The organism is Pseudomonas sp. KB_12 (assembly GCF_052114545.1).
GTDB lineage: Bacteria > Pseudomonadota > Gammaproteobacteria > Pseudomonadales > Pseudomonadaceae > Aquipseudomonas > Aquipseudomonas brassicacearum.
In genome coordinates this window covers 1-55455 of the sequence record NZ_JBFREY010000033.1, presented here as the reverse complement: position 1 = coordinate 55455, position 55455 = coordinate 1, and the positions used below count along the sequence as shown (strand labels likewise).

General features: G+C 61.0%; 51 protein-coding genes, 4 tRNA genes and 1 pseudogene (1 of these 56 only partly in view). 26 read left to right on the top strand and 30 right to left on the bottom strand.

What is annotated here, in order from left to right; genetic code table 11:
* From clpB to AB4Z20_RS22780, 6 genes are all read left to right on the top strand, one after another.
* Positions 1 to 1595 carry the 3' portion of an ATP-dependent chaperone ClpB gene (clpB, locus tag AB4Z20_RS22805; protein WP_214512602.1) on the top strand. The gene continues 970 nt to the left of window position 1, outside the view, so the window shows 1595 of its 2565 coding nt (coding positions 971-2565); its start codon lies off the left edge, out of view; the stop codon is at positions 1593 to 1595.
* 456 nt (positions 1596 to 2051) lie between these two features.
* Positions 2052 to 2127, top strand: a tRNA-Asn gene (locus tag AB4Z20_RS22800).
* 7 nt (positions 2128 to 2134) lie between these two features.
* Positions 2135 to 2211: transfer RNA gene (locus AB4Z20_RS22795), tRNA-Pro, on the top strand.
* A gap of 5 nt (positions 2212 to 2216) precedes the next feature.
* Positions 2217 to 2292, top strand: a tRNA-Lys gene (locus tag AB4Z20_RS22790).
* Between the two features lie 93 nt (positions 2293 to 2385).
* Positions 2386 to 2462 (top strand) — tRNA-Pro (locus tag AB4Z20_RS22785).
* Between the two features lie 147 nt (positions 2463 to 2609).
* Positions 2610 to 4235 carry a methyl-accepting chemotaxis protein gene (locus AB4Z20_RS22780; RefSeq protein ID WP_253469475.1) on the top strand — a complete coding sequence of 542 codons (1626 nt, stop codon included), beginning with the start codon at positions 2610 to 2612 and terminating at the stop codon, positions 4233 to 4235.
* A 139-nt stretch (positions 4236 to 4374) separates the two neighbouring features.
* Here AB4Z20_RS22780 and AB4Z20_RS22775 read toward each other — a convergent pair whose 3' ends face one another.
* The 5 genes from AB4Z20_RS22775 to AB4Z20_RS22755 all read right to left on the bottom strand — a co-directional run bounded on the left by AB4Z20_RS22775 (position 4375) and on the right by AB4Z20_RS22755 (position 8698).
* Entirely contained in the window at positions 4375 to 5673 is a 1299-nt protein-coding gene (locus AB4Z20_RS22775; RefSeq protein ID WP_214512604.1) for an NAD(P)/FAD-dependent oxidoreductase, read from the bottom strand.
* A gap of 60 nt (positions 5674 to 5733) precedes the next feature.
* The gene (locus tag AB4Z20_RS22770; RefSeq protein ID WP_003205686.1) at positions 5734 to 5907 is read right to left on the bottom strand and encodes a DUF3094 domain-containing protein; all 174 of its coding nucleotides are present in this window, start codon (positions 5905 to 5907) and stop codon (positions 5734 to 5736) included.
* 52 nt (positions 5908 to 5959) lie between these two features.
* On the bottom strand, positions 5960 to 6487 hold the full coding sequence (locus AB4Z20_RS22765) for an MOSC domain-containing protein (RefSeq protein ID WP_072346103.1): 528 nt from the start codon (positions 6485 to 6487) through the stop codon (positions 5960 to 5962).
* Positions 6484 to 7110 carry a DUF1780 domain-containing protein gene (locus tag AB4Z20_RS22760; protein ID WP_003205682.1) on the bottom strand — a complete coding sequence of 209 codons (627 nt, stop codon included), beginning with the start codon at positions 7108 to 7110 and terminating at the stop codon, positions 6484 to 6486. Before AB4Z20_RS22760 ends, AB4Z20_RS22765 begins: the two co-directional genes overlap by 4 nt.
* 688 nt (positions 7111 to 7798) lie before the next feature.
* Positions 7799 to 8698, bottom strand: a complete 900-nt coding sequence (locus AB4Z20_RS22755; protein ID WP_442090644.1) for a LysR substrate-binding domain-containing protein — start codon at positions 8696 to 8698, stop codon at positions 7799 to 7801.
* A gap of 151 nt (positions 8699 to 8849) precedes the next feature.
* Here AB4Z20_RS22755 and AB4Z20_RS22750 point away from each other — a divergent pair, with 151 nt between their 5' ends.
* The 3 genes from AB4Z20_RS22750 to AB4Z20_RS22740 all read left to right on the top strand — a co-directional run bounded on the left by AB4Z20_RS22750 (position 8850) and on the right by AB4Z20_RS22740 (position 10266).
* Complete coding sequence (locus tag AB4Z20_RS22750) at positions 8850 to 9263, top strand: tautomerase family protein (RefSeq protein ID WP_442090643.1); 414 nt, start codon at positions 8850 to 8852, stop codon at positions 9261 to 9263.
* A gap of 37 nt (positions 9264 to 9300) precedes the next feature.
* Positions 9301 to 9987, top strand: a complete 687-nt coding sequence (locus tag AB4Z20_RS22745; protein WP_258689401.1) for an energy-coupling factor ABC transporter permease — start codon at positions 9301 to 9303, stop codon at positions 9985 to 9987.
* A gap of 63 nt (positions 9988 to 10050) precedes the next feature.
* Positions 10051 to 10266 carry a hypothetical protein gene (locus tag AB4Z20_RS22740; protein ID WP_013694234.1) on the top strand — a complete coding sequence of 72 codons (216 nt, stop codon included), beginning with the start codon at positions 10051 to 10053 and terminating at the stop codon, positions 10264 to 10266.
* On the opposite strand, the gene yacG is transcribed toward AB4Z20_RS22740, so the two are convergent.
* From yacG to pilB, 5 genes are read right to left on the bottom strand one after another with little or no spacing between them, the layout of a single operon-like run.
* Complete coding sequence (gene yacG / locus AB4Z20_RS22735; protein ID WP_214512608.1) at positions 10263 to 10469, bottom strand: DNA gyrase inhibitor YacG; 207 nt, start codon at positions 10467 to 10469, stop codon at positions 10263 to 10265. The two genes, AB4Z20_RS22740 and yacG, sit on opposite strands and share 4 nt — an antisense overlap.
* Positions 10466 to 11089 carry a dephospho-CoA kinase gene (coaE, locus tag AB4Z20_RS22730; RefSeq protein ID WP_253469461.1) on the bottom strand — a complete coding sequence of 208 codons (624 nt, stop codon included), beginning with the start codon at positions 11087 to 11089 and terminating at the stop codon, positions 10466 to 10468. The genes yacG and coaE overlap by 4 nt, the downstream gene beginning before the upstream one ends.
* The gene (locus tag AB4Z20_RS22725) at positions 11089 to 11958 is read right to left on the bottom strand and encodes a prepilin peptidase (protein ID WP_253469458.1); all 870 of its coding nucleotides are present in this window, start codon (positions 11956 to 11958) and stop codon (positions 11089 to 11091) included. The genes coaE and AB4Z20_RS22725 overlap by 1 nt, the downstream gene beginning before the upstream one ends.
* A gap of 1 nt (position 11959) precedes the next feature.
* Positions 11960 to 13177: a type II secretion system F family protein gene (locus AB4Z20_RS22720; RefSeq protein ID WP_214512611.1), complete on the bottom strand. Its 1218-nt coding sequence runs from the start codon at positions 13175 to 13177 to the stop codon at positions 11960 to 11962.
* 2 nt (positions 13178 to 13179) lie between these two features.
* The gene (gene pilB / locus AB4Z20_RS22715) at positions 13180 to 14880 is read right to left on the bottom strand and encodes a type IV-A pilus assembly ATPase PilB (RefSeq protein ID WP_442090642.1); all 1701 of its coding nucleotides are present in this window, start codon (positions 14878 to 14880) and stop codon (positions 13180 to 13182) included.
* Between the two features lie 224 nt (positions 14881 to 15104).
* On the opposite strand from pilB, the gene AB4Z20_RS22710 reads away from it, so the two are divergent.
* A complete protein-coding gene (locus AB4Z20_RS22710) occupies positions 15105 to 15512 on the top strand; it encodes a pilin (protein WP_214512613.1) in 408 nt (135 codons plus the stop codon).
* Positions 15513 to 15780: 268 nt separating this feature from the next.
* Entirely contained in the window at positions 15781 to 16134 is a 354-nt protein-coding gene (locus AB4Z20_RS22705; protein WP_003205664.1) for a BON domain-containing protein, read from the top strand.
* Positions 16135 to 16480: 346 nt separating this feature from the next.
* Here the strand turns inward: AB4Z20_RS22705 and AB4Z20_RS22700 are convergent, their stop codons facing one another.
* From AB4Z20_RS22700 to dksA, 15 genes are all read right to left on the bottom strand, one after another.
* Positions 16481 to 16777 carry a DUF2845 domain-containing protein gene (locus tag AB4Z20_RS22700; RefSeq protein WP_442090641.1) on the bottom strand — a complete coding sequence of 99 codons (297 nt, stop codon included), beginning with the start codon at positions 16775 to 16777 and terminating at the stop codon, positions 16481 to 16483.
* Position 16778: 1 nt separating this feature from the next.
* Positions 16779 to 19712, bottom strand: a complete 2934-nt coding sequence (locus AB4Z20_RS22695) for a DUF748 domain-containing protein (protein WP_442090640.1) — start codon at positions 19710 to 19712, stop codon at positions 16779 to 16781.
* Positions 19713 to 19833: 121 nt separating this feature from the next.
* Positions 19834 to 20850, bottom strand: a complete 1017-nt coding sequence (locus AB4Z20_RS22690; RefSeq protein WP_442090639.1) for a class I SAM-dependent rRNA methyltransferase — start codon at positions 20848 to 20850, stop codon at positions 19834 to 19836.
* A 140-nt stretch (positions 20851 to 20990) separates the two neighbouring features.
* Positions 20991 to 22928, bottom strand: coding sequence for an acetate--CoA ligase (acs, locus tag AB4Z20_RS22685; protein ID WP_258689392.1), 1938 nt, complete (start codon positions 22926 to 22928; stop codon positions 20991 to 20993).
* 235 nt (positions 22929 to 23163) lie between these two features.
* Positions 23164 to 24828: a glucose-6-phosphate isomerase gene (gene pgi, locus AB4Z20_RS22680; RefSeq protein WP_014340245.1), complete on the bottom strand. Its 1665-nt coding sequence runs from the start codon at positions 24826 to 24828 to the stop codon at positions 23164 to 23166.
* A gap of 322 nt (positions 24829 to 25150) precedes the next feature.
* Positions 25151 to 25531 carry an aspartate 1-decarboxylase gene (gene panD, locus AB4Z20_RS22675; protein ID WP_003205654.1) on the bottom strand — a complete coding sequence of 127 codons (381 nt, stop codon included), beginning with the start codon at positions 25529 to 25531 and terminating at the stop codon, positions 25151 to 25153.
* 217 nt (positions 25532 to 25748) lie between these two features.
* Positions 25749 to 26609, bottom strand: a complete 861-nt coding sequence (gene panC, locus AB4Z20_RS22670; RefSeq protein ID WP_442090638.1) for a pantoate--beta-alanine ligase — start codon at positions 26607 to 26609, stop codon at positions 25749 to 25751.
* Positions 26606 to 27406 (bottom strand): 3-methyl-2-oxobutanoate hydroxymethyltransferase, encoded by an 801-nt coding sequence (panB, locus tag AB4Z20_RS22665; RefSeq protein ID WP_018609283.1) that lies wholly within the window; start codon positions 27404 to 27406, stop codon positions 26606 to 26608. Before panB ends, panC begins: the two co-directional genes overlap by 4 nt.
* A gap of 366 nt (positions 27407 to 27772) precedes the next feature.
* On the bottom strand, positions 27773 to 28258 hold the full coding sequence (folK, locus tag AB4Z20_RS22660; protein WP_442090637.1) for a 2-amino-4-hydroxy-6-hydroxymethyldihydropteridine diphosphokinase: 486 nt from the start codon (positions 28256 to 28258) through the stop codon (positions 27773 to 27775).
* Positions 28259 to 28261: 3 nt separating this feature from the next.
* Positions 28262 to 29659: a polynucleotide adenylyltransferase PcnB gene (locus AB4Z20_RS22655; protein ID WP_253469434.1), complete on the bottom strand. Its 1398-nt coding sequence runs from the start codon at positions 29657 to 29659 to the stop codon at positions 28262 to 28264.
* A gap of 715 nt (positions 29660 to 30374) precedes the next feature.
* Entirely contained in the window at positions 30375 to 31808 is a 1434-nt protein-coding gene (locus tag AB4Z20_RS22650) for a sigma-54-dependent transcriptional regulator (protein WP_253469432.1), read from the bottom strand.
* A 22-nt stretch (positions 31809 to 31830) separates the two neighbouring features.
* Entirely contained in the window at positions 31831 to 34785 is a 2955-nt protein-coding gene (locus AB4Z20_RS22645; protein ID WP_214512622.1) for a sensor histidine kinase, read from the bottom strand.
* A complete protein-coding gene (locus tag AB4Z20_RS22640) occupies positions 34769 to 34945 on the bottom strand; it encodes a hypothetical protein (RefSeq protein WP_003176118.1) in 177 nt (58 codons plus the stop codon). Before AB4Z20_RS22640 ends, AB4Z20_RS22645 begins: the two co-directional genes overlap by 17 nt.
* Before the next feature lie 78 nt (positions 34946 to 35023).
* A complete protein-coding gene (gluQRS, locus tag AB4Z20_RS22635) occupies positions 35024 to 35914 on the bottom strand; it encodes a tRNA glutamyl-Q(34) synthetase GluQRS (protein ID WP_253478305.1) in 891 nt (296 codons plus the stop codon).
* Positions 35915 to 36135: 221 nt separating this feature from the next.
* Positions 36136 to 36579 carry an RNA polymerase-binding protein DksA gene (gene dksA / locus AB4Z20_RS22630; protein WP_047229844.1) on the bottom strand — a complete coding sequence of 148 codons (444 nt, stop codon included), beginning with the start codon at positions 36577 to 36579 and terminating at the stop codon, positions 36136 to 36138.
* Positions 36580 to 36918: 339 nt separating this feature from the next.
* Between dksA and AB4Z20_RS22625 the strand changes: the two genes are divergently transcribed.
* Positions 36919 to 38091 carry a pyridoxal phosphate-dependent aminotransferase gene (locus tag AB4Z20_RS22625; RefSeq protein WP_014340235.1) on the top strand — a complete coding sequence of 391 codons (1173 nt, stop codon included), beginning with the start codon at positions 36919 to 36921 and terminating at the stop codon, positions 38089 to 38091.
* A complete protein-coding gene (gene sfsA, locus AB4Z20_RS22620; protein WP_214512625.1) occupies positions 38091 to 38846 on the top strand; it encodes a DNA/RNA nuclease SfsA in 756 nt (251 codons plus the stop codon). Before AB4Z20_RS22625 ends, sfsA begins: the two co-directional genes overlap by 1 nt.
* On the opposite strand, the gene AB4Z20_RS22615 is transcribed toward sfsA, so the two are convergent.
* Entirely contained in the window at positions 38802 to 39119 is a 318-nt protein-coding gene (locus tag AB4Z20_RS22615; protein WP_258689386.1) for a Rieske (2Fe-2S) protein, read from the bottom strand. The two genes, sfsA and AB4Z20_RS22615, sit on opposite strands and share 45 nt — an antisense overlap.
* A gap of 244 nt (positions 39120 to 39363) precedes the next feature.
* Between AB4Z20_RS22615 and AB4Z20_RS22610 the strand changes: the two are divergent.
* The 4 genes and pseudogenes from AB4Z20_RS22610 to AB4Z20_RS22595 form a co-directional block, all read left to right on the top strand.
* Positions 39364 to 39558, top strand: a pseudogene (locus tag AB4Z20_RS22610) (hemin ABC transporter substrate-binding protein); the annotation flags it as partial.
* 92 nt (positions 39559 to 39650) lie between these two features.
* Positions 39651 to 40634, top strand: coding sequence for a FecCD family ABC transporter permease (locus tag AB4Z20_RS22605; protein ID WP_442090648.1), 984 nt, complete (start codon positions 39651 to 39653; stop codon positions 40632 to 40634).
* Complete coding sequence (locus tag AB4Z20_RS22600) at positions 40634 to 41401, top strand: heme ABC transporter ATP-binding protein (RefSeq protein ID WP_253478296.1); 768 nt, start codon at positions 40634 to 40636, stop codon at positions 41399 to 41401. The genes AB4Z20_RS22605 and AB4Z20_RS22600 overlap by 1 nt, the downstream gene beginning before the upstream one ends.
* A gap of 16 nt (positions 41402 to 41417) precedes the next feature.
* Positions 41418 to 42272 (top strand): ChaN family lipoprotein, encoded by an 855-nt coding sequence (locus AB4Z20_RS22595; protein WP_442090636.1) that lies wholly within the window; start codon positions 41418 to 41420, stop codon positions 42270 to 42272.
* 224 nt (positions 42273 to 42496) lie between these two features.
* Here AB4Z20_RS22595 and AB4Z20_RS22590 read toward each other — a convergent pair whose 3' ends face one another.
* From AB4Z20_RS22590 to AB4Z20_RS22580, 3 genes are all read right to left on the bottom strand, one after another.
* Positions 42497 to 42769, bottom strand: coding sequence for a TfoX/Sxy family protein (locus AB4Z20_RS22590; RefSeq protein WP_214512629.1), 273 nt, complete (start codon positions 42767 to 42769; stop codon positions 42497 to 42499).
* A 232-nt stretch (positions 42770 to 43001) separates the two neighbouring features.
* Entirely contained in the window at positions 43002 to 43343 is a 342-nt protein-coding gene (locus AB4Z20_RS22585; RefSeq protein ID WP_072411725.1) for a pentapeptide repeat-containing protein, read from the bottom strand.
* A gap of 87 nt (positions 43344 to 43430) precedes the next feature.
* Complete coding sequence (locus AB4Z20_RS22580; protein ID WP_253478291.1) at positions 43431 to 44987, bottom strand: bifunctional aminoglycoside phosphotransferase/ATP-binding protein; 1557 nt, start codon at positions 44985 to 44987, stop codon at positions 43431 to 43433.
* Between the two features lie 119 nt (positions 44988 to 45106).
* Between AB4Z20_RS22580 and mrcB the strand changes: the two genes are divergently transcribed.
* Genes mrcB through AB4Z20_RS22565 form a run of 3 tightly spaced genes read left to right on the top strand, consistent with a single transcriptional unit; the run spans position 45107 to position 48490 of the window.
* The gene (mrcB, locus tag AB4Z20_RS22575) at positions 45107 to 47425 is read left to right on the top strand and encodes a penicillin-binding protein 1B (protein WP_214512631.1); all 2319 of its coding nucleotides are present in this window, start codon (positions 45107 to 45109) and stop codon (positions 47423 to 47425) included.
* A gap of 16 nt (positions 47426 to 47441) precedes the next feature.
* A complete protein-coding gene (locus AB4Z20_RS22570; protein ID WP_214512632.1) occupies positions 47442 to 48161 on the top strand; it encodes a tetratricopeptide repeat protein in 720 nt (239 codons plus the stop codon).
* Positions 48161 to 48490 (top strand): YqcC family protein, encoded by a 330-nt coding sequence (locus AB4Z20_RS22565; protein WP_253478288.1) that lies wholly within the window; start codon positions 48161 to 48163, stop codon positions 48488 to 48490. The genes AB4Z20_RS22570 and AB4Z20_RS22565 overlap by 1 nt, the downstream gene beginning before the upstream one ends.
* 6 nt (positions 48491 to 48496) lie before the next feature.
* On the opposite strand, the gene AB4Z20_RS22560 is transcribed toward AB4Z20_RS22565, so the two are convergent.
* Complete coding sequence (locus tag AB4Z20_RS22560) at positions 48497 to 48919, bottom strand: DUF4124 domain-containing protein (protein ID WP_024618735.1); 423 nt, start codon at positions 48917 to 48919, stop codon at positions 48497 to 48499.
* A 402-nt stretch (positions 48920 to 49321) separates the two neighbouring features.
* On the opposite strand from AB4Z20_RS22560, the gene AB4Z20_RS22555 reads away from it, so the two are divergent.
* The 6 genes from AB4Z20_RS22555 to msrQ all read left to right on the top strand — a co-directional run bounded on the left by AB4Z20_RS22555 (position 49322) and on the right by msrQ (position 55302).
* Positions 49322 to 51046 (top strand): acetolactate synthase 3 large subunit, encoded by a 1725-nt coding sequence (locus AB4Z20_RS22555; RefSeq protein ID WP_253478285.1) that lies wholly within the window; start codon positions 49322 to 49324, stop codon positions 51044 to 51046.
* Between the two features lie 2 nt (positions 51047 to 51048).
* Complete coding sequence (gene ilvN / locus AB4Z20_RS22550; protein WP_003205610.1) at positions 51049 to 51540, top strand: acetolactate synthase small subunit; 492 nt, start codon at positions 51049 to 51051, stop codon at positions 51538 to 51540.
* Between the two features lie 45 nt (positions 51541 to 51585).
* Positions 51586 to 52602: a ketol-acid reductoisomerase gene (gene ilvC / locus AB4Z20_RS22545; protein WP_003185459.1), complete on the top strand. Its 1017-nt coding sequence runs from the start codon at positions 51586 to 51588 to the stop codon at positions 52600 to 52602.
* A gap of 145 nt (positions 52603 to 52747) precedes the next feature.
* Positions 52748 to 53593: a CDP-diacylglycerol--serine O-phosphatidyltransferase gene (gene pssA / locus AB4Z20_RS22540; RefSeq protein WP_212798970.1), complete on the top strand. Its 846-nt coding sequence runs from the start codon at positions 52748 to 52750 to the stop codon at positions 53591 to 53593.
* Positions 53594 to 53668: 75 nt separating this feature from the next.
* Complete coding sequence (msrP, locus tag AB4Z20_RS22535; protein WP_442090635.1) at positions 53669 to 54682, top strand: protein-methionine-sulfoxide reductase catalytic subunit MsrP; 1014 nt, start codon at positions 53669 to 53671, stop codon at positions 54680 to 54682.
* On the top strand, positions 54682 to 55302 hold the full coding sequence (gene msrQ / locus AB4Z20_RS22530; RefSeq protein ID WP_253478280.1) for a protein-methionine-sulfoxide reductase heme-binding subunit MsrQ: 621 nt from the start codon (positions 54682 to 54684) through the stop codon (positions 55300 to 55302). The genes msrP and msrQ overlap by 1 nt, the downstream gene beginning before the upstream one ends.
* Positions 55303 to 55455: the final 153 nt, after the last annotated feature.

The window sequence follows — 55455 nt, the reverse complement described above, 5'->3', positions numbered from 1 at the left end:
AGAAGGACGCAGCCCTTGAGCGGCGCTTCCAGAAAGTGCTGGTGGAGGAGCCGAGCGAGGAAGACACCATCGCCATCCTGCGCGGCCTTAAAGAACGCTACGAAGTTCACCACAAGGTGGCGATCACCGATGGCGCGATTATCGCGGCGGCCAAGCTCAGCCACCGCTACATCACTGACCGTCAGTTGCCGGACAAGGCCATCGACCTGATCGACGAGGCCGCCAGCCGCATCCGCATGGAAATCGACTCCAAGCCCGAAGTGCTGGATCGGTTGGAGCGGCGCCTGATTCAACTCAAGGTCGAGTCCCAGGCCCTGAAAAAAGAAAGCGACGAAGCGGCGAAGAAGCGTCTGGAAAGGTTGCAGGAAGAGATCGTTCGTCACGAGCGTGAGTATTCCGACCTCGAGGAAATCTGGAACTCGGAGAAAGCCGAAGTCCAGGGCTCGGCGCAGATCCAGCAGAAGATCGAACAGTCCCGCCAGGAACTGGAAGCGGCCCGTCGTAAGGGCGACCTCAACCGCATGGCCGAGCTGCAGTACGGGGTGATCCCGGACTTGGAGCGCAGCCTGCAAATGGTCGACCAGCATGGCAAGAGCGAAAACCAGTTGCTGCGCAGCAAGGTCACTGAGGAAGAGATTGCCGAAGTGGTCTCCAAGTGGACCGGCATTCCGGTCTCGAAAATGCTCGAAGGCGAGCGTGACAAGCTGCTGAAGATGGAAAGCCTGCTGCACCAGCGCGTGATCGGTCAGGAAGAGGCGGTGGTGGCGGTGTCCAACGCCGTGCGCCGTTCCCGTGCCGGGCTGTCGGACCCGAACCGGCCGAGCGGTTCGTTCATGTTCCTCGGCCCTACGGGTGTCGGTAAAACCGAGCTGTGCAAGGCGCTGGCCGAGTTCCTCTTCGACACTGAAGAGGCCATGGTGCGCATCGACATGTCCGAGTTCATGGAGAAACATTCCGTGGCACGGTTGATCGGTGCGCCACCGGGTTATGTCGGTTATGAAGAGGGCGGTTACCTGACCGAGGCAGTGCGTCGCAAGCCGTACTCGGTGATCCTGCTCGATGAGGTCGAGAAGGCGCACCCGGATGTGTTCAACATCCTGCTGCAAGTGCTGGAGGATGGTCGCTTGACCGACAGCCACGGGCGCACGGTGGACTTCCGCAACACGGTGATCGTGATGACCTCCAACCTGGGCTCGACGCAGATCCAGGAACTGGTGGGCGACCGCGAGGCGCAGCGCGCGGCGGTGATGGACGCGATCTCTACGCACTTCCGGCCGGAGTTCATCAACCGGGTCGACGAAGTGGTGATCTTCGAGCCATTGGCCCGTGATCAGATTGCCGGCATTACCGAGATCCAGTTGGGTCGCCTGCGCAGTCGCCTCACCGAACGTGAGCTGAAACTGCAGTTGAGCGGCGAGGCGTTGGACAAGCTGATTGCGGTGGGTTACGACCCGGTCTATGGCGCACGGCCGCTGAAGCGGGCGATCCAGCGCTGGATCGAAAACCCGCTGGCGCAGTTGATCCTGTCGGGTCGCTTCATGCCGGGCGAAACCGTGACCGGTACGGTGGAGAACGACGAAATCGTCTTCAACTGAGCCGATTGACTGGGCTTTTGTGGCGAGGGAGCTGCTCCCGCTGGAGGGTGCTGTAGGAGCTGTGTAGGAGCTGTCGAGTGCAACGAGGCTGCGATCTTTCCTCTGACGCCAGGGTCTGAAGCGAAAGATCAAAAGATCGCAGCCTTCGGCAGCTCCTACACAGTCCATCGCTTGCCACAGGGCGTGTTTGCTTGGCGAGGCCATTTTTTTCATCAGGCCGTTGAACTCAAAGGAAAAGGCTTGTAAAGTGCGCCCCGCAGTCAGTCACCCCAAGGGTTACTTCTCGCTGAGAAGGAATCCAAAATAAGTTGCAAATCATTGTCTTGAAAGCAATTTAAGGGGTTGACAGAGGTTTTGAAGATTGTAGAATAGCGCGCCTCAGACACACGAACGCAGCGATGCGTAAGGGTAGAAGAGGTTGAAGCTAGCTTCAACGTTTCAACTTGAAATATCAGTTCCGTGATAGCTCAGTCGGTAGAGCAAATGACTGTTAATCATTGGGTCCCAGGTTCGAGTCCTGGTCACGGAGCCATTTCAATCGGGGTATAGCGCAGTCCGGTAGCGCGCCTGCTTTGGGAGCAGGATGTCAGGAGTTCGAATCCCCTTACCCCGACCATCTTTGGGTCGTTAGCTCAGTTGGTAGAGCAGTTGGCTTTTAACCAATTGGTCGTAGGTTCGAATCCCACACGACCCACCATTTTTGAAACCAGCTCGCTGGAATCGAATCTTAAGATCAGAGGCCAAAAGCGCTGATCGAGAAGGCGACTTGCAAAGGTCGCCTTTTTTTTACCGGGGTATAGCGCAGTCCGGTAGCGCGCCTGCTTTGGGAGCAGGATGTCAGGAGTTCGAATCCCCTTACCCCGACCATATTGAAAATCCTCGTATCGAAAGATACGGGGATTTTTTTTGCCTGCGATAAAGTGGATTAGACTTAAGACATCGTACAACTTGCCGATAACCCGCCGACAGGGGCCTTGCCCCACTTCAGGCCAACAATAAAAAAAGGCATTCCCTATGGTTCTTCGTCAGCTGAATATCGCCCCTCGTGCCGCGTTGGGTTTTGCCTTGATCGCCGTGCTGGTGGCGTTGCTCGGGGTGTTCGCGCTGGGACAGATGTCGAGTATTCGTGACAGTGAAGTCGCGGTGGAAACCCAGTGGCTGCCGAGCATTCGCGGCGGTGATGAGATCCGCGAGTGGATGCTGCGGATCCGCACCATTTCCCTGCGCATGGCCCTGGACCAGGACCCGAAGAACGTTGCGGTGTATCGCGGGCAGATGGACACGCGCGACAAGGAACTGAGCGAAAAAATTGCGGCCTACGAAAAGCTCGTCGTGACGCCTGAAGGCAAGGCGCTTTATGACCAGTTCAAGCAAACCTTCGCCGCTTACCGTACGGGTATCGCCCAATCCTTCACCCTGGCCGAACAAGGGCGTCGGGACGAGCTGATCAAGCTGCTGCTGGTGGACATGAAGACCGTGGTGGACGGTTCCGGCAAACAGCTCAACGACCTGGCGGAGCTGTTCTCCAAGCAGGTGTCCATCGAGAGTCAGAAGTCCCAGGAGCACTACGCCAATTCCCGCATGATCGTCAGCCTGTTCGTTGTGCTCGCCGCCCTGGCCACGGTGGCCCTGGCCATGCTGCTTACGCGCAGTATCGTCAAACCCTTGGGTGAGGCGCTCAATGCTGCGCAGAACATCGCCCGGGGTGACCTGACCCGGCCAATCGAGACCCATGGCAACGACGAAGTGAGCCGCTTGCTCAAGGCGTTGGCGGCCATGCAGCAGAATCTGCGTGAGACGTTGCAGGGCATCAGCGGTTCGGCCGCGCAACTGGCCACCGCAGCCGATGAGCTGAACACCGTCACGCTCGACAGCACCCAAAGCTTGCAACAGCAGAACAACGAAATCGAACAGGCCGCCACCGCCGTCACCGAAATGACCACTGCCGTGGAAGAAGTCGCGCGCAATGCGGTTTCCACCTCCGATGCCACGCGTCAGTCCAGTGAGTCGGCGTCCCTTGGGCAGCAGCGGGTCAGCGACACGGTCGACGCCATCGGCGCTCTCGCCAGCGACGTGCAAGTGACTGGCGGCCTGGTGCAATCCCTGGCCAACCAATCGCAGGATATCGGCAAGGTGCTGGACGTGATCCGCGCCATCGCCGAGCAGACCAACCTGCTGGCCCTCAACGCGGCCATCGAAGCGGCCCGGGCGGGTGAGAGCGGGCGTGGGTTTGCGGTGGTGGCCGATGAGGTGCGGGCGCTGGCTTATCGCACGCAGCAATCGACCCAGGAAATCGAGCAAATGGTCCAGGGCATGCGCAGCGGTGCCACCCAGGCACTCGACTCCATGCAGGCCAGCTCCAGTCGTGCCGCCAGTACCCTGGCCATGGCGGAGCGGGCGGGGGACGCGTTGCAGACCATCACGGCGTCGGTCAATGAAATCCACGAACGCAACCTGGTAATCGCCAGCGCCGCCGAAGAGCAGGCGCAAGTGGCCCGCGAGGTGGATCGCAACCTGGTGAACATTCGTGATTTGTCGGTGCGCTCGGCGTCCGGCGCGGACCAGACCAGCGCGTCCAGCCATGAGTTGTCGCAGCTGGCGAATTCGCTGCGCACGATGGTGCAGCGGTTTCAGGTTTGATTATTGAAGGGACATGAAGGGATGATCGCTCCCACGCTCTGCGTGGGAGTGAATCCAGTGACGCTCTGCGTCACAAAGGACGCGGAGCGTCCCGGGCTGCATTCCCACGCAGAGCGTGGGAACGATCGTCAGTAAGGCCTCAGTGCAACTTCAGCCGAGGCTCAGTCCCACGCCCGATCTTGCTGCCCAGCATCAGCATGGCCGTGCGAAACATGCCGTACAGCGCCATCTGGTGCATGCGGTACAGCGACACGTAGAACATCCGCGCCAGCCAGCCTTCGAGCATCACGCTGCCGGTCAGGTTGCCCATCAGGTTGCCCACCGCCGAGAACCGCGACAGCGAGATCAGCGAACCGTAGTCGGTGTACTTGTATTCGGGCAGGGCCTTGCCTTCGATCCGCAGCTTCAAGGATTTGGCCAGCAGCGAGGCCTGCTGGTGCGCGGCCTGGGCGCGGGGCGGGACGTTGCGCTCGCTGCCGGGTTGCGGGCAGGCGGCGCAGTCGCCGAAGGCAAAGATGTTCTCGTCGCGGCTGGTCTGCAATGTAGGCAGCACTTGCAGCTGATTGATCCGGTTGGTCTCCAGCCCGTCGATGTCCTTGAGGAAGTCCGGGGCGCGAATCCCGGCGGCCCAGACTTTCAGGCTCGCGTCGATCACTTTGCCATCCGCGGTAATCAGGCTGTCGGCGGTCACCTGGCTGACGGCGGCGTTGGTCATGACGTTGACCCCGAGTTTCTCCAGGGTCTTGTGCACCGGTCCGCCGATACGCTCCGGCAGGGCCGGCAAGACGCGTGGGCCCGCTTCGATCAGGGTGATGTGCATGTTCTCCGGTTTGATCCGGTCCAGGCCGTAGGCATGCAGTTCGTGGGCGGCATTATGCAGCTCGGCGGCCAGTTCGACCCCGGTCGCACCGGCGCCGACGATGGCGACGCTGATGCGCTCGACGATATCGGTCTGCCCGGCGTGGGCGCGCAGATAGTGATGAAGCAGTTGCTGATGGAAGCGCTCGGCCTGTTTGCGAGTGTCGAGGAACAGGCAGTGCTGCGCCGCGCCTTCGGTGCCGAAGTCATTGGTGGTGCTGCCGACGGCAATCACCAGGGTGTCGTAGCCCAGTTCCCGGGCCGGCAACAGCTCGACGCCGGTCTCGTCATAGGTGGCGGCCAGTTGGATTCTCTTGCGCTCGCGGTCCAGGCCGCTCATGCGCCCCAGCTGGAACTCGAAGTGGTTCCATTTTGCCTGGGCGACATAGTTGAGTTCGTCTTCGGAGGAGTTCAAGGAGCCGGCGGCCACTTCGTGCAGCAGCGGTTTCCAGATGTGGGTCAGGTTCGCGTCGACCAGCATCACACTGGCCGTGCCGCGCTTGCCCAGAGTCTTACCCAGACGGGTAGCCAACTCCAGACCGCCGGCGCCGCCGCCAACGATGACAATACGATGAGTCATGGGGATATCTCGCAAGGCTAAAGGAAATCGGTGCCGTTACCCGAGCGAGCGAAACGCGGCTCATAGCGTCAGGTAACTGATCAGTCGGCTCAACAGGCCCAGGCCGATGGTCACGGCCAGTACCACCACCAGGAGCATCCACGGCCGGAAAGGCCGGCGCTCGACTCGGTGCTGGGACAGTTGCAGGTACTCTTCGACATGCTTCTGGTCTTCTGGGTTCAGGCGGCTGGTCATAAAGGCCTCGTCAGGTAGACGTTGCGGAATGTGAAGACGTTACAGCGTCCGGCTAGCCGGCATTGAAAGCAGCGTAGCCGCTCGCCGGAACGGGTTCGACGATCAGGCTGTCGTCCAGGCGAATGATTCCACTTTTTAACACCCGGGCGGTGATTCCGCCATGGCCGCGTACCGCCTGGAACGTACCTTCGCCGAGGTTTCGCTCCAATCGGGCACACGGCTGGCACCAGCCGGTGGTTTCGAAAATGGCTTGGCCAATGCGAAAGCGCCGGCCCTTGAGGCTGAACAGATTGATGCCGCTGACCACAATATTGCGTCGCAGCTCCTGTGGCAGCACGGGCCGGTCCTCGGGGCGGCCCATCAGCGAGCCGATCACGGCCAGGTGCTCCCATTGGATCAGCGTCACTTGCCGCGCATTGCGCACGCCGGGGCGGGCATGATCGCCGGTCAACCCAGCCTCCAGGCGGGCTTCCACGGCGTCCAGTTCGATCATGGGTGCATGGCCCTGGGGTCGTACGCCAATCCAGCGTACGCGGCCTTGCTGGGGCACAGCGGCAATCAGTTCCTGCAGTGGGCTCACAGGCTGATCCCGACATCGAACACGATGCTGCGACCCAGGTTGCTGCGCAGGAAGTCCGGCGCGTCGGGGTGAGCGAACAGTACCCGGGCAAACGTCGGCCCCACCAGTGACAGCGAGCGCCAGCCCTGGCGCAGGTATTCGGTCGGCGGTGGGAAGTGACTGTTGAGGTCCAGCACTTCGCGCTTGAGGCTGGCGAAGGCGATGATGTCCAGGTCACCCAGGTCCATGCCGCGCTCGGTGTAGTTGTGAGCTTTCTTGCGCAGGGTCGGGGCCAGCCGCATCAGGAACTCATTGGCCGGGATCCGCCGCGGCTTGGCCTCGCGACGCACTAGCTGGCTCAGGGAGAAGGCGCTGCGGCGGCGTTGCAGTTCATCGCGCCATTCGTCATTGAGGCGTCGACCTTCGTCGAGCACAAAAAACACCTCGAAATTGGCATCGCGAAACAACACGTCCGGCGGCTCGCCGGCCGGCGCGAACTCGTCGGCGCGATAAGGCACGTTCAGCCCTTGCAGCAGGCGCTGACAGACCCAACGCTCACGCTCCCATTTGCGGGCATTGGAGAGAAAGGCGTTGGCTTGCTCGGCCGCGATGGTCAGCAGGCGTAAGTAATCGGAGTCATCCATGAGCCCAAGCTTAGCGTTCAAATGTGATCAAAAAAAATAAAGCTGCTGTGATGGGAGCAAATTTCCGCTCAGGCCAGGTAATGCTATTCACTTGGAGCCTAAAGCAAGGGGTCGAGCCTCTATGCCTCTGCACCACCGCTATCGCGAGCAGGCTCGCTCCCACAGGGATTTTCGGATGTTCACAACATTTACATACGATACAAAAAACTGTGGGAGCGAGCTTGCTCGCGATAAGGCCGGCACATCCAACATCACCGTAAACTGCACCACCGCTATCGCGAGCAAGCTCGCTCCCACAGGAAAAACGCGGTCCCACCAAGAACCAGGTCGGCTACCAGGCCGCCTCGCGGTGGACGTTGATCTCGGCGCCCCATTAACCACGCTGGCTGAACGAAGGTATTGCGCAGTGGGCAACCCGGCATGGATGCCGGGTTAGCCGCGCTGGGCCATGGATGGCCCTTCGCGGCGGCCCACGGAGCAATGCCTTCGTTCAGGCATGCCGAGCCTAGGCGAGGCACCGAGTGGTGGGGCAGAAGCGCTTTGGTTACTTTCGCGCTTTTCGAAAGTGACCCGCTGTAAGAGCGGAACCATAAGCAGCCGTTACCGCAGAAACGGATATACACACCTACGCTGAAACAGACCTCAGAATGGAAGGCCCAATCTCCGATAACCGCTCAAGTGAACAGCATTACCCCCAGACAGGACCCAATAGATCATCCTGTTCAGCCTGACACGCCAACCAAGCGCAAAACAAATCCAACTTCTTGCTCTGCTGCGCGCTGCGCTTGGCGACATAGACGTAGCGACTCGGGCGAAACCCAAACGGTGCCACCAGGCGGCCAAGACGAATGTCGTCAGCCACCAGATGCCACGGGGCGACACAAATCCCCAGCCCGGCAATCGCCGCCTCCAACGTAAAGTAATAATGCTCGTATTCCAGCCCGGCCGGCGCAGTGGCCTGGTGTCCAATCGCATCCACCCAGTTTGCCCAGGCATCCGGACGGGTTTTGGTATGCAGGAGGGGATGGCTGAAAATCGAGCCCAAGTCGGTTAATTGAATACGCGCCGATAAGGTGGGCGACAACACGACGCCCAATCGTTCAGGAAACAGCCGGACGGTGTTTTTTGGTTCGCCCACGATGCCCTGTTCAGCCGTGATCATCACGTCATAGCGATCCCGGCCCGGATCGCTCCCATGAACCGGTGAGCTCAGGCGAATCTTGATCTCTGGGTAAGTCGTATTGAAGTCGAAAAGACGCGGTATCAGCCACTTGACCGTAAACGTGCTGAAGCAGGACACGTCCAAGGTGCCTGTCGCCGTGTCTCGGATCCTGCTCACCGCAGCCTCGATCTGATCCAGTGCGGCCGTCAGTTCCGGCAGCAGTTCTCTTGCGGCTGCGGTGAGCTGAGGTTTGTTTTTTGGGCCTTCGAACAGGTCCACACCAAGACTCAACTCCAGCTGGCGTACCTGGCGACTCACGGCGCCAGGCGTGACAGACAGCTCCTCGGCGGCCGCGATCATTTTGCCCAGTCGGGCAGCGGCCTCGAAGGTATGCAGTGCATTCAATGGGGGGAGGCGACGTTTCATAAAGTGACTTTAACTCAATTACATCGCGCGTATAAATCGATATCAGGTATCGCGCGGATTTTGCAGAATTCCCCAGTTCCTGCAGTGTTTGCCGACTGTTCCGGGTCGCCAGGATTGAGGGGCATTCCCTATCAAATTGAGAGCACCTCACATGCCATTCGTTCGTACCGCCGTCATCAAGGGCACCAGCCAGCAACAACGTCAGCGCATCATTGGTGGCATACATCAAGCGCTGGTCGAGAGCATTGGTATGCCCGAGGATGAATTGTTCAACCTGGTCACGGACTACGACCCTGAACAGTTTTTCTACAGCCGCACGTTTAACGGTGTGGCTCGTTCAGACCATTTGATCGTGATTGAGATTACGATGCGCAGGGGCCGCAGTGATGCGATGAAGCGCGAGCTCTACAAAAAAATCGCGGACAATCTCGGGGTTCAAGCCCAGGTTCGTCCGCAAGACGTTTTCATCTTCATGCACGAGAATGACTATTCGGATTGGTCGGTAGGCTTTGGTAAGTTTGCAATGGCCTTGGTACAACAGCCGGGAAGTGTCGCTATCGAGTAGCGCACGGACGGCGTTCAAGTTCTCGCAGGAGTAGCCCATGATCGGTGCCGAACTGCTTTCACCGCAGACCCTGGCGGCCGGTTGGCTGATGTATGTGCCGGTGTTGGTCTGGGCCGTGGTACGGGCACCGTGGGTCGAGCTGTTCACCGACAGCCGTCGCCAGCACCTGTTGTTCGGCACAGTGCTGGCGTTGTTCATGCTGTGGCTGGTGCGCCGGGATTTCGATACGGGTGTCTCGTATCACTTCATCGGCATGACTGCCGTGACGCTGTTGCTGGACTGGCCCTTGGCAATCCTCGGTGGTTTGTGCGCGCAGCTCGTGCTGGTACTGCTGGGCCGTCAGGACATGGCCGCGGTAGGGGTCAACGGTGCGCTGCTGATCCTGTTGCCGGTGCTGGTCACCGAGTGCTGCGCGATCCTGGTGGAGCGCGCCCAGCCGCGCAATCTGTTCGTGTATATCTTCTGTTCGGGTTTTCTCGCGGCCGCGCTTTCGGCGTTGGCGTGCCTGCTGCTGGGGCTTGGCCTGCTGTGGTACGACGGTATATTCGCCATGCCTTACTGGCTGGAAGATTTTGTCGGCTACCTCTGGCTGATCATCTTCCCCGAGGCCTTCATCAACGGCATGGTGATCAGTGCGTTGGTGGTGTTCAGTCCCGAATGGCTGGAGACCTTCAACCGCACGCGCTACCTGTCGGCGCCGTGGAACGATGATGACAAGCCTTGATTCACGTCAAGGCTGCACCACCACACGGCCTTCATGCTTTGGAAAATTTCCAGGAGCACAACCATGAGTGTTTATGAGTGGGCGAGACAAGAGATCAGGCGTAGCCACGATGCCGCAATGGAGATCGGTTTTGACCCGGGCTTGAGCCTGCGCGCCTTGCTCAGTGCGATCGTGCAACAGAGCAAGACAGTGCGCAGCCCTGAAGACCTGGCCGATGAGTTGAGTTTCCTGGCGGAAAACCTCGACGATGAACAGGACTACGGTTTCATGCGGCCTTAATGATGTGAGCGAGGCTCGAAGTCTTCGCTGAACAGCTCGTCCTCGGCGTCGGGGCTGACCGGAATCTTGTGTTCTTCCGACGCCCAGGCGCCGAGGTCGATCAGCTTGCAGCGGTCAGAGCAGAACGGCCGGAATTTGCTCTCCGGGGTCCATTCCACAGGGGCGCCGCAGGTTGGGCAATCAACGGTTGGGGTCTGGCTCATGATTGGCCTCCACGCAAAGTAAGGTAAAAGTGATGCAGGCGCTCGACCTCGCTGTGCAGCCAGGCGAGGTCGCGATCATTGACCACCACGTCGTCGGCATGGCTCAGGCGATCCTGGCGGCTGGACTGGGCCTTGAGAATCGCCTGGACCTGCTGTTCGTTGGTCTGGTCGCGCTGCAACGTACGTTCGATCTGCAATTGTTCCGGCGCATCGATCACCAGGATCCGCTGGGTCGTGGCGTACTGCCCTGACTCGATCAGCAGCGGCGATACCAGGATCGCATAGGGCGATTGTGCCTGGGCCAGATGATGGGCGATTTCCTCGGCGATCAGCGGATGCAGCAGCGCCTCGAGCCAGCGGCGTTCATCGGCATTCTCGAAGATCAGCTTGCGCAACGCCGCCCGGTCCAGGGCGCCGTCGGCCTGCAATACGCCGGGGCCGAAGTGCTCGGCGATTTTCGCCAGGGCCGGGCGCCCGGGCTCGACCACCCAGCGCGCCGCATGATCGGCGTCGATGACGTGCACGCCCAGGTCGATAAAGTGCTGGGCCGCCGCGCTTTTGCCGCTGCCGATGCCACCGGTCAGGCCGAGAATCCAGGGTTTTTTCACTGAGGTATTCATTAAAAACCGACAGACTGCCAATAGAAGTCGGTTATTTGACCACCCCAGAGCAAGGCAATCCAGCCGGCAATGGCCAGATAGGGTCCAAAGGGGATCTGCGTCGACCCCGGGGCATCACGCAAGCGCAGCACAATCACCCCGACAACGGCGCCCACCAGCGACGACAGCAGCAGCGTCAGTGGCAGGATTTGCCAGCCACCCCAGGCGCCGAGCATCGCCAGCAGCTTGAAATCCCCGTAGCCCATGCCTTCCTTGCCGGTGATCAGCTTGAACACCCAGAACACCGACCACAGCGCCAGATAGCCGGCCACCGCGCCCCACATCGCCTGGTTCAAGGACACGAAGAGCCCGAAGCTGTTGATGATCAAACCCAGCCACAACAACGGCAGCACCAGGGTATCGGGCAGCAATTGATGCTCGGCGTCGATCAGGCTCATGCCCAGCAGGCCCCAGGTCAACACCATCACCATCGCGGCGTGCCAGCCAAAGCCGAAATGCCAGGCGACGAACGCCGATAACGCACCGCAGGCCAACTCGGTCAGGGGGTAACGCCTGCCGATGGGCGCGGCGCAGCCCGAACAGCGGCCGCGCAGCATCAGGTAGCTGAGCAGCGGAATGTTTTCCCAGGCGCGGATGCGATGGCCGCAGTGCGGGCACTGGGAGTGTGGCAGCATCAGGTTGTAGACCGGGCCAGGGGTTTCGGCCGGCAGGCCCAGCAGGTCGTGGGCCTGCAGGCGCCATTCGCGGTTGAGCATCTTCGGCAGGCGCCACACCAGCACGTTGAGGAAACTGCCGATGATCAGGCCGAGCAGTGCCGCAACGAGCACGAAAGCCAGGGGATACAGCACGAAGAATTCGCTCAGGGGCATGTCAGATCGCAGAGCCGAGTTGAAAGATGGGCAAGTACATGGCGACCACCAGACCACCGACGACCACCCCCAGGACCACCATGATGAAGGGTTCCATCAGGCTGGTGAGGTTGTCCACCAGATTGTCCACCTCGGCCTCATAAAAGCTCGCCACCTTGTCGAGCATGTCGTCCAGCGCGCCGGATTCCTCGCCGATGGCGGTCATCTGGATCGCCAGGTTCGGAAAGATCCCTGAGGCACGCATCGAGAAATTCAACTGCATGCCGGTCGAGACCTCCTGCTTGATGCGCAGTACGGCACGTTTGAACACCACATTGCCGGTGGCACCAGACACCGAATCCAGGGCCTCCACCAGCGGCACGCCGGCGGCGAAGGTGGTGGAAAGCGTGCGGGCGTAGCGGGCCACGGCGGACTTGTACAGCAAGGTGCCTATCAGCGGCAGCTTGAGCAGCCATTTGTCGCGCCAGTCGCGAAAGGGCTCCGAACGCCTGAGCGCGTACTTCACGCCAAAAAATGCCCCTACCAACCCGCCAAGCATCACCCACCACCATTGCTGCATGATTTCCGACAGGCCTATGACCATTACCGTGAAGGCTGGCAGCTGCGCGCCGAACCCGGAGAATACCGATTCGAATTGCGGCACGACCTTGACCAAGAGGATCCCCGTGACCACTGCGGCAACGAGGACCACGGCCGCAGGGTAGGTCATGGCTTTCTTGATTTTGGCCTTGAGCGCTTCGCTCTTTTCCTTGTAGGTCGCGACCCGGTCCAGCAGCGTGTCCAGGGCACCGGCCTGTTCGCCGGCGTCCACCAGGTTGCAGTACAGCTCGTCGAAATATTGCGGGCACTTGCGCAGCGCCGCGGCGAAGCTGTTGCCGGCGGCGACTTCCTGCTTCACCTCGTCCACCAGCTTGCGCATGTTGGGGTTGTCGAAGCCTTCGCCAATGATGTCGAACGCCTGCAACAGCGGCACACCCGCCTTGAGCATCGTGGCCATCTGGCGGGTGAAGAGGGCGATATCCAGCGGCTTGATGCGCTTGCCCTTGCTGAATATCGAGGTGGATTTCTTGCGCACCTTCTGCGGGTTGATGCCTTGTTTGCGCAGCTGTGCCTTGACCAGCGCCGGGCTCTGGCCCGTCAGCTCGCCACTCATTTTTGTGCCTTTGCGGTCCTTGCCTTCCCAAGTGTAAACATCGGTTTTGACTGCCTTGACCGCCATGTTCAATCCTTGGTGACCCGGTTGATTTCTTCGAGGCTGGTGACGCCCTGCATCACTTTGAGCAGCCCCGACGTGCGCAGGTCATTGAAACCGTCCTTGCGCATTTGCAGATCGATTTCCAGCGAGTTGCCCTCGGCCATGATCAACCGTTGCAGCTCGGGCGTGTTCTTGACCACTTCGTAAACCCCCACGCGCCCTTTGTAGCCGTTGTTGCACTGTTCGCAACCGACCGGCTCATAGATCGTGAATGTGCCAATGCGTTCCCGAGGGAAACCTTCCTTGAGCAAGGTTTCCTCGGGAACCTCGATGGCTATCTTGCAGTGACTGCACAGCTTGCGCGCCAGCCGCTGGGCGATGATCAGGTGCACGGCGGTGGCGATGTTGAACCCTGGAATGCCCATGTTCTGCAGGCGGATCAGGGTTTCGGCGGCGCTGTTGGTGTGCAGGGTGGAGAGCACCAGGTGCCCGGTCTGGGCGGCCTTGATGGCGATCTCGGCGGTTTCCAGGTCGCGGATCTCGCCGACCATGATCACGTCCGGGTCCTGGCGCAGGAACGAGCGCAGGGCCTGGGCGAAATCCAGCCCCTGGCGCGGATTCACGTTGACCTGGTTGATGCCTTCCATGTTGATCTCCACCGGGTCTTCGGCGGTGGAAATGTTGATGTCCACGGTGTTGAGGATATTCAGCCCGGTGTACAGCGACACGGTCTTGCCCGAGCCGGTCGGGCCGGTCACCAGGATCAGCCCTTGCGGTTGCTTGAGGGCGGCCATGTACAGGTCTTTCTGGTCCGGTTCGTAGCCCAGGGCATCGATGCCCATTTGCGCACTGGACGGATCAAGGATCCGGATCACCACCTTTTCGCCCCACAGCGTGGGCAGGGTGTTGACCCGGAAGTCGATGGATTTGGTTTTTGACAGGCGCATTTTCAACCGGCCGTCCTGGGGTTTGCGCCGCTCGGAAATATCCAGGCTGGCCATGACTTTCAGGCGGGCGGCGATACGGGTCGCCAATTGGATCGGGGGGCGGGCCACTTCCCGTAGCATGCCGTCGGTGCGCACCCGCACCCGGTAGATTTTTTCGTAGGGTTCGAAGTGCAGGTCGGAAGAGCCGCCCTTGATGGCGTCCAGCAACATCTTGTTGACGAAGCGCACCACGGGCGCGTCGTCGGCGTCCTGGCTGCCGATGGCATCCTGCTTGGTGTCGTCGATCGATTCGATGTCCAGGCCGTCGAGGTCGACATCGCCCATGCCTTCCAGGCCGGTGCTGCTGGATTCGAAGAACTTTTCGATGGCCTCGCTGAGCTTTTCGTCCTCCACCAGGATGGCTTCGGTGGTCAGGCCAGTGCTGAACTGGATGTCGTTGATGGCCTGGTGATTAGTGGGGTCGGAGATGCCCACGTACAGTTTGTTGCCACGCCGCCACAGTGGCAGGGCGTGGTGCTGGCGCACCAGTTTTTCGCTGACCAGGCCGCTGGGTTGGGTTTCTTTGTCCAGGCTGTTGAGGTCCAGCAGGGCGACGCCGAAATGCTCCGAGGCAATCTCCGCGACCTGGCGGCTCTGGACCAGTTTGTTCTGCACCAGATAGCTGACCAGGGGGATGCGGCTGCGTTGAGCCTGTTGATACGCCTGTTGCGCACTTTGCTCGGTGAGCAGTTCGGCCAACACCAATTGCTTGGTCAGGCCGCTGAGGGCGATGTCATTCATGGGAATCCCGACGGCGAACGATTCATGACTTATAGCCTAGTCAAGGCTTGGCGCCAAACCAGCGGGGCAGGGTGACAAAAAACGTCAGATAGTGCGGTTGTTGAGGTAGGACGTCGCCGTTGGGCGGGTTCAACCCCCTTTATTGATGAGACTTGAGGGTTGGCATGTGCCCTGCAATGGCCGTTTCAGGTCATGAGATTTCGACTCATGCTATGGAGATGTCTATGAATAAGCAGAAGGGTTTTACGCTGATCGAGCTGCTGATCGTCGTGGCGATCATCGGCATTCTGGCGACGTTTGCGTTGCCGCAATATTCCAGGTACCAAGCGCGGGCGAAGGCTACCGCCGGGCTGGGGGAAATCTCGGCGCTGAAGGTGGCGTACGAGGATCAGATGAATCAGGGCGTTACTCCAACGTTGACCCTCATGAACGCCCCGACCACAACCAGCAACTGCACAATTTCGGTAACAGGTACGGCTACGACGGCAGGCACCATCGTTTGTACCCTCCTGAACGCCCCTGCCTCCGTAGTAGGTAAGACGATCACCCTCAGCCGTGATGTCAACGGCCTCTGGACATGCGGATCCACCGCAGCCAAGGAATACCTGCCGATCTCTTGCCCTGGCACCTGATACTCGCGCGGCGAAGGGGGCCCGCTCCCTCGCCGTGCAAACCCTTCTTGATTTATCAGCTAAGCGGCAAGGCAGGATCGGCATGTTGCATGTTGAAAATGGGAGGCTCATGCAATTTGCATGATTCTGAATTTCGCCGCTTCGCTTAACTAGTTGATTTATAAGGAATTAATTAATTTCTTAAAACTGGCACAACCTTCGCACTACTCCTGCTAACCCTGCCGGGATCCACCTCCGACAGTTTCTGAGAAAAACAGGAGTTACTCGTATGAAGAAGTTCGCTATCACTGCCGCCGCTGCTACCGCTCTGACCCTGACTATGGCTAGCGCATTCGCCGAGACCACTCAAGCAACTCAGGCGCCAATGATGCTGGCTGCGGGCGAAGTGACAGAGGCCAAGGAAGACGTTTCCGATACCTGGATCACCACCAAGGTCAAAGCTGATCTGGTCACTGAAAAAGGCATTCCAGGCACAGATATCAAAGTCGAAACCAACAAAGGTGTTGTGTCCCTGTCTTCGATGACCAAAGTCACTGATGCACAAAAAGACACCGCTGTGGCAATCGCCAAGAAAATCAAAGGCGTCAAGGCCGTATCGGCTGACGGCCTGAAAGCCGAGTAGGCCAAGACTTCTCGCCTGGACTGGGAGAAGGCGCGGCAAGCGGGCCAGGATATACGTTTGCCGTTGCTTTGGAGTTCATGCGAAAGGCCACACGGACGTGGCCATTACAGGCCCCCGGCATTCGTGCCGGGGGCCTGTTCTATTCCGGGAGAGGAAAAGTTCGGGTGAGGTTTGGGGAGCCGGCTGGGAAACCGAGTTGCGCTTATCGCGAGCAAGCTCGCTCCCACAGGGGTGCGGGTTCCTTCAGGAAACAGCGATCAAGCTTGCTTGCGCCGCGACCAGAGTTCTTCCAGCAGGAATGCGATCAAATGTGGGAGCGAGCTTGCTCGCGATGGCGGTGGTACGGTCACCGCCCCCGCTTGCTGTTGATCTGCACCAGCCGATTTCCCTCGAAGCGCAGGTACTGATACATGCCGCTGTTGGGGCCGTAGGTCCATTCTTCCACCGGGTATTCCTCCCGGCGATTGACGCTGCGTTTGTAGCCCAGGTCATCCCGCGCCGCGGGCTCCCCGCACTTTTGCAGCACTTCGCTGGAGCGGTCGCCGACGCTGATCAACTGGCTGCCGCAACGCAGCGTGTCGGCAGCCGCGGCATGGCCGGTGGCGAGCAATAGACCCAGGCTGAGCCCGCACCAGGGTTTCATCTTATTCGGCATCCAGATGCATCGGGGTAATCACCCGGCCATCGCTCTCGGCCTGGCCGAGGTTGGCGTCAATGAAATACACGCGGTCGTCGGCCAACTGGCCTTTGTCCACCAGGAAGTCCTTGATGCTGCTGGCCCGTTCCTGCCCCAGTTGACGCAGCAGCACGTCGCTGCCGCTCCAGAACTTGATCACGCCTTCACGCAGTTTCTCGATGCGCGTCTTTTTGTCCAATTGCGTCCAATCGGCGGGCGGTTGGGTCTTGAGGCGGGTGCGGTAGATGCCTTCGAGCAGCGGTGCCTTTTCATCCTCGGGCACCTGTATCAGCGAGGCCTGGGCCGGTACTTTGTCGCCCCGACGCTGCAGCATCTTGTAGTAGTTGTACTGGTATTCGCGTTCCAGGCGCTGGGCGGCGAGCAGTGGGCCGTCGCTGCTTTCGGCGGCGGTGCCTTCGATCTCCAGGCGCAGCTCCGGACGTTTGCCAAGGGCCTCGGACAGTTTGAGCAGCACGCCTTCATTGTCCTTGCTCAGGTCGCTGGAGCCCGGCGCAAACGCCACGCTGCCCAGGTCTTCCGAGCCGCCACCGGCCACCAGCCCACCGATGAGTTTGAACGGCGCCTGGGCCGCTCGTACCAACAGGTTGCGCAGGGTCTGCCAGACGATTGGCATGACACTGAATTGCGGGTCGTTGAGATCGCCGGACACGGGTAGTTCGATGGAAATCTTACCGTCAGAATCCTTGAGCAAGGCGACCGCCAGTTTGAGTGGCAGGCTCACGGCGTCCGGGCTGTCGACTTTCTCCCCCAGTTGCAGTTGCTCGACCACCACTTTGTTTTCCGCCTGGAGCTTGCCCTTGGTGATCTGGTAATGCAGGTCGAGATTGAGCCGACCCTTGCGGATGCGATAGCCGGCGAACTTGCCGGAGTAGGGCGTCAGGGTGGTCAGCTCGACCCGTTTGAAACTGGTGGCGATGTCGAGGCTGGCCATCGGGTCGAAGGGGTTGACCGCGCCCTTGATGGTGACCGGTGCATAGCGATCGACCTTGCCCTTGATGTCGACGCTGGCCGGTTTGGCCTGGCGGCTGTCGATGGTGCCGATCTGGCCATTGAGCTGCTGGATGGCCGTGGCGAAATTGGGCGTCAGGCTGAAGTCGGCGAAGTTGGCCGAACCGTCATTGATGGCGATACCACCGATGTGGATGCCCAGCGGTTTTTCCTGGGACGCCGGTTTTGCCGCGGCTTTCTTGGTGCCGCTGTCGGCCGGTTGCGGGATCAGCAGGTCATCGACGTTGGTGGTGCGGTCGTCGTTGATCATGAAGCGCGCGTAAGGCTGGAACAGGTTGACCTTGTCGATGGACAGGCTGTCCCCGTGCTGATAATTCAGGCCTTCGAGGACCAGGCTCTGCCACTTGAGGAAGTCGCGGGTCTTGAGCGTGTCGAGGGTGTGCAACTGATCGACCTGGGCACGGCCGGTGACGGCAAATGCCAGCGGTTCGGTGCTTTTGAGGTCGACCGCCAGGTCACTGCCGAGCATCCCGGAGCGCAGCTCCAGGCGAATGAACGGGTTGATGTACGACTGGGCGACGCGCAGATCGACGTCCTGGGTCTTGACCTTGAGCTTGGCGGTGATCGGGTTCAGGTTGACCTCGCCGTCGGCCAGGATCTTGCCCTGCTTGCCTATCCCGGTGTCCAGCTTGAGGGCAAAGGGTGAGCCGTTGAGGGTGTCGTAGTTCTGCAGGTCGAGGTTCAGCGGGCCGACCTCCAGTGCCACGGCGGGCTGGGCCTGGCGGTCGGCCAAGTGCACCTTATAGTCGCGCAGTTGCACATCCTTCAACATCACCTGCCAGGGTTTGCTGGGCGGTGCCGGTTCAGCTTTTGGCGAGTCTGCCGCTGCCGGGGCGGATGCCGGTTCAGCCTTGACCTGCGGTTTGGCCGGCTGGCTGGCGAAGAGTTTCTGCCAGTCCAGCTGCCCGTCCGCCTCGCGAGCGGCCCAGGTTTCCAGCTTCTGGCTGCGGATCTTGCCCACGATGACTTGCTGCTTGGCCAGGTCTACCGAGGTTTCGCTCACGTCCAGGCGTTCGAGCTTCACCAATGGACGGCCATCGGGTGTCTTGATGGCGAAGGGCGCGACACTGACCGCGGCGTTGTTGAGCAGCAGTTCGGTGCCCTTGGCCAGGTTGAGCTTGTAGTCGGTGCTGAGGTTCAGGACGCCGTTTTCCAGAACCAGCGGCACGGCGTCGCGCACATAGGGCCACCAGGCTTTCATTTGGCCGCCAGTGACTTTGAGCGTGCCTTGGGAGGCAATCGGCGTGAGGCTGAAATTACCGGTCCAGTCGATCTGTCCGCCTTCGGGGCCAGCAGCCACCAGGGTCATGTCGGCATTGTCGTCGGGCAGGGTGCTGAGGTTTTTCAGCTCGAAATCGAGGGTGTCGTAGAGAAACTCAATGGGTTCGCTGGGGCGCAGGTCCTGGAAATGCACATAGCCGCCGGCCAACTTGATTCGCTCGACCCGCAGGGGGAACGGCTTGGCCTCGGGGTTGGCAGGCGTCGGTTCGCTGGCCGGCAGCTTGAACAGGCCCAGCAGGTTCAACTGACCGTCCTTGGCGAACATCACTTCGGTCTTGGGCTTGTCCAGCTCGATGTCGACCAGGTGCAAGGCGCCGGACCACAGGCTGTCGAGCTGCAGATTGGCATACAGCCGTTCGAAGCCGACCTGTTCCTTGCCTGGTTCGCCGATATTCAGGCCCCAGAGGGTGACTTCAAGGCTGAAGGGATTGAGTTCGATGCGCTGGATCTGCGCCGGCACCGTCGCAAGGGCGGCCAGTTGCTGGTTGGCGATGCGCAAGGCGATGCCCGGCAAAATCAGAAAGCCCAACAGGCTGTAGAGGGCCAGTGCGGTCAACAGAGCGCCGATGGCGCGAATCAATCCTTTGGGCATGTGCGGCTTCATCTTGGTGTGAATTCGGAATGCCTTGGAGTATGGCACGCGTTTACGGTTCCGAAGCCACTGTGATTTATGAGAATTGTCTGGTTTTCTCGGTGAGAATCCCGACGCGGACCTAGAGCTGGAGGATCAGCGTCTTGAGCGGCGGCTGCTGATCCCGGGAAGGGAAATCGCTGCCGGGCGTCAGCACGCTCCACTCGCGCACCGGGCGACCGGTTTTTTCCGCACAACGCAACACCTGCTCGCGCCAGTCGTCCATGGGCACTTTTGCCAGGTTGTTGCAGCAGATCAGCACGCCATTGTCGGCGGTGGTGAGCAGGGCCGGTTTCAGCAGGCTTTGGTAATCGCGCAACAGGTCGACGGTGCCGAACGCACTTTTGGCCCAGGCCGGTGGATCGAGCAGCACCAGGTCGTACTGGCGTTGCTCCAGGCGCACGTAGCTGGGTAGTTTCTGCCCGCGCCGCTGGCTGATGGGCAGGCCGGCCAGTTGGCGAATCGCCGGAAAGTAATCCGACTGCACGAATTCCATCGGCGGCAAATCGGGGTTGAGCAGGCCATTTTCGCGGCCCACCGCCAGGTTGCCTTCGGCGAAGTCCAGATTGCACACCTCCCGCGCACCACCGGCCGCGGCGCTCAGGCCGACGCCGCAGGTGTAGGCGAACAGGTTCAGCACGCTTTTATTGCGGCTGTGTGCCTTGACCCAGCCCCGGGCGTTGCGCAGGTCGAGAAACAGCAGTGGATCCTGCCCGGCATGGCGACCGCGGACGCGATAATTCAAGCCCCATTCATGCCCGACCAGGTCTTGCAGGGCGGCCTCGTCCGCCTGATAGACAGTGTCCTGGCGATCGATGCGCGAATTGCCCCGGGCGCGGTCGTTGTAGACCAACAAAGTCTCCAGTCCCAGCCGTTCGTTGACGATGCCGTGCAGTTGCAGCAGGTCGTCGCGCTCCAGCGACTGATGGAAGCTCTGTACCAGCAGTTGCGGGCCGTAGCGGTCGATGGTCAGGCCGGGGGCGCCTTCCTGGCTGCCATGGAACAGGCGATAGCAGTCGGTGCCTTGCTGGTGCAGTTGGCCGAGCAGCTCCTGACGCTGGTCGAGGGCGGCGCGCAGCGCCTGATTCAAGGAAGACATGCCGGGCGCGCCTTAGAGAAATGAGGCGCGGGAGTTTAGCAGTTATGGCCGGCGTGGTCCCTGTGGGAGCGAGCTTGCTCGCGATGGCGGTCTGGACTGACAGGGCCCCATCGCGAGCAAGCTCGCTCCCACAGGAATCCTCAGCGATTGAGGCGTTTGTCGATCAGCCCCTCCACCACACTGGGATCGGCCAGGGTCGAGGTGTCACCAAGGCTGTCGAGTTCGTTGCAGGCGATCTTGCGCAGGATGCGTCGCATGATCTTGCCCGAACGGGTCTTGGGCAACGCCGGCGCCCACTGGATCAGTTCCGGCTTGGCGAAGCTGCCGATTTCCTTGCTGACGTGGGCCAGCAGTTCTTTCTTCAGCTCGTCATTGGCCTCCACACCGTTCATCGGCGTGACAAAGGCATAGATGCCCTGGCCCTTGAGGTCATGGGGATAGCCGACGACGGCGGCTTCGGCAATGTTGTCGTGCAGCACCAGGGCGCTTTCCACTTCGGCGGTGCCGATACGATGCCCGGAGACGTTGATCACATCGTCGATGCGCCCGGTGATCCAGTAGTCGCCGTCTTCGTCGCGGCGCGCGCCGTCGCCGGTGAAATAATAGCCAGGGTAGGGTTTGAAGTAGGTGTCGACCATGCGTTGATGATCGCCGTAGACGCTGCGAATCTGCCCGGGCCAACTGGATTTGATCGCCAGGACGCCGCTGCCGGCGCCGTTGATTTCCTTGCCCACTTCATCCAGCAAGACCGGTTGCACGCCGAACATCGGCCGGGTGGCGCAGCCTGGCTTGAGCCGTGGGGCACTCACCAACGGGCTGAGCATGATGCCGCCGGTCTCGGTCTGCCACCAGGTATCGACAATCGGGCAGCGCTGTTCGCCTACCGTGTTGAAATACCATTCCCACGCTTCCGGGTTGATCGGCTCACCAACGGTGCCGAGCAATCGCAGGCTTTTGCGGGACGTTTCCTGCAACGGTCCGGGACCTTCGCGCATCAGCGCGCGCAGGGCGGTCGGTGCGGTGTAGAAGATGTTGACCTGATGCTTGTCGATCACCTGCCAGAAGCGCGAACTGCTCGGGTAGCTCGGCACGCCCTCGAAGATCAGCGTGGTGGCGCCATTGGCCAGCGGGCCGTAGACGATGTAGCTGTGGCCGGTGACCCAGCCGACATCGGCGGTGCACCAGAACACTTCGTTGTCGCGGTAATCGAGCACGTACTTGAACGTCATCGCCGCTTGCAGCAGATAGCCGCCCGTGGTGTGCAGCACGCCCTTGGGTTTGCCGGTGCTGCCGGAGGTGTAGAGGATGAACAACGGGTCTTCGGCGTCCATCGGTTCCGGTGGGCAGTCGTCGCTCATCTCGTGCATGGCCTGGTGGTACCACAGGTCACGGCCTTCTACCCAGCCCACCTCGCCTTGGGTGCGCTGGACCACCAGCACGGTGCTGACGTTCGGGCAACTTTCCAGGGCCTTGTCGACGTTACGCTTGAGCGGTACGAAGCGCCCGCCGCGCACACCTTCGTCAGCGGTGATCACGGTGCGGCAGTCGGCATCGAGAATCCGGTCGCGCAGCGAGTCCGGTGAGAAACCGCCGAATACCACTGAATGCACCGCGCCGATGCGGGTACAGGCGAGCATGGCGTAGGCGGCCTCGGGGATCATCGGCATGTAGATGCAGACCCGGTCGCCTTTCTTCACGCCACGGCTTTTCAGCACGTTGGCCAGGCGGCACACATGGTTGTGTAGTTTTTTGTAGGTGATTTCTGCCGACTCGGCGGGGTCGTCGCCTTCCCAGATGATTGCCGTCTGGTCGCCGCGCGTTTGCAGGTGACGGTCGATGCAATTGGCGCTGACGTTCAGCTTGCCACCGGCGAACCAGGTCGCGTCGCCGTTCTTGAGGTCATAGCGCTGGACGGTTTGCCAGGGCGTCATCCAGTCGAGAAAGCGGGTGGCCTGCTCGGCCCAGAAGGCGCTGGGGTGTTCGATGGATTCTTTATAGAGCCGCTTGTACTCGTCCTGACTCAGTTGCGCAGCCCGGCGGACGGCATCGGCTTGGGGGTACTGGCTGATATCGAACATGACGGTTCCTTATTCTTGTTTTGCGACAAGTCATAAAGATGCGCCCAGTCGCCTGGGGGTTCAAGTCATGCACAAAGCAACTGTGTGCGAGCTTGGTGGGAGCAAAGCTTGCTCGCGATGACGGCGTCACATTCAACAGATAGGTTGATGTCAGACCGCTATCGCGAGCAAGCTTTGCTCCCACAAGGCTCGCTCCCACAGGGATCAGCGGTGAGCTGTGGGAGCGTGGGGACGATCAGCCGCGGTGACGACCGCGGAAGTAGTTGATCAAGCCCTGGGTCGAGGCATCTTCGGCCGGGTTTTCTTCACTGCCCACCAGGCGGTTGTAGACGCCCTTGCCCAGTTCCTTGCCCAGTTCCACGCCCCATTGGTCGAAGGCGTTGATGCCCCAGACCACGCTCTGCACGAACACCTTGTGTTCATACAGCGCCACCAACGCGCCGAGGCGACGTGGGCTGATGCGTTCGACCACCAGGGTGTTGCTCGGACGGTTGCCCGGGATCACCTTGTGGGAGGCCAGTTTCTGCACCTCTTCTTCGCTGGCGCCCTTGTCCCGCAGCTCGGCTTCGGCTTCGGCGCGGGTCTTGCCGAGCATCAGTGCCTGGCTCTGGGACAGGCAGTTGGCGTACAGCCACTGGTGATGATCGGAAACCGGGTTGAAGCTGACGATCGGCACGATGAAGTCGGCCGGGATCAACTGGGTGCCCTGGTGCAGCAACTGGTGGTAGGCGTGCTGACCGTTGCAGCCAACGCCGCCCCAGATCACCGGGCCTGTGTCGGTCGACACCGGCGTACCGTCCAGGCGCACGCTCTTGCCGTTGGATTCCATGTCCAACTGCTGCAAATGCTTGGTGATGTTACGCAGGTAGTGGTCATACGGCAGGATCGCATGGCTCTGCGCACCCCAGAAGTTGCCGTACCACACGCCCAGCAGTGCCAGCAGCACCGGCATGTTCTGCTCGAACGGGGCGCTCTGGAAATGCTGGTCCATGGAATAGGCGCCGGAGAGCAATTCCTTGAAGTTCGACATGCCGATGGCCAGGGCGATCGGCAGGCCGATGGCCGACCACAGCGAGTAACGCCCGCCAACCCAGTCCCACATCGGGAAGATGTTTTCTTCGCGGATGCCGAAGGCCACGGCGGCGGCATTGTTGCTCGACACGGCGATGAAGTGGCGATACAGCTCCGCTTCGGAGCCACCCTGGGCCAGGTACCAGGCGCGGGCGGCCTGGGCGTTCTTCAGGGTTTCGAGGGTGTTGAAGGATTTCGACGAGACGATGAACAGCGTGGTCTCGGCGCGCAGCTTCATGGTCAGTTCGTGGAACTCACTGCCGTCGATGTTCGCCAGGTAGTGGCAGCGAACGCCTTTTTGCGCGTAGGACAACAGCGCTTCGGACACCAGCTCCGGGCCGAGGAAAGAACCACCGATGCCGATGTTCACCACGTCGGTGATGGGCTTTTCGGTGTAGCCGCGCCACAGGCCGTCGTGAATGCGGCCCACCAGGTCGGTGATCTGGTTCAGCACTTTGTGCACGTCCGGCATCACGTTGACGCCGTTGACCAGCAACTTGTCGCCCACCGGCCGACGCAGGGCGGTGTGCAGGGCAGGGCGGTTTTCCGAGGCGTTGACGATTTCGCCTTCGAACAGTGACTTGATCGCGCCCTTGAGGTCGACTTCGTTGGCCAGGCCCACCAGCAGATCGCGGGTCTGGGCGTTGATCAGGTTTTTCGAGTAGTCGAGAAACAGGCCGCAGCTCGACAGGGTGAATTGAGTAAAACGCTGCGGATCGGCATTGAACGCTTCGCGCATGCTGAAATCCTGCATGGCTTTGCGGTGGTCATTCAGCGCTTGCCAGGCTGGCAGAGCGGTCACGTCATGAGGGGTTCGGTAATACGCCATCGCTGCGGGTTTCCTTTTTACTTGAACGGCCTTTTGTACACTAAAAACTCCGGCGCGGCTTGAGGTGGGCGTCCGGACACTGCATCGACATGATCGCCGGACACAGGGCGACTACAGTAAACCTCGTGTTGCGATCTGTCTTGGCTTTGTCTGACCGATTCCCGGTACTTTTTTATACAGCAGGGGGCGGGAATGGTTCGCTGTGGGAGCAAAGCTTGCTCGCGATTGCAATGGACCAGTTGCATGGATGTCGCCTGACACACTGCTATCGCGAGCAAGCTTTGCTCCCACAGGCTTGTACACAGATATCGTTCGGGTTCGATCAGGCGAGCTGCACCGGAATCGCATTGCTGGTGTGGCTCAGTTCATTGCCTGGCGCCATGTACAGCATGCGGGGCTTGAAGTTGACCAGCTCAGCTTCGCTGTAGTGGGCGTAGGCGCAGATGATGACACGATCACCCACCTTGGCCTTGTGCGCTGCGGCGCCGTTCACCGAGATCATCCGCGAACCTTCCTCGCCACGGATGGCGTAGGTGGTGAAGCGTTCGCCGTTGTCGACGTTGTAGATCTGGATCTGTTCGTATTCGCGGATCCCCGACAGGTCCAGCCACTCACCATCAATGGCGCAGGAGCCTTCGTAATCGAGCACGGCGTGGGTGACTTCGGCGCGGTGCAGCTTGGCCTTGAGCATGATGGCATGCATGAATGTTTCCTCTGGTCGGGTCCGAACGGCGGGCAGTCTGCCTGAAGCCTTGTGGGGCGGCAATACGCGAGGGATTTGCAAGTGCAGTCGGTATGTGGGAGCAAAGCTTGATCGCGATGACGTGGTCAAATTCGACACGTACGTCGAATATCAGACCGCTATCGCGAGCAAGCTTTGCTCCCACAAGGCCCACCCCCAGATTGGGACGGGTGTGGGTTCAGGCGGGGGTGTCGAGGTCCAGGTGCAGGTTGTCGATCAGGCGTGTGGTGCCGAGGAAGGCCGCCACCAGAATCACCATGTCACGGTCCTCGCTCAATGCCGGGCGCAAGGTCTTGGCGTGACGGATTTCCAGGTAATCGGGACGCAGGCCGGCGGCTTCGAGTTGCTTGAGCTGCTCGTCGATCAGTGCCGGGAAATCTCGTCGGCCCTGTTTGATGGCCTCGGCGATCTGGCTCAGGACGCGATAGACCACAGGCGCGACGGCACGTTGATCCGGGCTGAGGAAGCCGTTGCGCGAGGACAGCGCCAGGCCGTCCTCGGCGCGAACGGTCGGCTCGCCGATGATCTGGATCGGCATGTTCAGGTCATGGACCAGTGCGCGAATCACCGCCAGTTGCTGGAAGTCTTTCTGGCCAAACACCGCCAGGTCAGGCTGGACCATGTTGAACAGCTTGCTGACCACCGTCGCCACGCCTTCGAAATGCCCTGGACGGCTGGCACCGCACAAGCCTTCGGACAATTGCGGGACGCTGACCCGGGTCTGCCCGGCCATGCCGTCGGGGTACATCTCTTCGACGCTGGGCGCGAACAGCAGATGGCAGCCGGCCTGGAGCAGTTTCTCCTGGTCGGCCGCCAGGGTGCGGGGGTATTTGTCCAGGTCTTCGCCAGCGCCGAATTGCAGGGGGTTGACGAAAATGCTCGCCACCACGAAATCGGCCCGTTGCGCGGCCTTGGTGACCAGCGCCACGTGGCCGCTGTGCAGGTTGCCCATGGTCGGCACGAAGGCGATGCGTTTGCCTTCGCCGCGGGCACGGGCCACGGCGGCCCGCAGTTCGCGTACGGTTTTGACGGTGTTCATGCAGAAAACCCGTGCTCGGCGCCAGGGAAGGTTACGGCCTTGACTTCGGCGACGTAGGCACTCAACGCGCCCTGGATGGACGTCTGCCCGGCCATGAAGTCCTTCACGAACTTGGGCACGCGACCGGTGATCGACAGGCCGAGCATGTCGTGCAGCACCAGTACCTGGCCATCGGTGGCGTGGCCGGCGCCGATCCCGATCACCGGGATCTTCACCGCCTGGGTGATTTCTTCCGCCAGCTCGCTGGGCACGCATTCGAGCAGCAACATCGCCGCGCCAGCCTGCTCCAGCGCAATCGCATCGGCGCGCATCTGCCGTGCCTGGTTCTCATTGCGACCCTGGACCTTGTAGCCACCGAAGATATTGACCGATTGTGGGGTCAGGCCCATGTGCGCGCATACCGGGATACCCCGCTCGGCCAGCAGCCGAATCGAATCGGCCAGCCACAACGCACCTTCGACCTTGAGCATGTGGGCACCGGCCTGCATCAGCATGGCGCTGTTGGTCATGGTTTGTTCGAGGGTGGCGTAGGCCATGAACGGCAGGTCGGCAAGAATCAGTGCATCGGTGTTACCGCGTTTGACGGCGGCCACATGGTAGGCCATCTCGGCGGTGGTCACCGGCAGCGTGCTGTCGTGACCTTGCAGCACCATGCCGAGGGAATCGCCCACCAGCAACACTTCGACACCGGCCTCATTGCAGGCGTGGGCGAAAGTTGCGTCATAGCAGGTCAGCATGGTGATTTTTTCACCTTTTTGCTTAAGACCTTGCAGCGTGGTCAGGGTAATAGCTGGCATGAAAAAGTCCTCATTAGGCGCTCGTGAATTACTGCAAGTAACGCGCATGATTCGTTATCGATACAGGCGCACCTTCTTATGTGTGGTGCTTGTAAGGCCTGGATTGCGCCCTTCAGCGCCGTATTGGCGGCAACGGGACGCCTATAGTCGTGAGGAGCACTCGGGAAGTCAATTGGATGTGTTACCGCCGGGTGTTACCGGGGTTACTGATGCGTTTCAGCGTAGAGGCGTGTCCCCGGAATGACGGTCCAGTACCGCATCCTGTGGGAGCAAAGCTTGCTCGCGATGGCGGTGGATCAGACGGTATGGATGTTCACTGGCCCACCGCAATCGCGAGCAAGCTTTGCTCCCACAAGAGGAACTGCATCAGTTTGGAGGCAGGCGTTCCAGACCGGCGAATGGGCACGCCGCGAGGAGATCCTTAAGTGAGCGTCCATCGGCCAGGCGCAGGTCGGCGGGCGCCAACTCGGCCAGTGGGTACAGCACGAAGGCTCGGGCTTGCATGTGGTAGTGAGGGACCTTGAGGCGAGGCTCGTCGATCAGGCGATCGCCGAACAGCAGGATATCCAGGTCCAGGGTGCGCGGGCCCCAGCGTTCCAGGCGTTCGCGACCTTGTCCGGTTTCGATGGCTTGCAGCGCATCGAGCAGGTCCAGCGGTGCCAGGCGGCTGTCCAGCGCCGCCACCGCGTTGGTGTAGCGCGGCTGGCCGGGCAGCAGGGAATCGCTCTGATAAAACGCCGAGACCCCCAGCAGTTGGGTGTCGGGCAATTGCGCCAGCGCCTGGACGGCGCTGCGCAATTGTTCGGCGGGTTCGGCCAGGTTGCTGCCCATGCCGATGTAGATGCGTTCCATCGATTACTCGCCCGATGCGCTCGGTACACCGGCACGCTTGCGCTTGGCACCGCTGCTGCGACGGCGCTTGCGCGGGCCGCTGGCGCCGTCATCCTTGCCGCTGAGGTCGCGAATCATGTCGCGGCGCTCGCTGTCGTTGGCGTCCTGGTAATCGGTCCACCATTCACCCAGGCCATCGGTCTGCTCGCCCGCGCTTTCACGCAGCAGCAGGAAGTCGTAGCCGGCGCGGAAACGCGGGTTGTCCAGCAGCAGGTCGGCACGCTTGCCGCTGCGCCGTGGCAGGCGCTCCTGCATGTCCCAGATCTCGCGGATCGGCATCGTGAAGCGTTTTGGAATGGCGATGCGCTGGCACTGTTCGGCAATCAGCTCGTGGGCGGCTTCCTGCATCGCCGGGATCGGCGGCATGCCACGCTCTTGCAGGCGCAGCACCCGAGCCGGCAGGGCAGGCCAGAGCAACGCGGCGAACAGGAACGCAGGCGTCACCGGCTTGTTCTGCTTGATGCGCAGGTCGGTGTTGGTCAGTGCTTCGCTGATCAAGGTGTGGGTGTAGGTCGGGTTGTGCTCCAGGGCCTCGGCACTGGCGGGGAACAGCGGATCGAACAACTGCAGGTCCACCAGCATCTCGAAGGTGTCTGCGGCGTTGCCCGACAGGAACAGCTTGAGCACTTCCTCGAACAGGCGCGCCGAAGGGATTTCGCGCAGCATCGGCGCCAGTTCACGAATCGGCAAGGCGCTGTGTTTTTCGATGCCGAAATCCAGCTTGGCGGCGAAACGCACGGCCCGCAGCATTCGCACCGGGTCTTCCTGGTAGCGCTGCTTGGGGTCGCCGATCAGACGGATCAGGCGATTGCGAATGTCGTGTACGCCGTTGGCGTAATCGAGGATGCGCTCGCTGACCGGATCGTAATACAGGGCGTTAATGGTGAAGTCGCGGCGTTGCGCGTCTTCTTCCAGCGTGCCGTAGACGTTATCGCGCAGGATGCGCCCGCTTTCGTTGCGGGAAGACTGGTTGCTGTCTTCCTCTTCATCGTTTTGCGGGTGATTGGCGCGGAAGGTCGCCACTTCGATGATTTCGCGACCGAAGTGGATGTGGACCAGTTTGAAGCGCCGGCCAATGATCCGCGCGTTGCGAAATTCGGCCCGTATCTGTTCCGGCGTGGCACTGGTGGCGACGTCGAAATCCTTGGGGGTGATGTTGAGCAGCATGTCGCGCACGCAGCCACCGACCAGGTAAGCCTGGTAACCGGCGTTCTGCAAACGTTCGACGATGTTCACCGCATACCGGCTGAACTGGGCCTTTTGCAGTGAATGCTGGCCGCTGTTGAGCACTTCAGGCGTGCTGCGAATGTGTTGCGTACGACGCAAGGGAGAACGGAATGACTGGAACAGCTTCTTCAGCATGGGATGCACTGTTTGAAGGAATATTCGGCCAAAAACGAAGAATGACCGCATGATGGGCCGAGATTCTAGCATTTAGTCGAGGGATGGTGTAGGACGGAGCGGTTTAGAGCTGCAAGCTTCAGCGACAAGCCTTGTAGGCTGCGGGGAGTCGGAACGACAGAAACCACAAGGGGAGCCGAAGCTCCCCCAGAATTAGTTACGTGCTCTGTTTTTATTATTGGTTTTGGGCTTCTTGTTTTTGTTGAGTGCCCGCGTCACAAGGTTTTCCCTTCGTGACCCTCCCAATCGGGAGCCAAGAGCAAACGGATTGCTTTGATCGCTGTGTTGCAGTGATCTATCGATCCAACCAGTTCAGGCACCTGTCTTGAGACAGTTTTTATTGTTCTCGGCCTGGTTGTGGGGCAAGCCCCAAATACAACGCCTCTCCAAAAGAATCAGTTAGCTGCGCCTCTCGCCGTCTTGTTTTTATTGTGCGTGAGTCGATTCGTCTTATTTTTATTGTCTTTTGCATTGCTTGTTATTGTTCTTGTACCAAAGCTATAGCAGGGGGCGTGCCAACTTTTGCGAGGCCCAGCGGAACCGGGGGTTCTAGGGTTATAACCATTTTTTCGGGGCGAAAAAAAGCCGGGGTTTCGTTACCGTAAACCCCGGCTTCTGTTACGTGAAAAAGTTGAGGTAACAGTTTTTTCACATTCAGCGGTGTTACCCCCACACCTCAGCTTTCGCTGGTCGCACCGGTCTTGCGCCGTGGAATCCCCAGGCGTTGGCGACGTTCCCACAGGCACTTGCGGCTTACGCCCAGTTTGCGTGCCAGTTCGGTCTCGGTCATGTGGTCCTGGTGCTCCAGGACGAAGTGCTGGAAGTAGTCTTCCAGGGACAGGTCTTCGGTGGGCTCGTGGCTGGTGTTGTTGGCAGCGCCGCCCTGTTGCGGGGCCAGGCCGATGAACTCTTCGTCGTCCAGGTCGCTCAGTTCGATGTCGATGCCCAGCAGCTCGGCAGAGATTTCCGGGCTCTCGCACAGGATCACCGCCCGCTCGACCGCGTTTTCCAGCTCGCGAACGTTACCCGGCCAGGCGTAATGACGGATGGCCTGTTCGGCGTCCGGGGCGAACTTGAGATCGGTGCGGTTGACCCGCGCGCTCTGGCGAGCCAGGAATGCCTGGGCGATTTCATTGACGTCCGCGCCACGCTCGCGCAGGGCGGGCAGCTTCAAGGCGATCACGTGCAAGCGGTAATACAAGTCTTCGCGGAACTGGCCGATCTTCGCCAGGCTCTTGAGGTCACGGTGGGTGGCCGCGATCAGGCGCACATCGACCTTTTGCGACTGCACCGAGCCGACGCGGCGGATTTCGCCTTCCTGCAGCACCCGCAGCAACCGCGCCTGGGCTTCCAGTGGCAGTTCGCCAATTTCATCGAGGAACAGCGTGCCGCCGTCCGCCGCTTCCACCAAGCCTGCGCGCCCGGCGCTGGCACCGGTGAACGCACCTTTCTCGTGGCCGAACAGTTCGGACTCGATCAGGCTCTCCGGAATCGCCGCGCAGTTCACCGAGATCATCGGCGCCTTGGCCCGGCGTGACAGATTGTGCAGGGCGCGGGCTACCAGCTCCTTGCCGGTACCGGACTCGCCCTGGATCAGGACATTGGAGTCGGTCGGCGCCACTTTGCGGATCTTGCTGTACAGGTCCTGCATGGGCGGGCAGGAACCGATGATGCCAATTTCGCCATTATTGTTGCTGGCGCCGGCTTTCGCCGAGGCACTGGCCTTGCCGACGGGTTCCGCCGGGTTGCTGGTCGCCGCCTGTCGGTCACGCAGGATGCGGGCCACGGCCTGGAGCATCTCGTCGTGGTCGAACGGTTTGGCGATGTAGTCCACCGCACCCATTTTCATGGAGTCGACCGCCGAGCGCAGGCTGGCGTAACTGGTCATGATCAGCACGGGTGTGCCCTGGCCGAGCTTGATCAGCTCGGTACCCGGGGCGCCAGGCAGGCGCAGGTCGCTGACGATCAGGTCAAACGTTGGAATGCTGAAACGTTCTTGTGCTTCCTGCACTGAACCGGCTTCGCTGACCTGGTACTGGTTGCGTTCCAGCAGGCGGCGCAAGGCGGAGCGGATAATTGTTTCGTCTTCGACGATCAAAATGTGCGGCATTGATTCGATTCTCTCGACGGTCTCAGTTCACAGCGGACGTCGCTTCGACATGACGCGGCAAGGTCACCCGGATACGGGTGCCGCGTTGGCTTTGTACATCGGCCGGGCTGTCGATGGTGATTTGTCCATAATGCTCTTCAACGATGGAATAGACCAGTGCGAGGCCCAGACCGGTGCCTTCGCCAGGATCCTTGGTGGTGAAGAAAGGTTCGAACAATCGGTCCATGATGTTCTGTGGGATACCGCTGCCTTCGTCTTCGACGATCAGGTCGACCGTGTGTTCGAAGGCTTCACTCTTGACCCGCACCGCGCTGCCGGCCGGTGAGGCGTCCCGCGCGTTGGATAGCAGGTTGATCAACACCTGGGCGAGCCGCTGGGGGTCGCCATCGACCCAATGGTCCGGATCGCACAGGTTGAAGAATTGCACTTCGAAATTGCGCCGGTTGAGCGCCAGCAGACCAATGGCATCCTGGGCCACTTCGGCCAGACAGACGGGCTCGTCATTGTGCTGGTGACCGCCAGCATGGGCGAAGCTCATCAGCGACTGGACGATGCGCGACACGCGCTTGGTCTGTTCGAGGATCTGGCCGCTGATTTCCGTCAGCTCGCCGTCGTCCTCGCGTTCTTCGCGCAGGTTCTGCGCCAGGCAGGCGATGCCGGTGATCGGGTTGCCGATTTCGTGGGCCACCCCGGCGGCCAACCGGCCGATGCTTGCCAGTCGTTCGGAGTGGACCAGCTTGTCTTCGAGCATCTGGGTATCGGTCAGGTCTTCGACCAGCAGCACCAGGCCGCTGTTACCGGGTGCCAGCGGCTCGTCGATCGCCGCCTTGTGCAGGTTCAGCCAACGGGTCTGGCCGTCGAGGGCCAGGTGCTGTTTGTGCAAGTGCTCGTCCGGCAGGTCGATGAAACCTTGCAACAAGCCTTTCCACGGTTCGCCCAGGGTGCTCAGGCGTGAACCGACCACGCGCTGGGCCGCGATCCCGGTGAGCTCTTCCATGGCTTTGTTCCACATCAGGATTTCCTGGTCCTTGGCCAGGGAGCACACGCCCATCGGCAGTTCCTGCAGGGTCTGGCGGTGGTAACGGCGCAAGGCGTCCAGTTCGGCGGCAAGGCCCGTGAGGCGCGAATGGTAATCCTCGAGGCGGCTTTCGATGAAGTGGATGTCTTCGGTGACGTAGTTCTCGCCGCCGGCCTTGTAGGGCAGGAACGTCTCGACCATGTCCTGGGCCACGCTGGGGCCCATCAGGCCGGACAGGTTGGCCTCGATCCGGTCCCGCAGGCGACGCAAGGCATACGGACGACGTTCATCGAAGGGCAGGTAGAGGTCGCGCAGGGCCTGTTCGACTTCTTTTTGCGCGGCCTTGGCGCCCAAGGGCTTGGCCAGTTGCGTGGCGAATTCCTGGGGCGAGGCGGCGTGCAGTTCGCGACGCTGCGGGCGGCGGACATTGTCCACCGCGCAAGCTTCGGCGGCGCTGGCCTCTTCGCTGCTGGCGTTGGTGAACAGCGAGATCAGGGTGAACATCAGCACGTTCGCCGCCAGGGAGGCGATGGCCGCCATATGCCAACTGGTGTCGTCGAGCACGTAGATCATGTTCAGCAGCGGAATATAGAAGCCCTGAAGGTTGCCCAACAGCGGCAACAGCATCGCGACCAGCCACACCAGGATCCCTGCCAGCAGGCCGGCGATGAAGCCGCGGCGGTTGGCGGTCGGCCAATACAGCACCGACAGTACGCCGGGCAGGAACTGCAAGGTGGCAACGAAGGCGACGATGCCCAGGTTGGCCAAGTCCTGTCCCTCACCCAGCATCAGGTAGAAACCGTAGCCGGCCATGATGATCGCGACGATCAGCGCCCGCCGTGTCCATTTCAGCCAGCGGTAGATATTGCCTTCGGCCGGTGGCTGGTAGAGCGGCAGCACCAGGTGGTTGAGGGCCATGCCCGACAATGCCAGCGTGGTGACGATGATCAAGCCGCTGGCCGCCGACAGGCCGCCGACATACGCCAGCAACGCCAGGGCCTTGCTGTTGGCGGCGATGCCGATGCCCAGGGTGAAATATTCCGGATTGGTACTGGCGCCCAGCTTCAAGCCGGCCCAGAGGATCAGCGGTACCGCCAGGCTCATCAGCAGCAGGAACAGCGGCAGGCCCCAACTGGCGCTTACCAGCGAGCGCGGGTTGAGGTTTTCGGTAAAGGTCATGTGGTACATGTGCGGCATCACGATGGCCGATGCGAAGAACACCAGCAACAGCGTGCGCCATGGGCCTTCCTGCAACGGTGTGTGCAGGGCGGCGAGGGCCGTCTGGTTCTGCAGTAGCCACACTTCCAGCTGTTGCGGGCCATCGAACACGCCATACAGGGCATAGAGGCCGACCCCACCGATGGCAATCAGCTTGATCACCGATTCGAAAGCGATGGCGAACACCAGGCCTTCGTGTTTTTCCCGCGTGGCGATGTGTCGGGAGCCGAAGAAAATCGTGAACAGGATGATCAGTACGCAGAAGCTCAATGCCACCCGGTGCTGCACCGGCTCGCGGGTCAGGATGCTGATGGAGTCGGCCACGGCCTGGATCTGCAGGGCCAGCAGCGGCAGCACCCCGACCAGCATGAAGATCGTGGTCAGCGCGCCGGCCCAGGTGCTGCGAAAGCGAAAGGCGAACAGGTCGGCCAGCGACGACAGTTGGTAGGTGCGGGTGATTTTCAGGATCGGGTAGAGCAACACCGGCGCCAGCAGGAACGCCCCTGATACCCCCAGGTAACTGGAGAGGAAACCATAGCCGTACTGGTAGGCCAGCCCGACCGTGCCATAGAACGCCCATGCGCTGGCATAGACACCCAGCGACAGGGTGTAGGTCAGCGGGTGGCGGATGATCGCTCGGGGGATCATGCCTCGTTCGCTGATCCAGGCTACGCCGAACAGCACTGCCAGGTAGGCAGCGCTGATCAGGACCATCTGGGTCAGGCTAAAGCTCATCGGCATCTTTTTGGCTCTGCAGGATGAAGGTCACGACAATCAGGATCAGCCAGAGCAGATACGGCCGATACCAGGCACCCGTGGCATCGATCCACCAATCCATGATGGCCGGGGAGAACAGATAAATCCCCACTACCAGGAGCAGGACCAAGCGATAGATATACATCCCGGCCTCTCTAATTTATGCGCGTGCCCAAAAAACGTGCGGCGATGGTAACGGATGGGCGCCAAGCTGCAAGGGCCGTCAACGTATTTGCGCTTCGGGCAGGCTCAGTGTGCGCGGGATCTTGCCTGCATCCCAGTGGCGAATGCCCCAAGCCAGCAGTTCGCGTGGGCTGGCATCGACCAGTTCGAGGCCCGGTTGCTGGCCCAGCGCGCGCAACGCCCGTAACAGCAATGGCGTGGCCTGATCGGCCGCCAGGGGCGGTGAGCGGTAGGATTTACCGAGCTTGTGCCCATCAGGCTGGGTGATCAGCGGCACGTGCAGGTAACGCGGTTGCGGCAACCCGAGCAGTTCTTGCAGGTAGAGCTGGCGCGGCGTGGAGTCCAGCAGGTCGGCGCCGCGCACGATATCGGTCACGCCTTGCCAGGCATCGTCCAGGACCACGGCCAATTGATAGGCGTAGAGCCCGTCGCGGCGGCGGATCACGAAGTCGCCGACCTCACGGCCCAGGTGCTGGCGGAACTCGCCCTGGACCCGGTCGGTGAAGTGGTACTCAAGCTCGGGGACGCGCAGACGGATGGCGGCGTCCTCGGTGCCGTGCCCGGCATTGCGGCACAGCCCCGGATAAATGCCCTGATACGCTTCCAGTTGTTTGCGCGAACAGGTGCAGGCGTAGGCCAGGCCTTGGCTGAACAGTCGGTTGATGACCTGATCGTAGGCGTCATGGCGCTCGCTCTGGCGAACCATCTCGCCGTCCCATTCGAACCCGTAGCTTTCCAGTGCCTTGAGTATCGCCGCTTGTGCGCCCGGTTCTTCCCGGGGCGGGTCGAGGTCTTCCATGCGCAGCAACCAACGCCCGCCCACGGCGCGGGCATCCAGGTACGACGCCAGTGCGGCGACCAGCGAACCGAAATGCAAGTGGCCGCTGGGGGTGGGGGCGAAGCGGCCGATGTAGGGGGCGGTGGCAGTCATAGGGCGAATGTTACTGAGTCCGGGCGGTAGGAATACAAATCTTGATGCCGAAGCATATCCCCTGTGGGAGCGAGCTTGCTCGCGATAGCGGTGTACCTGTCACATCAATGCGGGCTGACCCGCTGCTATCGCGAGCAAGCTCGCCCCCACAGGGATATTGAAAGCATCGGAAACAAAAAACGGAGCGTATGAACGCTCCGTTTCGGTGACAGCCCCGGCGATTATTTGCCGACTTGTTTTTCCTTGATTTCAGCCAGGGTCTTGCAGTCGACACACATGTCGGCGGTCGGACGGGCTTCGAGTCGCTTGACGCCGATCTCGACGCCGCAGGACTCGCACCAACCGTATTCTTCGTCTTCGATCAGTTGCAGGGTCTTGTCGATTTTCTTGATGAGCTTGCGCTCGCGATCACGGGCGCGCAGCTCGAGGCTGAACTCTTCTTCCTGACTGGCACGGTCGGCCGGGTCGGGGAAGTTGGCCGCTTCGTCTTTCATGTGATCCACGGTGCGGTCGACTTCCTGCATCAAGTCCTGTTTCCACTTGTTCAGGATCTTGGTGAAGTGCGCGCGCATGGGGGCACCCATGTACTCTTCGCCAGCTTGCGGGACGTAAGGCTCAAACCCGCTGAGCGACTGATTTTGATTTTGCTTTGCTTGGGTGGGCATGAATGGACCGCCTCTACTCTTGTAATCCACTACGCAGGATTGCTCCATCACCGACACCTGCCGGCCCTGCGGCTGCAAGCGGGCGAACTTACCAGATCAAATCGGGCCGCGCTACTCCCGGTTGTCGAGCCTGCGGCGGCCGGGGCTTGTAAAACGTGACCGGGTTCGCTTCGGTGGGGATTTAAACCTGCTCAATGCTTGATTCTAGTCAAGCCTGGGCCAATCGCGGGAGTCATTTCCTGCAATCCGAGGGCTCAGACCGCTTTGGGTTCGCGCTCGTTCCCGCAGTTGTTCCGGACTTGGGTAGAATCAGTCCTTTTTCCCCCTGAAGGAAGGCCAATGGCTCAGCCCTACAGTGCGCGCAGCCGCGCCATCGAACCTTTCCATGTGATGGCGTTGCTGGCCCGTGCCAACGAACTGCAGGCCGCCGGGCATGACGTCATCCACCTGGAGATCGGCGAACCGGACTTCACCACCGCCGAGCCAATCATCCAGGCCGGCCAGGCCGCGCTGGCGGCGGGCAAGACCCGTTACACCGCGGCCCGTGGCATTCCAGAACTGCGCGAGGCCATCGCCGGTTTCTACGGCCAGCGTTATGGGGTGGAGATTGACCCCCGGCGCATCCTCGTGACCCCGGGCGGGTCTGGCGCGCTGTTGCTGGCCAGCGCCTTGCTGGTGGACCCCGGCAAGCACTGGCTGCTGGCCGACCCCGGTTATCCGTGCAACCGGCATTTCCTGCGCCTGGTCGAAGGGGCGGCGCAATTGGTGCCGGTGGGGCCCGAGGTGCGTTACCAATTGACGCCAGACCTGGTGAACCGCCATTGGGACCAGGACAGCGTCGGTGCGTTGGTGGCCTCACCGGCCAACCCGACCGGGACGATTCTCACCCGGGACGAGCTGGCGGGGCTGTCCAAGGCCATCAAGGGCCATAACGGCCATCTGGTGGTGGACGAGATCTATCATGGCCTGACCTACGGCACCGACGCCGCCAGCGTGCTGGAAGTCGATGACGACGCCTTTGTCCTTAACAGTTTCTCCAAGTATTTCGGCATGACCGGCTGGCGACTTGGCTGGCTGGTGGCCCCTTCGGCGGCTGTCGGCGAGCTGGAAAAGCTCGCGCAAAACCTCTACATCAGTGCGCCGAGCATGGCCCAGTACGCCGCACTGGCCTGTTTCGAGCCCGCGACCATCGAGATCTTCGAGCAGCGGCGGGCCGAGTTTGCACGGCGCCGTGACTTTCTACTGCCGGCACTGCGTGAGTTGGGCTTCGGTATTGCGGTGGAGCCGGAAGGGGCGTTTTACCTCTACGCCGATATCAGTGCGTTCGGCGGCGATGCCTTTGCGTTCTGCCAGCACTTCCTGGAAACCGAACACGTGGCCTTCACGCCGGGCCTGGATTTCGGTCGTCATCAGGCCGGCCATCATGTGCGTTTCGCCTACACCCAGAGCCTGCCGCGGCTACAGGAAGCGGTGGCACGAATCGAACGCGGACTACGGAGCTGGCAAGGCTGATGCATTTTTCCCCTGCGTTGGAAGAAGGTCGCTTGATTCGACGTTACAAGCGTTTTCTCGCCGATATCGAAACCGTTCATGGCGAACTGCTCACTATTCACTGCCCTAACACCGGCTCGATGCTCAATTGCATGGCTGAAGGTGCGCGTGTCTGGTTCAGTCGCTCCAGCGACCCCAAGCGCAAGTTGCCCGGCACCTGGGAAATCGGCGAGACCCCTCAAGGGCGGCTCGCCTGCATCAATACCGCGCGGGCCAATGCGTTGATCGAAGAAGCCTTGCGCGCCGGGGTCATCAGTGAACTGAACGGGTTTACCGGGCTCAAGCGTGAAGTGGCTTATGGGGTGGAAAACAGCCGTATCGATTTTCGCCTGGACTACGACCGAGGCTCGGCCTGGGTCGAAGTCAAAAGTGTCACGCTGGGGTTCGATGGCACGAATGTGGCGGCGTTTCCCGATGCGGTGACCCTGCGCGGGGCCAAGCATCTGAGGGAACTCGCTTGCCTGGCCCGGGAAGGTGTGCGGGCGGTACAGCTGTATTGTGTGAACCTGAGCGGCATCGAAGCGGTGCGCCCGGCAGAGGAAATCGATCCGGTGTACGCCGCTGCCCTGCGTGATGCGGTGGCGGCGGGTGTGGAGGTGCTGGCCTACGGGGTCACGCTGACGCCCGAGCAGATGTGGGTGGACCGTGCGTTGCCGGTATTGCTCGAACCGCTACAACTTGATCCAGATGCCTTGCTCGTCCTCCCGGCTGTCTAGGGCTACCAGGAACTGACCGGCGCAGGGACCCGCCACGCATTCGCCGCTCTCGATCAAAAACAGCGCGCCGTGGGTGGCGCACTGGATCAGGCTGGCGCTGGCGTCGAGGAACTGGTCGGGTTGCCATTCCAGCGGCACGCCCCGGTGCGGGCAGCGGTTGAGATAGGCATACACCTGGCCGGCGCGTCGCACGGCCAGTACTTTGCGTCCATCGAGGTCGAAACCGCGACTGCCGTTGTCGGGCAATTGGGCGGCGGTACAGAGAAACTTCATGTGTGTCCTTGGTAAAAAACTGTGGGAGCGAGCTTGCTCGCGATGACGGCGACACATTCAACATCTCCGTGACTGACACGCCGCTATCGCGAGCAAGCTCGCCCCCACAAGGTTTCGTGTGGCAAAAGGTTCACGCTTGACGGTCAAATGAACACAATTATCAAATGGCGCCTTCTTCACAGGTGGCTGAGGATACTTGGCCATGCCCGGTCCTGTGAAAAACTTCTTTGAGGAAAGCTGCCCGATGCGCCTGAACATCCGCGTTGCTGCGCTCTGTGTCGCACTGTTGCTCAACCAGGGGGCCAGCGCGGCCCAATTGCCGCAGCGCTGGGTCAGTGCCGGCGGCGCCGTGTCGGAGTGGGTCGGTGCGCTGGGGGGCGAGTCGACGCTGTTGGTAGGCGGATTGGGCCCGCGGTTGCCACAAAGCCTGGTGACGATGACAGCAGGCTTCTATCCGGTTGCGTCGGCCACGGCGCCATGACCTCGTTGATCAAGCCACGCACCTTGTTCATCGGCCTGGGCCTGCTGTGTCTGCTGGCAACCTGGCTGTCCCTGGCCCTGGGGCCGGTGAGCTTGCCGCTGCTCGACACCTTGCGCGCCGCCTTGCGCCTGTTGGGCTTGCCGGTGGCCGCCGACGGCCTGGAGCAGGCCGAACTGATCCTCGGCCAGATCCGTTTGCCGCGCACCTTGCTGGGGTTGGCGGTGGGCGGAGTGTTGGCGTTGTCCGGTGTGGCGATGCAGGGACTGTTTCGCAACCCACTGGCGGACCCGGGGCTGGTGGGCGTGTCCAGCGGTGCGGCGCTGGGCGCCGCGTTCGCCATTGTCGGTGGCTCGGCGCTGGGTGGGTGGCCCGAAGCCTTTGGCCCCTACGTGCTTTCGTTGTGTGCATTCCTTGGCGGGCTCGGCGTTACGGCGCTGGTCTATCGTCTCGGACGACGCAACGGCCAGACCCATGTCGCAACCATGCTCCTGGCCGGTATTGCCCTGACCGCACTGTCCGGTTCGGCCGTCGGTCTGTTCACCTACCTGGCGGATGACGCGACCCTGCGCACCCTGACGTTCTGGAACCTGGGCAGTCTCAACGGCGCGAGCTATGCGCGGTTGTGGCCGCTGTTGCTGGTCAGCACCGGCGTGGCGCTCTGGCTGCCACGCCGGGCCCGGGAGCTCAATGCGCTGTTGCTGGGGGAGTCCGAGGCTGCCCACCTGGGCGTTAACGTCGAAAGCCTCAAGCGTGAACTGGTGTTTTGTACGGCCTTGGGGGTTGGCGCTGCGGTGGCGGCTGCGGGCATGATTGGCTTCGTCGGGCTGGTAGTGCCGCATCTGGTGCGGCTGGTGGCGGGCCCCGACCACCGTGTGTTGCTGCCTGCTTCGGTGTTGGCGGGCGCAAGCCTGCTGTTGTTCGCCGATCTGGTGGCGCGCCTGGCACTGGCCCCTGCGGAATTGCCAATCGGCATCGTCACGGCCTTCATCGGCGCGCCGTTTTTCCTTTTTCTATTGATGCGAGGGCGCGCCTGATGCTGCGAGCGCAGAACCTGCACATTCAACGTGGCCGCAAGACGGTGCTGGCGGACGTCGATCTCGCGCTCAACCCTGGCGAAGTACTCGGAGTGCTTGGGCCCAACGGCGCAGGTAAAAGTACTTTGCTGGCGGGCCTGTGCGGCGAATTGCGCCCGGCCCAGGGGCAGGTCTGGCTCGATGATCGGCCACTCGCCCAGTGGCAGGGTGCCGAGCGCGCCCGGCGCCTGGCGGTCTTGCCGCAGTCCTCGACCCTGGATTTCGCCTTCCGTGTCGAGGAGGTCGTCGGCATGGGGCGCCTGCCGCACCAGAGTGGTCGAGTGCGCGACGAGCAAATCGTCGCCTTGGCGCTGCAAGCGGCAGACGCCGCGCATCTGCACGGTCGCAGTTACCTGGCGTTGTCCGGCGGCGAACGTCAGCGGGTGCACCTGGCGCGGGTGTTGGCGCAGTTGTGGCCGGGTGAAGCGGGGCAAACCCTGTTGCTGGACGAGCCGACCTCGATGCTTGATCCGCTGCACCAGCACACCATCCTCCAGGCGGTGCGTGAGTTCGCCAGTCGCGGCGCTGCCGTGCTGGTGATCCTGCATGACCTGAACCTGGCGGCGCGTTACTGTGATCGCCTGTTACTGCTCGCGGCCGGTCGGCCGGTGGCCCTGGACACGCCCCGGCACGTCCTGCGCCCGGAACCGCTCAAGGCGGTGTTTGGCCTGGACGTGCTGGTGCAAGACCATCCGGAGCGCGGGCATCCATTGATCATTGCCCGCTGAGGGCGCCCTGGAGGATATGGCCGTGCGCCTGCTCCTGATTCTGGCATTGAGTGTACTGACGGCGTGTCAGAGCATCGCACCGCCCCCACTCGGCGGACGAATCCGTGATTTGCACAATGGCCAGGCCGTGACACCCCAGGCATTGGTCGAACGCTTGGCAACGGCGCCTCGGGTGGTGGTGGGGGAGCGGCACGACAATCGCGATCACCACGCACTGCAGGCCTGGCTGCTCCAGGCCCTGGCCGGGCAGCGGGCCCAGGGCAGCCTGTTGCTGGAAATGCTCACCCCCGCCCAGCAGCCACGCGTTGATTCGGTCCGCCAGTTACCCGCCTTGCCGAAAGACCTGCCCGGCGCACTGGACTGGTCGCCCGGCTGGGATTGGAGCCTGTATGGCCCCGTCGTCGAGTTTGTCCTGGCGCAACGCTATCCGTTGCTGGCCGCCAATCTGGACGCCGCCGAGATCCAGCGTTTCTATCGACAAGCCCCCAGCTTGATGGGCACTCGCTCCAATGCAGCCACTGTGAAGGACGCGTTGTTGGGGCAAATCCGTGAATCCCACTGCGGTTTGCTGCCTGAGTCGCAGATGCCGGCGATGCTGGCCGTGCAGCAGCAGCGTGACCGACGCATGACCGAACGCCTGCTGCAAGCGCCGACACCGGCACTGCTGTTCGCCGGTGCCTGGCATGCGCGAAAGGATGTCGGCGTGCCGCTGCATGCGCTGGATCTTGGCGCGAGCGAGGCACCGGTCGTCCTGATGCTGGCCGAGGAGGGCAGCGAGGTGACGTCGGCCATGGCGGATTACGTGTGGTACACGCCGGCCATGCCGCCACAGGATTACTGTGCGCAGATGCGCGAACACGCCGGGAAGTGATTTTCTACAGGCAAAAAAAGACCCGGCAAAAGCCGGGTCAAATAACCGTGATTAGCCTGATGAGGAGATATCTGAGAGTCCGAACCAAGGGCTGTTCAAATATCGACCAGTCTCGCGACCGGATGTGGTAATCATAGCGATTCTCATTACCATGTCAAACATTGTTTTTGCGATTCGCCGAAATAACCTCGCGGCCAGGGTTCGCGCTGGAAACGAAAGGGGCGTCAGGGCTTATGGCGCGTTGAAATGGCGTCCAGCTGTTTATTCAGGGCTTCTTTGCGCTCGGCGGGGATGTCATTCCAATGCACATCCATCAACGCGCCCTCGATGGCGTACAGCAACACCTTGGAGGCCCGGAAGCCCCGAGTGCGCACGGCGCGATAGGCGTCCACCGCGCCAAGCCGGCGTAGATCCGAGGCACTGTGAATGCCCACGGCGTGCAGCCACTGGGCTGATGTCTTGCCCAGATTCTTCAGGTGTTGCAGTTCATCATTCATCGAGCCTCCTTGCGATGGCCGATTGGTGCAGTGGGCAAGCTTCTGAGCAGTGTAGCGGTCAGTAGGAAAAGCGTGATTGTTTGGTCGGATTCGACGCAAAAGCTTCTAAGGCATTACGCACGATGGGGTGGGAAAAGGCTGCAAACTACATGCTCCAGCGCAAGCGGGGGCGCTGGAGATCCGTTTCAGTCTGTGGCAGGTCCGCTCGCTGGCCGACCCGCTTCAAACAGGTTCAGCGAGTGCGGTAGCGCAACCGGGTGCCGAAGTTCATCGACATCAGGATCTCGTCCGCAGACAGCTCCGGCGGGAAGTAGGCACCGGAGATTTGCGCGTGGGCCAGGCTCGCGCCTTCCAGTGACGACTTGCGAAAATCGATGCCACGCAGATCGGCGGAGCGGAAGTAGGCGTCGCTGAAATCAACGTCGTCCGCGTTCAGTTCCCGCAGATCAAGGCCTCGAAAATCGCCGCCGCGCATGTCGACTGGACCTTGTGGGCGTTCGCTGTTGAACCCGGCGATATCGTCTTTGCGCAGCAGGGCATAAAGCGGGGTAGTGAGAAGCTTGGGGAGACTCATTTCATATCACCTGTTGGTTTTATGACGCCAGTATAGTGCCACTATTTGACGGCCGTGAAGCCGGGCATCGCTTCACGGCCGAAATAGTTACAGGCTTGGCAGGCGCTGACGGATCTGCGCGACCACGATGTCGAGTGTGCCGCTTTCGTTGGTTTGGACCCGTTTGCTGCAGAGAATTTCCGCCGGGGTCAGGGCTTCGCGACTGGATTGTTGTGCGGCAATGACCGCCAGATTCGCATCGGAGGGGTCTTTCTGGTCGGCCTGACGTTGTGCCAGGCGGCTTTCGATGACCGCTTGCGGCGCATCGCAGTCGAGGATCAGGAACGGAGCTCCGGTGGCCTCGGCGACTTTTGCCGCGGCGTCGCGCTGATCGTGCTTGAGGTAGGTGGCATCGATCACGACCGGGAAGCCGGCGCGCAGGATCGCCGCGGCGATTTCATGCAGGCGGGCGTAGGTGGCGCTGCTGGCGTCGCTGCTATAGATGCCGGCCTGTGGATCGTTGGGGACCTGTTGCTGGCCGAACAGGCGCTTGCGCTCCACGTCCGAACGCAGGCGAATGGCACCCAGTGCCTCGACCAGGCGCATTGCGACATGGCTTTTGCCGACAGCCGAAACACCGTGGGTGATGGCCAGGAAAGGCGAAGGAATGGTGCTGTAGCTTTCGGCCAGGTTGGCGTAGTTACGATATTGGCGCAGGGTGGTGGCGCGCTGTACCGGATCGGCTTCGGCCGGCATGCTGAACAGCGCGACTTTGGCCCGGACGAGGGCGCGGTAGGCTTTATAGAAGTTCAGCAGCTCCAGGCCCTGGTAGTCACCGGTCAGTTCCAGGTACTGGCTGACGAAGCGCCGTGCCAGCGATTTCAGGCCGCGGTCTTCCAGGTCCATCGCCAGGAACGCAGTGTCGGCGTAGACGTCGGTGAAACGGAACGGTTCGTTGAACTCGATGCAATCGAAAATCACCACCTTGCCGTCGATCACGGTGGCGTTGCCCAGGTGGATATCACCGTGGCATTCGCGGATGAAACCTTCGGCCTTGCGTTGGGTGAACAGCGGCTTGAGGCGTTCGAAACTGCTTTCGGCCCAGGCTTGCAGGGCTTCGAGTTGCAACAGGTCGGCCTTGTCGCTGAGGAACGGGCGGATCTGTTCGAAGTTCTGCAGCACTGGTGCCATCACGCTTTGCGGGGTACCAGCGTCGTTGTCAGCTGGTACCTTGGGCGTGGAGAGGTGGAACTGGGCGATCTGCGCGGCCATCTCGTCGATGTGCGCGGTGGTCAGTTCGCCGTTGGCTTGCAACGTGCTGAGCAGTTCGCTCTGCGGGAACTGACGCATCTTCAGGGCGTACTCGATGGCCGGGCCGTCGCCACCCAGCTGTGGCGCTTCGGCGCTGCCGGTAATCGGCAGGACGTCCAGGTACAGGTCCTGGGTCAGGCGTTGGTTGAGGCGCAACTCCTCACCACAGAAGTGCTTTCGCGCCTCGAGGCTGGTGAAGTCGAGGAAGCCGAAGTTGACCGGTTTTTTGAATTTGTAGGCGTATGGCCCAGTGAGCAATACCCAGGAAATGTGGGTCTCGATGACCTGGAACCCTTCGACGGGATGCGGGTAGAGGGCCGGGTTTTGCAGGGCAGCGATCAGGGATTGGCTCACGGGCGGTCCTTCATAGACTGGAAAAATTCAAGGCCGTCATTATGGCCGCAAGCCGCGCTAACGCAAACCGCGTGGAGGGCTCATGTTGAACCGAGGCAAAGTGCGTATAATCCGCCGCCATGACTCGTACCCGATCCCCCCGTACCCCCAAGAAACCACCCGCCAGCCGCCTGCGGCCCTGGCTGGGCTGGGCCCTTAAACTCAGCCTGGTGGGCCTCGTCGTGCTCGCCGGTTTTGCGGTCTATCTCGATGCCGTGGTCCAGGAGAAGTTCTCCGGCAAGCGCTGGACCATTCCGGCCAAGGTCTATGCCCGGCCGTTGGAGCTGTTCGTCGGACAGAAGCTGAGTAAGGATGATTTCCTGACCGAGCTCGATGCCTTGGGTTATCGCCGTGAAAGCGTGGCCAATGGCCCGGGTGCGGCCTCGGTCAATGGCAATACCATCGACCTCAATACCCGTGGCTTCCAGTTCTATGAGGGCATGGAGCAGGCGCAACCGGTGCGGGTGCGCTTTTCCGGCGATTATGTCGCTGCGCTGACCGGCGCCAACAACGCAAGCCTGTCGGTGGTGCGCCTTGAGCCGCTGCTCATTGGTGGCCTGTACCCCAAGAACCTCGAAGACCGGATCCTGATCAAGATCGACCAGGTGCCGCCGTTCCTGCTCGATACGCTGATCGCCGTCGAAGATCGCGACTTCTACCATCACTTCGGCGTCTCGCCCAAGTCGATTGCCCGGGCCATCTGGGTCAATACCTCCTCGGGCCACATGCGCCAGGGCGGCAGTACGCTGACCCAACAGTTGGTCAAGAACTTCTACCTGACCAACGAACGCAGCCTGACCCGCAAGCTCACCGAAGCCATGATGGCGTTGTTGCTGGAGCTGCACTACGACAAGCCGGAGATCCTGGAGGCGTACCTCAACGAGGTATTTATCGGCCAGGACGGTCAGCGGGCGGTGCACGGTTTCGGCCTCGCCAGCCAGTTCTTCTTCAGTCAACCGCTGTCCGAGCTCAAGTTGCATCAGGTGGCGTTGTTGGTGGGCATGGTCAAGGGACCGTCTTCCTATAACCCGCGTCGTAATCCGGAACGCGCCCTCGAACGGCGCAACCTGGTGCTCGACCTGCTGCAACAACAGGGTGTGGCGACGGCCGAGCAAGTCGAGGCGGCGAAAAAGATGCCGTTGGGCGTGACCAAGCGTGGCAGCCTGGCAGACAGTTCGTTCCCCGGCTTCATGGACCTGGTCAAGCGTCAGCTGCGGGAAGACTACCGCGACGAAGACTTGACCGAAGAAGGCCTGCGCATCTTCACCAGTTTCGACCCGATCCTGCAGATGAAGGCCGAAGCCTCGGTCGAGGACACCTTCAAGCGACTGGGTGGGCGCAAGGGCGCCGACGAAGTCGAAGCGGCCATGGTGGTGACCAACCCGGAAACCGGCGAAGTCCAGGCCATGATCGGCAGCCGGCAGGCCAGTTTCGCCGGTTTCAACCGGGCGCTGGATGCGGTGCGCCCGATTGGCTCGCTGATCAAGCCGGCGGTTTACCTCACCGCCCTGGAAAAGCCGAGCCAATACACGCTGACCAGTTGGTTGTCGGACGAGACGTTCTCCGTCAAGGGTGCCGATGGCCAGGTCTGGAAACCGCAGAACTATGATCGACGCTCCCATGGCACGGTGTTCCTGTACCAGGGGCTGGCGCATTCCTACAACCTGTCGACGGCTCGCCTCGGGCTTGAAGTCGGCGTCCCGAACGTACTCAAGACCTTGGCGCGCCTGGGGGTGAGTCGCGAACTCCCGGCGTTCCCATCGATGTTGTTGGGCGCCGGTGGCCTTACGCCGATCGAAGTGGCGGCCATGTACCAGACGCTGGCCAACGGCGGTTTCAATACGCCGATGCGCGGGATCCGCAGCGTGCTGACCGCCGATGGCGAGCCGCTCAAGCGTTATCCATTCCAGATCCAGCAGCGTTTCGATCCAGCCTCCATTTACCTGATCCAGAGCGCGATGCAGCGAGTCATGCGTGAAGGCACCGGCAGTTCGGTCTATAACGTGCTGCCTCGGACCCTGACCCTGGCGGGTAAGACCGGCACCAGTAACGACTCGCGCGACAGCTGGTTTGCCGGTTTCAGCCAGGACCTGCTGGCAGTGGTCTGGCTCGGACGTGATGACAACGGCAAGACCCCGTTCACCGGTGCCACCGGTGCGCTGCAGGTCTGGACCAGTTTCATGCGCAAGGCCGACCCGTTGCCGCTGGACATGCCGCAACCGGACAACATCGTCCAGGCGTGGGTCGATTCGCGCACGGGGCAAGGCTCCGATGCCAATTGCCCGGGCGCTGTGCAGATGCCGTATATTCGCGGTAGCGAACCGCCACCCGGTGCTGCCTGTGGCGGCACGAATCCCGCCGAATCGGTGATGGATTGGGTCAAGGACTGGATGAATTAAGCAAAGAGGGTTTCAAGTGAACAAGTGGTTGATTCCAGCGGTAACGGCCGTGGCTTTGCTCAGTGGTTGCTCTACCGTACAACGTGGTTCGATTCCGGTCGTTGACTCCGGCACCGCTGTTTCCAACAGTGAGCGGGTTTCTGCCAACGGCGGTTTCCGTCAGACGACGGTGAAGCGGCCGGCGCAGGGTCAGGTTCAGGCAATCCCGCAGGGCGACACCGGTGTCGTCGTGATGGTGCCAGGTGGCGGCGCGACGACCTCGGCGCCGATCAGCAGCACACCGATCACGCCGGGCCCGATCACCCCCGGGCCAATCGAAACCTCGCCGATCGATCAGGGCAGCTACAGCATGCCTTCGACGCCGAGCAGCATCCCGTCGGCAGGCGCCGGTGGCCTGTCCGCCGATGAACAGCTCGACGGCCCGGTGCTGGCCCTGCTGACCACCGCGCAACAACAACAGGCCGGCGGCGACCTCAACGGTGCGTCTTCCAGCCTGGAGCGTGCCCAACGTGTCGCGCCGCGCGAACCTCAGGTGCTTTATCGCCTGGCCCAGGTGCGCATGGCCCAAGGCGATGCGCCGCAAGCCGAACAGCTGGCCCGTCGTGGCCTGACATTCTCCAGTGGTCGTCCGGCGCTTCAGGCCAGCCTGTGGGGATTGATCGCCCAGGCCCGTGAGAAACAGGGCGATTCCGCTGGCGCGGCATTGGCCCGTCAGAAGGCCAAGGTTTCGCTCTGATGGATACGCGTTTTCCTCAGATCGCCGATCAGTTGCTGTTGATCGAGCGGGAACTGCGGGTCCAGGGCTGGTGGAGCGATGTGTCTCCTTCGACGCAGGCGCTGGCCAGTGTCGAGCCGTTCGCGGTCGACACCCTGGACTTCGAGCAATGGCTGCAATGGATTTTCCTGCCCAGGATGAAAGCCATCCTGGAAAACGACCTGCCGCTGCCCAACGCCTCGGGCATCCTTGCCATGGCCGAGATGGTCTATGCCCAGCGGCCAGGGCAGGGCATCGAGTTGCAGCGGCTGCTGGCGCAGTTCGATCAGTTGATCAGCAACGCCGGCTGACCGGCGTTACTGACAGTTCTCCTCGATTTGCTTGCGGGTCTCGTCGATCCGCAGGCGCCGCTCCTCATCGGTGAGGCGGCGCATTTCCCCCTCCACGTCTTCCCGCACCCTGGGATTGTTCTGCAATTGCGCCAGGTTGGTCCGGGCCTGTTCGCAGAACGCCTTGAGTTGGGCTTCCTGCTCGGCAATCTGTTTCTTGACCTGTTGGTCGATGGCCTTTTGGTCGCCAATGACTCCGCCAGACGGCGGTGCCGCCGGTTTGGCGGGCGGCGGGGCGGACTTGATCACGGTCGTGGCCTCCGTGCCTTCGGGCGGCTGGGCGCCGAAGTGGGTAACGCCCTGGGCGTCCACCCATTTGTAGACCTGACCGGCCATGCACATCGGGCTCAGGCCAACCAGCAGGCTGGCCGTCAAGAAAATCATTCGCATGCTGTTTCCTTGTCATGGGTTGCGCAATTGAAGCTAACACAGTTGCCGTTTAAAGGTTTTTTCTTGCGTTCTCATGCGCTTACTTCGAATAAAGCACATAGACGACTTGACTTGAAGGAGGCGAAACAGAAGAATCCAAAGTCCGCTGTAGAGGGACTGCCAGAAGCAGACCCACTCAGCAGATCATGAGGCGCACATCCGCGCCGACCTGTTACACCCGCAACGCGTTACCTCGCGCTGGGTGGGAAAGGCCCGCAACACTTGGGACGATCCCAATACTTGCTCAGTCAGTGCTGACGTAGTCGGCGACCACCGTCGCTCATGCTCTGCCGAGAAGTAAACCTATTAAGACCCGTCCCCTTTTTTGTGGGTCGGTATTCTGGCGTTTTAGAGGTGAACAACGTGGAGCTTTTATCTGGCGGTGAGATGCTCGTCCGCTTTTTGCGTGACGAAGGCGTCAAATATATCTACGGGTACCCCGGTGGTGCTCTTCTTCATGTCTATGATGCCCTGTTCAAAGAACCGGAAGTGACCCACATCCTGGTTCGTCACGAGCAGGCGGCCACGCATATGGCTGACGGCTATGCCCGTGCCACCGGCAAGGCCGGCGTGGTACTGGTGACTTCCGGTCCAGGCGCCACGAACGCCATCACCGGTATCGCCACCGCGTACATGGACTCCATCCCGATGGTGATCATTTCCGGCCAGGTGCCCAGCACCCTGGTGGGGACCGATGCATTCCAGGAAACCGACATGATCGGTATCTCCCGGCCAATCGTGAAGCACAGCTTCATGATCAAGCATGCGTCGGAGATCCCGGAAGTCATGAAGAAGGCCTTCTACCTGGCTGAATCCGGTCGTCCGGGCCCGGTCGTGGTCGATATTCCGAAGGACATGACCAACCCGGCCGAGAAGTTCGAATACATCTTCCCGAAAAAAGCCAAGCTGCGTTCCTACAGCCCGGCCGTACGCGGCCACTCCGGGCAAATCCGCAAGGCAGCCGAAATGCTCCTGGCGGCCAAGCGCCCGGTGCTGTACTCCGGTGGTGGCGTGATCCTCGGCGGTGGCTCCGCGCCGCTGACCGAACTGGCGAAAATGCTTAACCTGCCGGTCACCAATACGCTGATGGGCCTGGGTGCGTTCCCTGGCACCGACCGTCAGTTCATCGGTATGCTCGGCATGCACGGCAGCTACACCGCCAACCTGGCGATGCACCACGCCGATGTCATCCTGGCGGTCGGCGCACGTTTCGACGACCGCGTCATCAATGGTCCGGCGAAATTCTGCCCGAACGCCAAGATCATCCACATCGATATCGACCCAGCGTCCATCTCCAAGACCATCAAGGCAGACGTGCCGATTGTCGGTCCTGTAGAGAGCGTGCTGACCGAAATGGTCGCCATCCTCAAGGAAATCGGCGAGGTTCCAAACAAGGAGTCCGTGGCCAGCTGGTGGAAGCAGGTTGATGAATGGCGCGGCGATCGTGGCCTGTTCCCTTATGACAAGGGTGACGGCAGTGTGATCAAGCCGCAGACCGTGATCGAAACCCTGTGCGAAGTGACCAAGGGCGATGCCTTTGTGACCTCCGACGTGGGCCAGCACCAGATGTTCGCTGCGCAGTACTACAAGTTCGACAAACCCAATCGCTGGATCAACTCCGGCGGCCTGGGCACCATGGGCTTCGGTTTCCCGGCGGCCATGGGCATCAAGTTGAGCTTCCCAGAGGCTGATGTCGCCTGCGTCACGGGCGAAGGCAGCATCCAGATGAACATCCAGGAACTGTCCACCTGCCTGCAATACGGTTTGCCGGTAAAGATCGTGATCCTGAACAACGGCGTGTTGGGGATGGTTCGCCAGTGGCAGGATATGAGCTACGGCAGCCGTCACTCGCACTCGTACATGGAATCGTTGCCTGATTTCGTCAAGCTGGCAGAGGCCTACGGTCACGTTGGCGTGCGCATCACCGAATCGAAGGATTTGAAGTCGAAGATGGAGGAAGCGTTCGCCATGAAGGATCGCCTGGTGGTGATCGATATTGCGGTCGACACCAGCGAGCACGTCTACCCGATGCAGATCAAAGACGGCTCCATGCGCGATATGTGGCTGAGCAAGACGGAGCGTACCTAATCATGCGACATATTATTTCCCTGCTTCTGGAAAACGAACCGGGTGCGCTGTCTCGTGTAGTGGGCCTGTTCTCGCAGCGCAACTACAACATCGAAAGCCTGACCGTGGCGCCAACCGAAGACCCGACCCTGTCGCGTCTGACGCTGACCACCGTAGGGCACGATGAAATCATCGAGCAGATCACCAAGAACCTGAACAAGCTGATCGAGGTGGTCAAGCTGGTGGACCTGTCGGAAAGCGCTCACATCGAGCGTGAACTGATGCTGGTCAAGGTCAAGGCCACCGGCGCCCAGCGCGCCGAGATCAAACGCACTACCGATATTTATCGTGGGCAGATCGTCGATGTCAGCGCCAGCGTCTATACCGTTCAGTTGACCGGTACCAGCGACAAGCTCGACAGCTTCATTCAATCGATCGGCACTGCCTCGATTCTGGAAACCGTACGCAGTGGTGTCACCGGGATTGCCCGTGGCGACAAAGTACTGAGCATCTAAACCAAATTAGCGAATGGCCTGAACGGCCGGATATAGGGGAAATTCATGAAAGTTTTCTACGATAAAGACTGCGACCTGTCGATCATCCAGGGCAAGAAAGTCGCCATCATCGGCTACGGCTCCCAAGGTCACGCCCAGGCGTGCAACCTGAAAGATTCCGGCGTTGACGTGACTGTCGGCCTGCGTAAAGGCTCGGCCACCGTTGCCAAGGCCGAGGCCCATGGCCTGAAAGTGACCGACGTGGCTTCTGCCGTTGCTGCGGCCGACCTGGTCATGATCCTGACCCCGGACGAGTTCCAATCGGCGCTGTACAAGAACGAAATCGAACCGAACATCAAGAAAGGCGCCACCCTGGCCTTCTCCCACGGCTTCGCGATCCACTACAACCAGGTTGTGCCACGTGCCGACCTCGACGTGATCATGATCGCGCCGAAGGCCCCGGGTCACACCGTGCGTTCCGAGTTCGTGAAAGGCGGCGGTATTCCTGACCTGATCGCGATCTACCAGGATGCGTCCGGCAACGCCAAGAACGTGGCCCTGTCCTACGCTGCTGGCGTGGGTGGCGGTCGTACCGGCATCATCGAAACCACCTTCAAGGACGAGACTGAAACCGACCTGTTCGGCGAGCAAGCCGTTCTGTGCGGCGGTACCGTCGAGCTGGTCAAGGCCGGTTTCGAAACCCTGGTTGAAGCTGGCTACGCGCCAGAAATGGCCTACTTCGAATGCCTGCACGAACTGAAGCTGATCGTTGACCTCATGTACGAAGGCGGTATCGCCAACATGAACTACTCGATCTCCAACAACGCCGAATACGGCGAGTACGTGACCGGTCCGGAAGTCATCAACGCCGAATCCCGTCAGGCCATGCGCAACGCCCTGAAACGTATTCAGGATGGCGAATACGCCAAGATGTTCATCAGCGAAGGCGCTACCGGCTATCCTTCGATGACCGCCAAGCGTCGCAACAACGCCGCTCACGGTATCGAAATCATCGGCGAGCAACTGCGCTCGATGATGCCGTGGATCGGTGCCAACAAGATCGTCGACAAAGCCAAGAACTAAGTCGCGAACTTGATCGAAAAAACGCGGCCTCGGCCGCGTTTTTTCGTTTGGGCGGTGGCTTCTGGTATAAAGCTGCATCGTTTGCGGCCGAACCGTCGTCCCAGACATCTGTCGAATTTTTTCACACCGTTGCAAGGTATTGTCCATGAGCGAACGTCCCGACGAGCCAAACCAGGCTCCTGACGCCGAAAGCCTGTTGCCCATCGATGAGCACGTCGAAGAAGGCCATGACGCTGAAGGCCGTAAGGTCCGGCATCGTGGCATCTATCTGTTGCCGAACCTGTTCACCACCGCGAACCTGTTCGCCGGTTTCTATTCCATCATCAACTCCATGAGTGCCCAGGCTGCCTTGAGCGCTGGGGATAGCGCAGGGGCGAGCCGTTACTTCGCGTTCGCCGCCATTGCGATCTTCGTCGCCATGGTGCTCGATGGCCTTGACGGGCGTGTGGCCCGCATGACCAATACCCAGAGTGCGTTTGGCGCCGAGTATGATTCACTGTCCGACATGGTCGCCTTTGGCGTGGCTCCCGCCTTGCTGGCGTTCGGCTGGGCACTGGGAGACATGGGCAAGGTCGGCTGGATGGTTGCCTTTATCTATGTGGCGGGGGCGGCGTTGCGCCTGGCTCGTTTCAACACTCAGGTTGGCAAGGCTGACAAGCGTTACTTCATCGGCCTGGCCAGTCCGGCCGCGGCGGGTGTCGTGGCAGGTGTTGTCTGGGCATTCAGCGACTACGGCATCCAGGGGTCGAAAATGTCGTTCCTGGTGGCGTTGCTGGTTGCTGCGGCCGGGATGTTGATGGTTAGCAACATCAAGTACAACAGCTTCAAGGAGCTCGACCTGAAGGGCCGTGTGCCGTTCGTGGCGATTCTGGCGGTGGTGCTGGTGTTCGCAGTGGTGTTCAGTGATCCGCCGCGTATCCTGTTGTTGGTGTTCCTGGGCTATGCCGCCTCCGGACCGGTGCAATACTTGTTGCGCCTTCGCCGACGCTAAACGTTGCCTTAATGTAATTTCCTCCATACTCCGCAGTCTATTGGTGCACCTGCCCTCCAATACTGCGGAGTTGTCATGCTGATCAAGATCCCCAAGTCGTCCGACTGCCGTGAATCGGACGTCACGCCCGAATCCCTCTATCTATCCCGTCGGCAAATGCTCGGTGCAACCCTGGCTGGCCTCGCCGTCAGCAGCTTGCCTCGATGGGCCAGTGCTGCCGATGCGGCGCGTTATGCCGATGTCGAGCCCGGCAAGGCGCCGTCCTGGTTTGCCGAGAAACTGCCTTCAGTCCAATGGGGCGCGGTCACGGTCAAGAATGAGCTCATCACGCCGTTCAAGGACGCAACCCATTACAACAACTTCTATGAGTTCGGAACTGACAAGGGAGACCCGGCAGCCAATGCTGGGTCGTTGAAGACCGAACCCTGGAGCGTGGTCGTGGACGGGGAGGTGGGCAAGCCGGGACGCTACGGGTTGGAAGACTTCATGAGGCCTTATCAACTGGAAGAACGTATCTATCGATTGCGCTGTGTCGAGGCCTGGTCGATGGTCATTCCGTGGATTGGCTTCCCCATCTCTGCATTGCTCAAGCAGGTCGAGCCGACCTCCAAGGCCAAGTACATCCGCTTCGAAACCCTGCAGGATCCCAAGGTCATGCCGGGGCAGCGTTCCGGTTTCGCCTTGATCGACTGGCCGTATGTCGAAGGCTTGCGATTGGATGAGGCCATGAGCCCGTTGGCCATCCTGGCGGTGGGAATGTACGGGCGGGAGTTGCCGAACCAGAACGGCGCGCCGCTGCGGTTGGTGGTCCCATGGAAATACGGTTTCAAAAGTGTGAAGTCCATCGTGCGTATCAGTCTGGTGAGTGAGCAGCCGAAGACGACTTGGCAGAGCATCGCGTCTGACGAATACGGTTTCTATGCCAACGTCAATCCGACGGTCGATCATCCGCGGTGGACCCAGGCGCATGAGCGTCGTTTACCAAGCGGGCTGTTCAGTCCCAATGTTCGCGATACGTTGATGTTCAACGGCTATCAGGATGAAGTCGCTTCTTTATATGCAGGGATGGACCTGAGGAAGGATTACTGATGCGTTTTCCAGTCTGGCGAGTCGGCGTCTTCATCGCGGCGGCGGTCTGGCCCTTGTTCTGGCTTTACGAAGCCTTGATGAACTCGCTGGGTCCTGACCCGGGCAAGGTGCTGGTGGATCGGCTCGGGTTGGGCACGTTGATCCTGTTGTTGATCACCTTGAGCATGACGCCGCTGCAAAAGCTGACGGGATGGGCGGGGTGGATTGCGGTCAGGCGGCAGTTGGGGTTGTGGTGCTTTACTTATGTGGTGCTGCATTTGAGTGGGTATGCGGCCTTCATATTGGGGTTCGACTGGTCGCAGCTGGGCGTCGAGTTGAGCAAGCGGCCTTACATTATTGTCGGGGCGCTTGGGTTTCTCGGTCTGCTGGCGCTGGCGGTTACATCCAATCGCTACAGTCAGCGGCGGCTTGGCGTGCGTTGGAAGAAATTGCATCGCCTGGTTTATCTGATCCTGGGGCTTGGGTTGCTGCATATGCTGTGGATCGTGCGGGCAGATCTGAAGGAGTGGGCGATATACGCCTTTATAGGGGCTGTACTGTTGATGCTAAGAGTCCCGCCGGTTATGCGCCGGATCCCGCGTTTGCTGGGTGGGAAAGTCCCTTCTGCAACAAAAGCGTAATTAAGTGTTGACGGCAGATTCTGGAAGTCTATAATTCGCCCCACTTCCGGCGCAGTCGAAACGGAAAACTCCTTGAGATTCAATGAGTTAAGTAAGTTTCGAAGGTGTTGGGCTTCAGTTCATCGAGGCCCGGAAGGAGCAGGTAGAGCGGTG

Excerpts from the sequence above, each read along its gene's own strand:
- AB4Z20_RS22780 (WP_253469475.1), top strand. The coding sequence starts at position 2,610 with ATGGTTCTTCGTCAGCTGAATATCGCCCCTCGTGCCGCGTTGGGTTTT.
- AB4Z20_RS22775 (WP_214512604.1), bottom strand. The coding sequence starts at position 5,673 with ATGACTCATCGTATTGTCATCGTTGGCGGCGGCGCCGGCGGTCTGGAG.
- AB4Z20_RS22770 (WP_003205686.1), bottom strand. The coding sequence starts at position 5,907 with ATGACCAGCCGCCTGAACCCAGAAGACCAGAAGCATGTCGAAGAGTAC.
- AB4Z20_RS22760 (WP_003205682.1), bottom strand. The coding sequence starts at position 7,110 with ATGGATGACTCCGATTACTTACGCCTGCTGACCATCGCGGCCGAGCAA.
- AB4Z20_RS22755 (WP_442090644.1), bottom strand. The coding sequence starts at position 8,698 with ATGAAACGTCGCCTCCCCCCATTGAATGCACTGCATACCTTCGAGGCC.
- AB4Z20_RS22750 (WP_442090643.1), top strand. The coding sequence starts at position 8,850 with ATGCCATTCGTTCGTACCGCCGTCATCAAGGGCACCAGCCAGCAACAA.
- AB4Z20_RS22745 (WP_258689401.1), top strand. The coding sequence starts at position 9,301 with ATGATCGGTGCCGAACTGCTTTCACCGCAGACCCTGGCGGCCGGTTGG.
- AB4Z20_RS22740 (WP_013694234.1), top strand. The coding sequence starts at position 10,051 with ATGAGTGTTTATGAGTGGGCGAGACAAGAGATCAGGCGTAGCCACGAT.
- yacG (WP_214512608.1), bottom strand. The coding sequence starts at position 10,469 with ATGAGCCAGACCCCAACCGTTGATTGCCCAACCTGCGGCGCCCCTGTG.
- coaE (WP_253469461.1), bottom strand. The coding sequence starts at position 11,089 with ATGAATACCTCAGTGAAAAAACCCTGGATTCTCGGCCTGACCGGTGGC.
- AB4Z20_RS22725 (WP_253469458.1), bottom strand. The coding sequence starts at position 11,958 with ATGCCCCTGAGCGAATTCTTCGTGCTGTATCCCCTGGCTTTCGTGCTC.
- AB4Z20_RS22720 (WP_214512611.1), bottom strand. The coding sequence starts at position 13,177 with ATGGCGGTCAAGGCAGTCAAAACCGATGTTTACACTTGGGAAGGCAAG.
- pilB (WP_442090642.1), bottom strand. The coding sequence starts at position 14,880 with ATGAATGACATCGCCCTCAGCGGCCTGACCAAGCAATTGGTGTTGGCC.
- AB4Z20_RS22710 (WP_214512613.1), top strand. The coding sequence starts at position 15,105 with ATGAATAAGCAGAAGGGTTTTACGCTGATCGAGCTGCTGATCGTCGTG.
- AB4Z20_RS22705 (WP_003205664.1), top strand. The coding sequence starts at position 15,781 with ATGAAGAAGTTCGCTATCACTGCCGCCGCTGCTACCGCTCTGACCCTG.
- AB4Z20_RS22700 (WP_442090641.1), bottom strand. The coding sequence starts at position 16,777 with ATGAAACCCTGGTGCGGGCTCAGCCTGGGTCTATTGCTCGCCACCGGC.
- AB4Z20_RS22695 (WP_442090640.1), bottom strand. The coding sequence starts at position 19,712 with ATGCCCAAAGGATTGATTCGCGCCATCGGCGCTCTGTTGACCGCACTG.
- AB4Z20_RS22690 (WP_442090639.1), bottom strand. The coding sequence starts at position 20,850 with ATGTCTTCCTTGAATCAGGCGCTGCGCGCCGCCCTCGACCAGCGTCAG.
- acs (WP_258689392.1), bottom strand. The coding sequence starts at position 22,928 with ATGTTCGATATCAGCCAGTACCCCCAAGCCGATGCCGTCCGCCGGGCT.
- pgi (WP_014340245.1), bottom strand. The coding sequence starts at position 24,828 with ATGGCGTATTACCGAACCCCTCATGACGTGACCGCTCTGCCAGCCTGG.
- panD (WP_003205654.1), bottom strand. The coding sequence starts at position 25,531 with ATGCATGCCATCATGCTCAAGGCCAAGCTGCACCGCGCCGAAGTCACC.
- panC (WP_442090638.1), bottom strand. The coding sequence starts at position 26,609 with ATGAACACCGTCAAAACCGTACGCGAACTGCGGGCCGCCGTGGCCCGT.
- panB (WP_018609283.1), bottom strand. The coding sequence starts at position 27,406 with ATGCCAGCTATTACCCTGACCACGCTGCAAGGTCTTAAGCAAAAAGGT.
- folK (WP_442090637.1), bottom strand. The coding sequence starts at position 28,258 with ATGGAACGCATCTACATCGGCATGGGCAGCAACCTGGCCGAACCCGCC.
- AB4Z20_RS22655 (WP_253469434.1), bottom strand. The coding sequence starts at position 29,659 with ATGCTGAAGAAGCTGTTCCAGTCATTCCGTTCTCCCTTGCGTCGTACG.
- AB4Z20_RS22650 (WP_253469432.1), bottom strand. The coding sequence starts at position 31,808 with ATGCCGCACATTTTGATCGTCGAAGACGAAACAATTATCCGCTCCGCC.
- AB4Z20_RS22645 (WP_214512622.1), bottom strand. The coding sequence starts at position 34,785 with ATGCCGATGAGCTTTAGCCTGACCCAGATGGTCCTGATCAGCGCTGCC.
- AB4Z20_RS22640 (WP_003176118.1), bottom strand. The coding sequence starts at position 34,945 with ATGTATATCTATCGCTTGGTCCTGCTCCTGGTAGTGGGGATTTATCTG.
- gluQRS (WP_253478305.1), bottom strand. The coding sequence starts at position 35,914 with ATGACTGCCACCGCCCCCTACATCGGCCGCTTCGCCCCCACCCCCAGC.
- dksA (WP_047229844.1), bottom strand. The coding sequence starts at position 36,579 with ATGCCCACCCAAGCAAAGCAAAATCAAAATCAGTCGCTCAGCGGGTTT.
- AB4Z20_RS22625 (WP_014340235.1), top strand. The coding sequence starts at position 36,919 with ATGGCTCAGCCCTACAGTGCGCGCAGCCGCGCCATCGAACCTTTCCAT.
- sfsA (WP_214512625.1), top strand. The coding sequence starts at position 38,091 with ATGCATTTTTCCCCTGCGTTGGAAGAAGGTCGCTTGATTCGACGTTAC.
- AB4Z20_RS22615 (WP_258689386.1), bottom strand. The coding sequence starts at position 39,119 with ATGAAGTTTCTCTGTACCGCCGCCCAATTGCCCGACAACGGCAGTCGC.
- AB4Z20_RS22600 (WP_253478296.1), top strand. The coding sequence starts at position 40,634 with ATGCTGCGAGCGCAGAACCTGCACATTCAACGTGGCCGCAAGACGGTG.
- AB4Z20_RS22595 (WP_442090636.1), top strand. The coding sequence starts at position 41,418 with ATGGCCGTGCGCCTGCTCCTGATTCTGGCATTGAGTGTACTGACGGCG.
- AB4Z20_RS22590 (WP_214512629.1), bottom strand. The coding sequence starts at position 42,769 with ATGAATGATGAACTGCAACACCTGAAGAATCTGGGCAAGACATCAGCC.
- AB4Z20_RS22585 (WP_072411725.1), bottom strand. The coding sequence starts at position 43,343 with ATGAGTCTCCCCAAGCTTCTCACTACCCCGCTTTATGCCCTGCTGCGC.
- mrcB (WP_214512631.1), top strand. The coding sequence starts at position 45,107 with ATGACTCGTACCCGATCCCCCCGTACCCCCAAGAAACCACCCGCCAGC.
- AB4Z20_RS22565 (WP_253478288.1), top strand. The coding sequence starts at position 48,161 with ATGGATACGCGTTTTCCTCAGATCGCCGATCAGTTGCTGTTGATCGAG.
- AB4Z20_RS22560 (WP_024618735.1), bottom strand. The coding sequence starts at position 48,919 with ATGCGAATGATTTTCTTGACGGCCAGCCTGCTGGTTGGCCTGAGCCCG.
- ilvN (WP_003205610.1), top strand. The coding sequence starts at position 51,049 with ATGCGACATATTATTTCCCTGCTTCTGGAAAACGAACCGGGTGCGCTG.
- ilvC (WP_003185459.1), top strand. The coding sequence starts at position 51,586 with ATGAAAGTTTTCTACGATAAAGACTGCGACCTGTCGATCATCCAGGGC.
- pssA (WP_212798970.1), top strand. The coding sequence starts at position 52,748 with ATGAGCGAACGTCCCGACGAGCCAAACCAGGCTCCTGACGCCGAAAGC.
- msrP (WP_442090635.1), top strand. The coding sequence starts at position 53,669 with ATGCTGATCAAGATCCCCAAGTCGTCCGACTGCCGTGAATCGGACGTC.
- msrQ (WP_253478280.1), top strand. The coding sequence starts at position 54,682 with ATGCGTTTTCCAGTCTGGCGAGTCGGCGTCTTCATCGCGGCGGCGGTC.